55 protein-coding genes and 1 tRNA gene (2 of these 56 running past the window's edge) are annotated in these 55,859 nt (G+C 69.1%); 41 read left to right on the forward strand and 15 right to left on the reverse strand.

What is annotated here, in order from left to right; genetic code table 11:
• Both C8D81_RS19485 and C8D81_RS19490 read left to right on the forward strand, forming a co-directional pair.
• A protein-coding gene (locus tag C8D81_RS19485) for a UTP--glucose-1-phosphate uridylyltransferase (RefSeq protein WP_094403567.1) crosses the window boundary here: on the forward strand, positions 1–397 show its end. 986 nt of this gene lie to the left of the window's left edge; 397 of the gene's 1,383 nt are visible here — the last part of the coding sequence; its start codon lies off the left edge, out of view; it ends in the stop codon at positions 395–397.
• On the forward strand, positions 394–729 hold the full coding sequence (locus C8D81_RS19490; protein WP_133626646.1) for a hypothetical protein: 336 nt from the start codon (positions 394–396) through the stop codon (positions 727–729). Before C8D81_RS19485 ends, C8D81_RS19490 begins: the two co-directional genes overlap by 4 nt.
• 112 nt (positions 730–841) lie before the next feature.
• Here the strand turns inward: C8D81_RS19490 and C8D81_RS19495 are convergent, their stop codons facing one another.
• The 3 genes from C8D81_RS19495 to C8D81_RS19505 all read right to left on the reverse strand — a co-directional run bounded on the left by C8D81_RS19495 (position 842) and on the right by C8D81_RS19505 (position 2,605).
• The gene (locus C8D81_RS19495) at positions 842–1,201 is read right to left on the reverse strand and encodes a large conductance mechanosensitive channel protein MscL (protein ID WP_094403569.1); all 360 of its coding nucleotides are present in this window, start codon (positions 1,199–1,201) and stop codon (positions 842–844) included.
• A 99-nt stretch (positions 1,202–1,300) separates the two neighbouring features.
• Positions 1,301–1,972, reverse strand: a complete 672-nt coding sequence (locus tag C8D81_RS19500; protein WP_094406080.1) for an SAF domain-containing protein — start codon at positions 1,970–1,972, stop codon at positions 1,301–1,303.
• A gap of 303 nt (positions 1,973–2,275) precedes the next feature.
• Positions 2,276–2,605 carry an FmdB family zinc ribbon protein gene (locus tag C8D81_RS19505; RefSeq protein WP_094406079.1) on the reverse strand — a complete coding sequence of 110 codons (330 nt, stop codon included), beginning with the start codon at positions 2,603–2,605 and terminating at the stop codon, positions 2,276–2,278.
• A 164-nt stretch (positions 2,606–2,769) separates the two neighbouring features.
• Between C8D81_RS19505 and C8D81_RS19510 the strand changes: the two genes are divergently transcribed.
• Complete coding sequence (locus C8D81_RS19510; RefSeq protein ID WP_208109408.1) at positions 2,770–5,295, forward strand: penicillin acylase family protein; 2,526 nt, start codon at positions 2,770–2,772, stop codon at positions 5,293–5,295.
• A gap of 34 nt (positions 5,296–5,329) precedes the next feature.
• Here the strand turns inward: C8D81_RS19510 and C8D81_RS19515 are convergent, their stop codons facing one another.
• Both C8D81_RS19515 and C8D81_RS19520 read right to left on the reverse strand, forming a co-directional pair.
• Complete coding sequence (locus tag C8D81_RS19515; protein WP_166646910.1) at positions 5,330–6,067, reverse strand: DUF1345 domain-containing protein; 738 nt, start codon at positions 6,065–6,067, stop codon at positions 5,330–5,332.
• 34 nt (positions 6,068–6,101) lie between these two features.
• On the reverse strand, positions 6,102–6,761 hold the full coding sequence (locus C8D81_RS19520; protein ID WP_166646911.1) for a 5-formyltetrahydrofolate cyclo-ligase: 660 nt from the start codon (positions 6,759–6,761) through the stop codon (positions 6,102–6,104).
• A gap of 18 nt (positions 6,762–6,779) precedes the next feature.
• On the opposite strand from C8D81_RS19520, the gene glp reads away from it, so the two are divergent.
• The 6 genes from glp (at position 6,780) to C8D81_RS19545 (ending at position 10,663) form a co-directional block, all read left to right on the forward strand.
• Positions 6,780–8,102: a molybdotransferase-like divisome protein Glp gene (gene glp / locus C8D81_RS19525; protein WP_094355635.1), complete on the forward strand. Its 1,323-nt coding sequence runs from the start codon at positions 6,780–6,782 to the stop codon at positions 8,100–8,102.
• Positions 8,095–8,571: a cyclic pyranopterin monophosphate synthase MoaC gene (gene moaC, locus C8D81_RS19530; protein WP_094427646.1), complete on the forward strand. Its 477-nt coding sequence runs from the start codon at positions 8,095–8,097 to the stop codon at positions 8,569–8,571. Before glp ends, moaC begins: the two co-directional genes overlap by 8 nt.
• The gene (locus C8D81_RS19535; protein ID WP_094433314.1) at positions 8,564–9,043 is read left to right on the forward strand and encodes a MogA/MoaB family molybdenum cofactor biosynthesis protein; all 480 of its coding nucleotides are present in this window, start codon (positions 8,564–8,566) and stop codon (positions 9,041–9,043) included. The genes moaC and C8D81_RS19535 overlap by 8 nt, the downstream gene beginning before the upstream one ends.
• Position 9,044: 1 nt before the next feature.
• Entirely contained in the window at positions 9,045–9,368 is a 324-nt protein-coding gene (locus tag C8D81_RS21990) for a hypothetical protein (protein ID WP_407644083.1), read from the forward strand.
• The gene (locus tag C8D81_RS21995; protein WP_407644084.1) at positions 9,369–9,713 is read left to right on the forward strand and encodes a GNAT family N-acetyltransferase; all 345 of its coding nucleotides are present in this window, start codon (positions 9,369–9,371) and stop codon (positions 9,711–9,713) included. It begins immediately after the preceding gene.
• A gap of 170 nt (positions 9,714–9,883) precedes the next feature.
• The gene (locus C8D81_RS19545; protein WP_094433316.1) at positions 9,884–10,663 is read left to right on the forward strand and encodes a hypothetical protein; all 780 of its coding nucleotides are present in this window, start codon (positions 9,884–9,886) and stop codon (positions 10,661–10,663) included.
• Positions 10,664–10,688: 25 nt separating this feature from the next.
• Here C8D81_RS19545 and C8D81_RS19550 read toward each other — a convergent pair whose 3' ends face one another.
• Positions 10,689–11,003: a hypothetical protein gene (locus tag C8D81_RS19550; RefSeq protein ID WP_208109415.1), complete on the reverse strand. Its 315-nt coding sequence runs from the start codon at positions 11,001–11,003 to the stop codon at positions 10,689–10,691.
• Between the two features lie 287 nt (positions 11,004–11,290).
• Here C8D81_RS19550 and C8D81_RS19555 point away from each other — a divergent pair.
• From C8D81_RS19555 to C8D81_RS19565, 3 genes are all read left to right on the forward strand, one after another.
• A tRNA-Ala gene (locus C8D81_RS19555) sits at positions 11,291–11,366 on the forward strand.
• 253 nt (positions 11,367–11,619) lie between these two features.
• Positions 11,620–11,961 (forward strand): ArsR/SmtB family transcription factor, encoded by a 342-nt coding sequence (locus tag C8D81_RS19560; RefSeq protein ID WP_094427639.1) that lies wholly within the window; start codon positions 11,620–11,622, stop codon positions 11,959–11,961.
• Positions 11,958–12,407 carry an SRPBCC family protein gene (locus tag C8D81_RS19565; protein WP_094433318.1) on the forward strand — a complete coding sequence of 150 codons (450 nt, stop codon included), beginning with the start codon at positions 11,958–11,960 and terminating at the stop codon, positions 12,405–12,407. Before C8D81_RS19560 ends, C8D81_RS19565 begins: the two co-directional genes overlap by 4 nt.
• An 88-nt stretch (positions 12,408–12,495) precedes the next feature.
• On the opposite strand, the gene C8D81_RS19570 is transcribed toward C8D81_RS19565, so the two are convergent.
• On the reverse strand, positions 12,496–13,413 hold the full coding sequence (locus tag C8D81_RS19570; RefSeq protein WP_208109409.1) for a LysR family transcriptional regulator: 918 nt from the start codon (positions 13,411–13,413) through the stop codon (positions 12,496–12,498).
• A gap of 95 nt (positions 13,414–13,508) precedes the next feature.
• Here C8D81_RS19570 and C8D81_RS19575 point away from each other — a divergent pair, with 95 nt between their 5' ends.
• The gene (locus tag C8D81_RS19575; protein WP_094433320.1) at positions 13,509–14,720 is read left to right on the forward strand and encodes an MFS transporter; all 1,212 of its coding nucleotides are present in this window, start codon (positions 13,509–13,511) and stop codon (positions 14,718–14,720) included.
• 2 nt (positions 14,721–14,722) lie between these two features.
• Here the strand turns inward: C8D81_RS19575 and C8D81_RS19580 are convergent, their stop codons facing one another.
• From C8D81_RS19580 to C8D81_RS19590, 3 genes are read right to left on the reverse strand one after another with little or no spacing between them, the layout of a single operon-like run.
• The gene (locus C8D81_RS19580; protein ID WP_094433322.1) at positions 14,723–15,841 is read right to left on the reverse strand and encodes a bifunctional 2-methylcitrate synthase/citrate synthase; all 1,119 of its coding nucleotides are present in this window, start codon (positions 15,839–15,841) and stop codon (positions 14,723–14,725) included.
• Between the two features lie 42 nt (positions 15,842–15,883).
• Positions 15,884–16,777, reverse strand: a complete 894-nt coding sequence (prpB, locus tag C8D81_RS19585; RefSeq protein ID WP_094433324.1) for a methylisocitrate lyase — start codon at positions 16,775–16,777, stop codon at positions 15,884–15,886.
• Entirely contained in the window at positions 16,777–18,258 is a 1,482-nt protein-coding gene (locus C8D81_RS19590) for an MmgE/PrpD family protein (RefSeq protein ID WP_094433326.1), read from the reverse strand. The genes prpB and C8D81_RS19590 overlap by 1 nt, the downstream gene beginning before the upstream one ends.
• Positions 18,259–18,410: 152 nt before the next feature.
• On the opposite strand from C8D81_RS19590, the gene C8D81_RS19595 reads away from it, so the two are divergent.
• Positions 18,411–19,802 carry a short-chain fatty acyl-CoA regulator family protein gene (locus C8D81_RS19595; RefSeq protein ID WP_229119717.1) on the forward strand — a complete coding sequence of 464 codons (1,392 nt, stop codon included), beginning with the start codon at positions 18,411–18,413 and terminating at the stop codon, positions 19,800–19,802.
• Positions 19,803–20,222: 420 nt separating this feature from the next.
• On the opposite strand, the gene C8D81_RS19600 is transcribed toward C8D81_RS19595, so the two are convergent.
• A complete protein-coding gene (locus C8D81_RS19600) occupies positions 20,223–20,885 on the reverse strand; it encodes a GntR family transcriptional regulator (RefSeq protein ID WP_208109410.1) in 663 nt (220 codons plus the stop codon).
• Between the two features lie 13 nt (positions 20,886–20,898).
• Complete coding sequence (locus C8D81_RS19605; RefSeq protein WP_094433330.1) at positions 20,899–21,441, reverse strand: VOC family protein; 543 nt, start codon at positions 21,439–21,441, stop codon at positions 20,899–20,901.
• Between the two features lie 174 nt (positions 21,442–21,615).
• Between C8D81_RS19605 and C8D81_RS19610 the strand changes: the two genes are divergently transcribed.
• Genes C8D81_RS19610 through C8D81_RS19625 form a run of 4 tightly spaced genes read left to right on the forward strand, consistent with a single transcriptional unit; the run spans position 21,616 to position 28,033 of the window.
• The gene (locus C8D81_RS19610) at positions 21,616–23,796 is read left to right on the forward strand and encodes an alpha-ketoacid dehydrogenase subunit alpha/beta (RefSeq protein WP_094433332.1); all 2,181 of its coding nucleotides are present in this window, start codon (positions 21,616–21,618) and stop codon (positions 23,794–23,796) included.
• Between the two features lie 19 nt (positions 23,797–23,815).
• Complete coding sequence (locus C8D81_RS19615; RefSeq protein ID WP_208109411.1) at positions 23,816–25,219, forward strand: dihydrolipoamide acetyltransferase family protein; 1,404 nt, start codon at positions 23,816–23,818, stop codon at positions 25,217–25,219.
• Between the two features lie 41 nt (positions 25,220–25,260).
• Entirely contained in the window at positions 25,261–26,607 is a 1,347-nt protein-coding gene (locus C8D81_RS19620; RefSeq protein ID WP_208109412.1) for an MFS transporter, read from the forward strand.
• A 43-nt stretch (positions 26,608–26,650) separates the two neighbouring features.
• Entirely contained in the window at positions 26,651–28,033 is a 1,383-nt protein-coding gene (locus C8D81_RS19625; RefSeq protein ID WP_133626648.1) for an aldehyde dehydrogenase family protein, read from the forward strand.
• Between the two features lie 53 nt (positions 28,034–28,086).
• Here C8D81_RS19625 and C8D81_RS19630 read toward each other — a convergent pair whose 3' ends face one another.
• The gene (locus C8D81_RS19630; RefSeq protein WP_094355612.1) at positions 28,087–28,485 is read right to left on the reverse strand and encodes a universal stress protein; all 399 of its coding nucleotides are present in this window, start codon (positions 28,483–28,485) and stop codon (positions 28,087–28,089) included.
• Between the two features lie 164 nt (positions 28,486–28,649).
• On the opposite strand from C8D81_RS19630, the gene C8D81_RS19635 reads away from it, so the two are divergent.
• The 5 genes from C8D81_RS19635 to C8D81_RS19655 all read left to right on the forward strand — a co-directional run bounded on the left by C8D81_RS19635 (position 28,650) and on the right by C8D81_RS19655 (position 34,000).
• Positions 28,650–29,630 (forward strand): Bug family tripartite tricarboxylate transporter substrate binding protein, encoded by a 981-nt coding sequence (locus C8D81_RS19635; protein ID WP_133626649.1) that lies wholly within the window; start codon positions 28,650–28,652, stop codon positions 29,628–29,630.
• Positions 29,627–30,187, forward strand: a complete 561-nt coding sequence (locus tag C8D81_RS19640) for a tripartite tricarboxylate transporter TctB family protein (RefSeq protein WP_133626650.1) — start codon at positions 29,627–29,629, stop codon at positions 30,185–30,187. The genes C8D81_RS19635 and C8D81_RS19640 overlap by 4 nt, the downstream gene beginning before the upstream one ends.
• Positions 30,187–31,692, forward strand: a complete 1,506-nt coding sequence (locus C8D81_RS19645) for a tripartite tricarboxylate transporter permease (RefSeq protein ID WP_133626651.1) — start codon at positions 30,187–30,189, stop codon at positions 31,690–31,692. Before C8D81_RS19640 ends, C8D81_RS19645 begins: the two co-directional genes overlap by 1 nt.
• A gap of 65 nt (positions 31,693–31,757) precedes the next feature.
• On the forward strand, positions 31,758–32,129 hold the full coding sequence (locus C8D81_RS19650) for a UBP-type zinc finger domain-containing protein (RefSeq protein ID WP_229237988.1): 372 nt from the start codon (positions 31,758–31,760) through the stop codon (positions 32,127–32,129).
• Positions 32,126–34,000, forward strand: coding sequence for a GMC family oxidoreductase (locus C8D81_RS19655; RefSeq protein ID WP_133626652.1), 1,875 nt, complete (start codon positions 32,126–32,128; stop codon positions 33,998–34,000). The genes C8D81_RS19650 and C8D81_RS19655 overlap by 4 nt, the downstream gene beginning before the upstream one ends.
• Here C8D81_RS19655 and C8D81_RS19660 read toward each other — a convergent pair.
• Positions 33,986–35,230: an exonuclease domain-containing protein gene (locus C8D81_RS19660; protein WP_133626653.1), complete on the reverse strand. Its 1,245-nt coding sequence runs from the start codon at positions 35,228–35,230 to the stop codon at positions 33,986–33,988. The two genes, C8D81_RS19655 and C8D81_RS19660, sit on opposite strands and share 15 nt — an antisense overlap.
• A gap of 272 nt (positions 35,231–35,502) precedes the next feature.
• Between C8D81_RS19660 and C8D81_RS19665 the strand changes: the two genes are divergently transcribed.
• The 18 genes from C8D81_RS19665 (at position 35,503) to nrfD (ending at position 55,069) form a co-directional block, all read left to right on the forward strand.
• A complete protein-coding gene (locus C8D81_RS19665) occupies positions 35,503–35,811 on the forward strand; it encodes an HU family DNA-binding protein (RefSeq protein WP_094355605.1) in 309 nt (102 codons plus the stop codon).
• A gap of 255 nt (positions 35,812–36,066) precedes the next feature.
• The gene (locus C8D81_RS19670) at positions 36,067–36,969 is read left to right on the forward strand and encodes an ABC transporter ATP-binding protein (protein ID WP_133626654.1); all 903 of its coding nucleotides are present in this window, start codon (positions 36,067–36,069) and stop codon (positions 36,967–36,969) included.
• Positions 36,966–37,715: an ABC transporter permease gene (locus C8D81_RS19675; protein ID WP_094433350.1), complete on the forward strand. Its 750-nt coding sequence runs from the start codon at positions 36,966–36,968 to the stop codon at positions 37,713–37,715. Before C8D81_RS19670 ends, C8D81_RS19675 begins: the two co-directional genes overlap by 4 nt.
• Positions 37,712–38,812 carry a sensor histidine kinase gene (locus C8D81_RS19680; protein ID WP_094433352.1) on the forward strand — a complete coding sequence of 367 codons (1,101 nt, stop codon included), beginning with the start codon at positions 37,712–37,714 and terminating at the stop codon, positions 38,810–38,812. The genes C8D81_RS19675 and C8D81_RS19680 overlap by 4 nt, the downstream gene beginning before the upstream one ends.
• Complete coding sequence (locus tag C8D81_RS19685; protein WP_094355601.1) at positions 38,809–39,441, forward strand: response regulator transcription factor; 633 nt, start codon at positions 38,809–38,811, stop codon at positions 39,439–39,441. Before C8D81_RS19680 ends, C8D81_RS19685 begins: the two co-directional genes overlap by 4 nt.
• Position 39,442: 1 nt before the next feature.
• Positions 39,443–40,201 (forward strand): helical backbone metal receptor, encoded by a 759-nt coding sequence (locus tag C8D81_RS19690; protein ID WP_094433354.1) that lies wholly within the window; start codon positions 39,443–39,445, stop codon positions 40,199–40,201.
• A 266-nt stretch (positions 40,202–40,467) separates the two neighbouring features.
• Positions 40,468–41,577, forward strand: a complete 1,110-nt coding sequence (locus C8D81_RS19695; protein WP_172421995.1) for a BMP family lipoprotein — start codon at positions 40,468–40,470, stop codon at positions 41,575–41,577.
• 133 nt (positions 41,578–41,710) lie between these two features.
• Positions 41,711–43,297, forward strand: coding sequence for an ABC transporter ATP-binding protein (locus tag C8D81_RS19700; protein WP_094433356.1), 1,587 nt, complete (start codon positions 41,711–41,713; stop codon positions 43,295–43,297).
• Positions 43,298–43,413: 116 nt separating this feature from the next.
• A complete protein-coding gene (locus C8D81_RS19705) occupies positions 43,414–44,520 on the forward strand; it encodes an ABC transporter permease (protein ID WP_094355756.1) in 1,107 nt (368 codons plus the stop codon).
• A complete protein-coding gene (locus C8D81_RS19710; protein ID WP_229117999.1) occupies positions 44,517–45,803 on the forward strand; it encodes an ABC transporter permease in 1,287 nt (428 codons plus the stop codon). Before C8D81_RS19705 ends, C8D81_RS19710 begins: the two co-directional genes overlap by 4 nt.
• Entirely contained in the window at positions 45,793–46,209 is a 417-nt protein-coding gene (locus C8D81_RS19715) for a cytidine deaminase (protein WP_094433358.1), read from the forward strand. Before C8D81_RS19710 ends, C8D81_RS19715 begins: the two co-directional genes overlap by 11 nt.
• A 160-nt stretch (positions 46,210–46,369) precedes the next feature.
• Positions 46,370–47,440 carry an adenosine deaminase gene (locus tag C8D81_RS19720; protein WP_094433401.1) on the forward strand — a complete coding sequence of 357 codons (1,071 nt, stop codon included), beginning with the start codon at positions 46,370–46,372 and terminating at the stop codon, positions 47,438–47,440.
• A gap of 81 nt (positions 47,441–47,521) precedes the next feature.
• Positions 47,522–47,869 carry a PadR family transcriptional regulator gene (locus C8D81_RS19725; RefSeq protein WP_094355593.1) on the forward strand — a complete coding sequence of 116 codons (348 nt, stop codon included), beginning with the start codon at positions 47,522–47,524 and terminating at the stop codon, positions 47,867–47,869.
• Positions 47,866–48,657, forward strand: coding sequence for a DUF5808 domain-containing protein (locus tag C8D81_RS19730; RefSeq protein ID WP_094433360.1), 792 nt, complete (start codon positions 47,866–47,868; stop codon positions 48,655–48,657). The genes C8D81_RS19725 and C8D81_RS19730 overlap by 4 nt, the downstream gene beginning before the upstream one ends.
• Complete coding sequence (locus C8D81_RS19735) at positions 48,654–49,574, forward strand: CPBP family intramembrane glutamic endopeptidase (RefSeq protein WP_094433363.1); 921 nt, start codon at positions 48,654–48,656, stop codon at positions 49,572–49,574. Before C8D81_RS19730 ends, C8D81_RS19735 begins: the two co-directional genes overlap by 4 nt.
• Positions 49,575–49,602: 28 nt before the next feature.
• Positions 49,603–52,911: a formate dehydrogenase gene (gene fdh / locus C8D81_RS19745; protein ID WP_267489876.1), complete on the forward strand. Its 3,309-nt coding sequence runs from the start codon at positions 49,603–49,605 to the stop codon at positions 52,909–52,911.
• Positions 52,911–53,987 (forward strand): 4Fe-4S dicluster domain-containing protein, encoded by a 1,077-nt coding sequence (locus tag C8D81_RS19750; protein WP_094433369.1) that lies wholly within the window; start codon positions 52,911–52,913, stop codon positions 53,985–53,987. The genes fdh and C8D81_RS19750 overlap by 1 nt, the downstream gene beginning before the upstream one ends.
• Complete coding sequence (nrfD, locus tag C8D81_RS19755; RefSeq protein ID WP_094433371.1) at positions 53,984–55,069, forward strand: NrfD/PsrC family molybdoenzyme membrane anchor subunit; 1,086 nt, start codon at positions 53,984–53,986, stop codon at positions 55,067–55,069. Before C8D81_RS19750 ends, nrfD begins: the two co-directional genes overlap by 4 nt.
• A 117-nt stretch (positions 55,070–55,186) precedes the next feature.
• On the opposite strand, the gene selD is transcribed toward nrfD, so the two are convergent.
• Positions 55,187–55,859, reverse strand: the 3' portion of a protein-coding gene (selD, locus tag C8D81_RS19760; protein ID WP_094433373.1) for a selenide, water dikinase SelD. The gene runs 317 nt beyond the window's last position; 673 of the gene's 990 nt are visible here — the last part of the coding sequence; its start codon lies beyond the right edge, outside the window; its stop codon occupies positions 55,187–55,189.

The following is a 55,859-nucleotide window of genomic DNA, read 5'->3' on the forward strand; positions in this document are numbered from 1 at the left end:
GGAGGTCTTCCAGGTGGAGACCGCGATGGGGGCGGCGATCGAGGTCTTCGAGGGGGCGACCGCGATCGTGGTGGACCGCAGCCGGTTCCTGCCGGTGAAGACCACCAATGAGCTGCTGCTGCTGCGCTCGGACTGCTACCGGGTGCGGACCGACGGCACCCTCGAGGCGACCACCGACAGCACGCCGGCGGTGAGCCTGGATTCGGCGTACTACAAGAAGATCGGCGACTTCGACGCCCGGTTCGCCGACGGTGCCCCCTCGCTGCGTGAGGCCACCTCGCTGCAGGTGCAGGGCGACTTCTCCTTCGGTGCCGATGTGGTGGTCCGGGGAAAGGTCGAGCTCGACGGCGGTGCCGAACAGCAGCGCATCGAACCCGGGACCGTGCTCGGCGGATGAGCACCGGTTGGCACCGCGTGCTCGGCTTCGCGCTCACCGGTGAGGAACTCGACCTGCCGGATCACGACACCCCGCAGCCGGAGGTGCTGCTGGCGGAGCTGGCCGGGTTGGGCTGGTCCGGTGACCGGCTCCGGGAGGCCGCGCGGCGCAATCATCAACCGACACAGCAGATGCGGGCGGGTCTGGGTGCCGCCCAGTACGCCGCGGCGATGGCCGAGGTGCGCCGGCTGCTCGGTGCCACCGGTGCGGTGTCCCGGGTGAGTTCCGGGCGTACCGGGCTGGACGCAGCCGATCGCCGCCTGCTCGCCGACCGGCCACCGCACTGGGGCTGATCGGAGCACTGGGACTGATCGGAGAAATCTCGTGTGGGCAGAGAAAAACCCCGTCACCGCACCGTGACGGGGTTTTCTGCTGCTCTGGGTCGGGGGTGGTCGAGGGTGAGGATCAGCGACCGGCGAGCAGGTCGCGGATCTCGGCCAGCAGCTCGGTCTCGGTGGCGGTCTTCTCGTCGGTGATCCCGCGCATCTTCTTGTACTGCTCGTAAGGCTTCACGACAGCGAGGTAGAGAACCAGAGCGGTGACGACGAAGCTGAACAGGGTGCTCAGGAAGTCACCGATCTTGAGGCCCCACACGACGGCGGAGCTGAAGGCCTGGCTGGGGTCGAAACCGAGGATGCGAGCAACGAGATCCATCAGCAGGGCGGCGAAGCTCTTCACCACGGCGGCGAAGGCAGTGCCCATGATGAAGGCAACGGCAAGCTCGATGAGGTTGCCCTTCATGATGAAGTCTTTGAAGCCCTTCATACTTCTTCTCCAATCAGTTCGTAGGCCCACCTTGGGCCGGAACGGCTCGCAATCTATCAGCCGGTAACCGGCGTCCCGGCTTTTCCACGCGTGTCGCGCTCAGCGCAACACGATCGAGAGCCGGCCCGAATTCTGGGCCAGACTCGGCGCCGCATCGGCCTGGACCTCGAGCAGCAGCAGCGCACCCCGACTGTCCTCGGTGGCGAACGGGCCGGCACCGGTTCCCGTGCCCGGAAGGGCCGCGACCCGGGCACCGCGGGCCACCACCCGGGCGGTGCCCTGGTCGATCGGAGTGGCCAGCACGTCGACGGCATCACCGACCCGGAGCAGGGTGGCCACCCCCGGATCGGTGAGCCGGACCGGTGCCAGCACCTGGTCGTCGGCACCGCGGCCGGCCCGCGGGCTGACCACCGAGAGCTCCGAGAGCGGCGTGCCCCCGGAGACCGGCGCGGTCAGCACCCGCCCGATCAGCGCGGCCGGGTCGGTGCTGCGTTCGGCGGGTGCGAGGCGGGTCGGATAGCTGACGACCTTGAGATCGGCTGCGCTCAGTGGGGCGCCGCCGCTCAACGGTTTCGCGGCGACCACCACGGGTACGCCGGGGTCGGGAGCGGGACGGGCGGCGAGCAGGGTGCAGAGCACCGCGGCCACCGCACAGACCACGGCCAGGGCGCGGCGGTGCCAGAGCAACCAGCGGCCGAAGCTCGCCAGGGGCGTACGCCGCGGCGGGCGCGTGCGGCGCGGGCGGAAGACGGAACCGGACTCAGCAGGCATGCCCCACCATGGGTGGCGCGTGCCGGAATCGTGCACCGCTGTCCACAGGCACCGACCGCCCCGAGAAGTTGTCCACAGGCCCCACGCTCATCGAGTGGGCCGCCATCCGCAGCGGGGCGGACCACCACGGTCGGTTACGGGAACACCCCGCGGACGCACCCTCTCGCCTGGCTCAGCCCGCCGAAATCTGCGGCTCGATTGCCGATCGGTGCCCAGATCGGTCGATTCTGCGATCGAGCCGCAGATTTCGCAGGCAGCACCGGTGGGGCGGGTCCAGCGCACCGTGGCCGGTGGCGTCCGGTATCAGGCGGAGGTGGCGGCCTTGCTGGAGCTGGACTTCGAGTCGCTGGAAGAACTGCCGGAGCTGCCCGAGCCCGAGTCGGCCTTGCTGGGCGAATCGGACTTCTTCTCCCCGGAGGAGGACCCGCCCGACGAACTCTTCGCGCCGGCGTCCTTGCGGGAGTCGGTGCGATAGAAACCGGAACCCTTGAAGTGCACGCCGACGGCGTTGTAGACCTTCCGCAGCTGCCCACCGTCACAGTTGGGGCACTCGGTCAGGGCATCGTCGGTGAACTTCTGCTGGACCTCGAGGTCGGACCCGCAGTCCTTGCAGCGGTACTGATACGTGGGCATCGTGTCTCCTTCTGGCACTCAAGCATAGCGACTGCTAATGCGGAGGTGTGAATTTCGCCATTCCGACAGCCGGTCGGCTGTCTCGGGCCCACCTCGCTCGTTAGGCTCGGGTGGGTCTCGGCCGGACCCGGCCACCGCGCACCGACCCCGCCCGAAGGATTGACTTGCGACATCTGCCGCGCTGGTTGTTCAACCTGCTGATCACCGTTGCGCTGGTGCTGGCGGCGCTGGCGAGCCTGGCGGTGGTCACGATCCGGGAATCCTTCCCGCAGACCGAGGGCAGCACGACGGTGACCCCCTTGGCCAACCCGGTCACCGTGCTCCGCGACGCCCGCGGCGTACCCCAGATCTATGCCGACACCCCCGAGGACCTGTTCGCGGCGCAGGGCTGGGTGTCCGCCCAGGACCGGTTCTTCGAGATGGACTTCCGCCGCCGCGTCACCGCGGGCCGGCTCGCCGAGTGGTTCGGCCCCTCCCAGGTCGCGACCGACAGCTATGTCCGCACCCTGGGTTGGCGCCGGGTGGCCGAGCAGGAGTTCGCGATGCTCAGCTCCAGCAGCCGGCGCTATCTGGAGTCGTACGCCGCCGGGGTGAACGCCTATCTCACCTCGCGACAGCCCAGCGACCTCGGGGTCGAGTACACCATCCTCGGCCTGCAGGGCCGTGGCGCCCGGCCCGAACCGTGGTCCGGGGTGGATTCGCTGGCCTGGTTGAAGGCGATGGCCTGGCAGTTGGACGGCAACCGCACCTCCGAGATCGAGAACGCGGTGATGCGGCAGGTGGTCGGCCCGCAGCGGGCCGCCGAACTGCGCCCGCCCTTCGACCCGCAGGTGTTCGAACCGATCGTCGGTCGGGGAGCGCCGGTGGCGGGGGAGTTCGACCCGAACGCCCGCCAGGGGCAGCAGCGCACCGCTCCGGAACTTCCCGCGGCCGCGGTACCGCAGTTGCGGGCGATCGCCGAACTGGACGGCAAGCTGCCGGCGATGGTCGCGGACCGGGACAGCGGTGGTCTGGGCTCCAACTCCTGGGTGGTCTCCGGGGAGCGCACCGCCTCCGGCAAACCCATGCTGGCCAATGATCCGCACCTGGCCACCTCGATCCCGTCGGTCTTCACCCAGGTCGGGCTGCACTGCCGCAATGTCAGCGAGGGCTGCCCGTTCGACGTCACCGGATATTCCTTCTCCGGCATGCCCGGGGTGATGATCGGCCACAACGCCGACATCGCCTGGGGGATGACCACCCCCTACGTCGACACCCAGGATCTCTACCTGGAACAGGTGCGCGGCGGCAAGGTACGCCGCGGCGAGGACTGGGTCGAGCTGGAGACCCGCACCGAGACGATCGACGTCGCCGGGGAGGAACCACGCACGATCACGGTACGCACCGGATCGCATGGCCCATTGCTCTCCGATGTGGATGCGCAACTGCGGGGTGTGCCGGCGCCCGAGACCCCCGACGGGGTGGAGAGCGCGGTCGCGCTGAGCTGGACCGCGCTCACCCCGAGCACCTCCCTGGATGCGGTGTTCGGGGTCAACGAGGCACGCAACTTCGCCGAGTTCCGGCAGGCCGCAGAACGCCTCAAGGCGCCCTCGCAGAACCTGATCTACGCCGACACCCAGGGCAACATCGGCTATCAGCTGCCCGGTGACCTGCCGCGCCGCGGGGCCGGTGACGGCACCGTCCCGATGCCCGGCTGGGATCCGGCCTACGACTGGCAGGGCCGGGTGCCGTTCGCCGAACTGCCGTACGCCTACAACCCGCCCCGGAACTACATCGTCGCCGCCAACCAGCAGATCATCGCCAACTATCCGGGGGTGCTCGGATCGGACTATTCGATGGGCTGGCGCAGTCAGCAGATCGGTGAGCGGATCAACGCCCTGCAACGGCCGATGACCGTCGAGGACAGCCAGGCGATCTTCACCGACAACCGCGTCCGGTTCGCCGACCGGATCGTGCCCTCGCTGCTGCGCGTGCCACCGGCGGAGGACTGGGTGCGGGACGGGCAGCAGGTGCTGCGTGACTGGGACCTGCAGGCCGGTCCGGATTCGGCCGGCGCCGCCTATTTCCAGTTGGTGATGAAGCATCTGCTGCGGCTCACCTTCGATGACGAGGTGCCGCCCGAACTGCGCACCGGCAATTCCGATCGCTGGTACGGGGTGCTGGCCGAGCTGCTGCGCGATCCCCGCAATCCGTGGTGGGACGACAAGAACACCGTGATCGTCGAGGACCGGGACACGATCATCGCCCAGGCGATGGTGGACGCCCGCCGTGACATCACGGTGCTGATGAGCCGGGATCCGTCGGGTTGGCAGTGGGGCAAGTCGCACCGGCTGCGGTTGCGCAACCAGACCTTCGGATCCTCGGGGATCGGTGCCCTGGAAGCGATCTTCAACCGCGGGGACGAACCGGTCGGCGGCGGGACGGCGATCGTCCAGGCCTTCGGTTTCGATGACCGCAAGTGGGGTTTCGAGGTCACCTCCGGGCCGACGATGCGGATGGTCGTCGACCTGTCCGACCTGGACAATTCGCGGTGGGTGAACCAGTCGGGGCAGTCCGGACACCCCTTCCATCCCAACTACGACGACCAGCTGGAGCTGCTGGCCCGCGGGGAGATGCCGCCCTGGCCCTATCGCCGCGAGGCCGTCGAAGCCGTCGCCGAGGAACGCCTCGAACTCCTCCCCGGCAGCTGAACCGTTCGCACCACCGCGCCCCCCGGGTGTGAGGTCATTGGGCAGAGCCGAGCATCAGGGACACGATCATCGCGACCAGCACGGAGTTGAAGACGAATGCGAGGATCCCCTGGGTCATCACCGCCCGGCGCGCCGCGGAGCTGGTGATGGCGGTGTCGGTGGTACCGAAGGTGGCCTGTACGGCCAGCGACAGATAGAGATAGTCGGTGAACTCGCGTTCGCTGTCCCGGTCGCCGGGGAACTCGAAGCCGCCATGCAGCAGATCGAAGCGGGCATAGTGGACCGCGTACATGATCGCGATGTTGGCCCAGGCCCCGGCCACCATCACCAACCCGAGCGCCAGCAGCGGGATCGAAGCGCGGAGCTGGGGAATGAAGACCATCACGACCAGTCCGACCAGCGCGAACAAGGAGATCTGGATCGACCAGGCGGGGCCGGAATCGTCATTCCGGAGCCGGTGCAGCAGACCGCGCCGTCGCGGCTCCTTCTCTGGCTGCGCCTTGGGATCGGCGGTGACCGCGGCGCCGAGGGCGGCCCCGCTGAGCCCGCCGAAGGTGCGCATGGTCAGCAGCGAATGCACCACGGTGTACATCGCCCACGACACGACCAGACCGACCAGCCACGAGTAGCGCAGGAGTTGCCGGTTGGTGAACGCGAGCGCCAGACAACCCGCGCCGGCGGGTATCAGGATGATGAACATGGCCAGGTACGCCCGACGTTGCTCGGACAGCAGCCAACGGCTCCGGGGCTGTGGCCGAATCGGTGCGCTCATGGCATTCATGGGCCAATCCTGCATTCGCGAGGGCTCAGTCGGGTGGTGGGACCAACCGGGTCGGGGTGATGAGCACATCCACCCGGCGGTCCCAGGGCTGTACCGGCAGGCTCGGCAGCACCTCGTCGTCGTTCAACGGCATGACGGTGACCGCATCCGCTGCGGCGTACTCCAGGGCGCGGTCGAACCAACCGCCGCCCATCCCGAGCCGCTCGCCGGCGGTGGTCCCGGCGAGCCCGGAGCAGACGATCACGCCCGCCTCGGCCAGTCCCTCGGCGCCGACCGGGTCGGTGGTGGGCTCGGGGATGCCCCACAACCCGGCCCGTAACCGGTCCGGGCCGGCATAGGGCGCCCAGTCCGGTTCCCGGCGTACCGACCCGTCGGCGCGCCGATCGAGCACCGGCAACAGCACCCGGACCCCGTGGGCGGCGAGCCACCCGACCGTCTCCAGGGTGCCCGGTTCGTCAGCATGGGAGAGGTACGCCGCCACCACCGAATCCGGCTGGGGCGTACCCCAGAAATCCTGCAGCAGCAGGAAACGTGCATGGTCATCCGCCAGCCGTGCGGCCTCCGGCCGGGCCCGGCGACGGGTGCGGATCGCGCCGCGCAGCATCTCCTTGGCGGACCGCAATGCCTCCTGGTCCGCTGCGGATCCGGTGTCACCGGGGCGCCTGGGCGGTCCGGGCAGGTTCATTCGCCTATCGTATGGGCCATGGCTCTGTTCGGTCGAAAGAAGAAGGCTGCCCCCGCGCCCGAGGTGGTGGAGGAAGTCCCGACCCTGCCGGAACCCCCGGCCGCCAATGACGCCGGGCTGCGGGAGTGGCAGGCGCATCGGCAGTGGGTGCTCGACCAGATCGAACCGCTGCCGCCGTTCGGCATGCAGGTGCTGGATGCGCTCGGGCTGAGCCTGTGTGAGGACATCGAGGCCGATATCGCCCTGCCGGGGTTCGACAACGCGGCGATGGACGGATACGCGGTGCAGGCCGCCGACACCTGGAACGCCAGCGAGAACGCGCCGGCGTCGCTGGCCGTGGTGGGGGAGATCGCCGCCGGCTCGGTCGCCGACCGGGCGCTCGCCCCGGGCACGGCGATGAAGATCATGACCGGGGCCCCGGTGCCCGAGGGTGCCGACGCGGTGGTGCAGTACGAGCTCACCGATCGTGGTGTCGAGGATGTGCAGATCTTCGCGCAGATCGAACAGGGCAAGAACATCCGGCTGCGCGGCTCCGACATCGAGGACGGTGAGCACCTGATGTCGGCCGGCACCCGCATCGACTCCCGCACCGTCGGGCTGCTGGCCGGGGTGGGCATCGACAAGGTGCTGGTCCGGCCGCGGCCGCGGGTGGTGGTGATCGCAACCGGCACCGAACTGGTCGAACCGGGACTGCCGCTGGGCGACAAGGGCGAACTCTATGACTCCAACTCCTACATGCTGGCCGCCGCGGCCAAGGCCGCCGGCGCCCAGGTGTTCCGGGTCGGCGCGGTCGGCGACGACGAGGAGGAGATGGCCCAGATCATCTCCGACCAGCTGGTGCGCGCCGACCTGATCGTCACCTCCGGCGGCATCTCGCAGGGTGACTGGGACGTGGTCAAGGCGGTCGCACCCAGCCTCGGTCTGGTCGACTTCGCCCAGCTCGCGATGCAGCCCGGCAAGCCGCAGGGCTTCGGCCTGATCGGCGAGGACCAGGTGCCGATGCTGATGCTGCCCGGCAACCCGGTGTCCTCGTTCGTCTCCTTCGAGGTGTTCGTACGCCCGGTGCTGCGCAAGCTGATGGGGGTCGAACCGCTGTTCCGGGAACCGGTGCGTGCGGTCACCAACACGATCATCCGCTCCGCACCCGGCAAGGCCCAGTTCCTCCGTGGTGAGGTGCGCACCGATCCCGGCGGCCGGCACACCGTCGACCTGGTCGGCGGCCCCGGTTCGCATCTGCTCGGCTCGTTGCAGAAGTCCAATGCGTTGGTCGTGCTGGAACCCGGCACCGAGGTGGTCCCCGCCGGCCAGACCGTCACCACCTGGATGCTGACCGATGACTGACCCCGCCCTCACCCACCTGGATGCCGCCGGCAACGCCCGGATGGTGGATGTCTCCGCCAAGCAGGTGACGGTCCGTACCGCGACCGCCGCCGGCCGCGTACTGCTGTCGGCCGAGTGCGTGGCACTGCTGCGTTCGGGGGACATCCCCAAGGGCGATGCTCTTGCCGTGGCACGGATCGCGGGCATCATGGGCGCCAAGAAGACCCCCGAACTGATCCCGCTGTGCCATCCGCTGATGGTCTCGGGTGTCGAGGTCGGCGTCGAGATCGTCGACGAGGGGGTCGAGTTGACCGCGACCGTGCGTACCAATGAGCGCACCGGGGTGGAGATGGAGGCGTTGACCGCGGTCTCGGTCGCCGGTCTCGCGCTGGTCGACATGGTCAAGGCGGTCGACAAGCGTGCGGTGATCTCCGACATCCGGGTCACCGCCAAGTCCGGCGGTCGCAGTGGGGACTGGCGTCGTGACTGACCTGAGCCGGGCCTGCGTGGTCGTCGCCTCCACCCGGGCGGCGACCGGTGTCTATCCGGACAAGTCGGGCCCGATCCTCAGCGAATCCCTGTCCGGGCTGGGATTCCAGGTCTCCGAGGTCGTCGTCGTACCCGACGGGGACGCCGTGGGGGAGGCCCTGCGGGCCGCGATCGGGGAGCACGATGTGGTGCTGACCAGCGGCGGTACCGGGATCACCCCGACCGATGTCACCCCGCAGCAGACCGCGCCGCTGCTGGACTACGAAGTGCCGCAGATCCCGGCGGCGATCGCCCGTTTCGGTCTGGACAAGGGAATCCCGACCGCACTGCTGAGCCGGGGGCTGGCCGGGGTGGCCGGTCGCACCCTGGTGATCAACCTGCCCGGGTCGAGCGGCGGCGCACGCGATGCGATGGAAGTCCTGGCGCCGATCCTGCCGCACGCGGTGTCCCAGCTCCGAGGTGGCGATCACTGAGATGGCCAACCGTTTCCGCACCGAGATCAGCCGCCAGGGTTCGCACCGCTGGCCGGTGACCCTGCAGCACGGCGGGGTCCGGTTGCGGCCGATGCGGGTGCGGGACCGGGCCGCGTGGGAGTCGGTACGCCGGGTCAATCGGGACTGGCTGCTGCCCTGGGAGGCGACCGTGCCGCCCGGTGGTGAGCCGGGCCCGCCGAGCTTCGGGTCGCTGGTACGCCTGCTCAACCACCAGGCGCGGCAGGGCCGGATGCTGCCCTGGCTGCTGGTCTGGGACGAATCGCTGGGGGAGGACCCGAACGCCAAAGGGGTGCTCGCCGGCTAGGTGACGGTCTCGGGGATCACCCGCGGATCGGCCAACTTCGCCCAGATCGGTTACTGGGTCGACCAGCGGCTGGCCGGCCGCGGCATCGTCCCGACGGCGGTGGCGATGGCCACCGACTACTGCTTCTTCGGGATGGGGTTGCATCGGATGGAGGTCGCGATCCGCCCCGAGAACGGGAAGTCCCTGCGGGTGGTGGAAAAACTCGGCTTCCGATACGAGGGGTTGCGGCCGGGTTATCTGCACATCAACGGCGGTTGGCGGGATCACGAGGTGTTCGCGCTGAACGCCGACGAGGTCGGTGAGGGCCTGGTGCATCGCTGGGAGCAGAGCAGCACCGCGACCTGACGTTCATCGAGTAGCCGGCGGCGCCACTCCCTACGACCTGCGCCATCTGGACTCCTCACCTTCGGTCCTGCCATCAAACATGAGTCGATTTGGGCTTGTCCGCAACGGATGTGACGACACTCCGGTTAGGGTCAGCGCGTTGGGACGGCTGCTTGCGTAGCGTCTGCCTCGTGGGAACGACGGGGCTGATCTTCGGTGCGATCGTGGTGGCCTGGCTGGCGTATCTGGTGCCGATGTACCTGCGCCGCAACCAGCAGCCGGCGCGGCCGGTCAGCGACCCCGAATCCCGGTTCTCCGATTCGGTGCAGATCATCCGCGACGGCTCGGCGCCGGCGGTGGACCAGGACCTGAATCCGATCGACGATGTGCAGATCTCCACGCCGTTGACCCGGCGTGCGGCGGTCACCGAGATCTGCCGGACCGAGAAGCGGATGGCGGCCCGGCGGCGAAATGTCCTTGGTGTGTTGGGATTGGGCCTGGTCACGCTGATCGTGCTGAGCGCGATCGGGCGTACGCCGTGGTGGAGCGTGACGATCCCGGTGGTGCTGATCGCGGCCTTCGTCGCGATCGCCCGGGTCAGCGTGCGAGCGATGCATCAGGGGTTCGAGGCTCGGCTGGCTCGTATCGAGCGCGGCGATGAGGAGGACACGGTCCGGATCAGCCGCGAGGAACTCGCCAAGGCGATGTCCGGCAAGGACGCCGGTTCGGTGAACCGGGTGGAGATCGACGCGCCCGAGGGGGCGCCGGGGACGCTCTGGGATCCGCTGCCGGTGACCCGGCCCACCTATGTGCAGGCGCCGGTCGCACCGCGCACCGTGCGCACCATCGACCTGGCGGCCCCGGTCTCGGCCAGTGAGCCCCCGGTCACCGCCGACGGCCCGGGCGCCGAGGTCGCCGCCGTCGTCGAGGCCGAGGAACAGCGCCCCCGCCCGCGCGCGGTCGGCGAGTGAGTGAGCGCAGCGAGTCGAAACCCCGTCAGTCGCGGTCGCTGACCACGTATGCGGCCCCGGCGGCCGCCGCGGTCACGGTGAGCACAGACGGCCAGGCCCCGATCTTCTTGGCCAGCGGATGCGAGGCTCCGAAGGCCAGCAGATAGCCGGCGCCGAGGCCGGCCGCCACAGCCGGCCCACGACGCGCCAGCCAGGTCCGACCGGCCAACAGTCCGAGCCCACCGAGCACCACACCGCCGAGCGCGCGGATCCCGGATTCGCGGGCCACCAGATAACCGCCGATCAGTCCCAGCGCCACCACCGGCGCGGTCTGGACATCGTCGGCGTCTCGCAGGGTCAGTTGGTTGTTCGCCATATCGCCAGCCTATGCGCGCAGCTGCCTACCGTTCATCGAGTAGGCGCCATGCGGAGCGCAGCGGAGCAATGGCGGCCGTGTCGAGATGAACCAGCCGCCCGAACGCTGGGACATGCAGTACCCGAAACCCGGCCTCCGCCAAACCCAGTCCCACTGGGTTTGATCATGGAACTCCGCGACTACTGCATGTCCCAGTGCACGCACCCCGGGGCAGGGAACGCGATTTCACCCATCGCGGGGTCGGTGCTAGTCTGAATGGGCTCACAGAGCATGGGGCTATGGCGCAGTTGGTAGCGCGTCTCGTTCGCAATGAGAAGGTCAGGGGTTCGAATCCCCTTAGCTCCACCACCTGCACGATCCCGGCCTGACAAGGCCATTCACCCCTCACCAGCAGACGGTTCACGCCGCCTGATCGGCCGCGGTGCGCCTTCCAGGACTGGTCGGGTGGAGGACCTCGGCGACTCGACCGCACCTACATCGTGATCGAGCAGTCCCGACATGCTCGCGGAGCCGCGCGGCCGGAATCGCCCGGCCTCAACCGCCTGAGGGGGCGGCGACGGGGCCATTGACAGGTAGGAAAAAACCTACGTAGATTGTCGGCATGCCACGCCGATCGAAGACCGAGCCACTGGATGAGGTGTTCGGTGCCCTGGCGAATCCCACTCGTCGCGACATCCTCGATGCGCTGCTGGGCGGGGAACTGACGGCGGGTGAGCTGGCGGCCCGGTTCGACATGGCCCGCCCGAGTGTCTCCGAACATCTCCGGGCGCTCCGCGAAGCCGGCCTGGTCACCGAGCGCCAGGACGGGCGGCACCGGTTCTATCGGGTGACGGCCGCACCGATGGCCGAGCTGATCGACTGGCTGACCCCCTACGAGCGGTTCTGGCGCGACCGGCTGACCGCACTCGGTGACGTACTCGAACAAATGGAGGAAGACCAATGACCGTTGAGAATCTGCAGGCCATCGAGGTGGACCAGTTCTTCTCGCACCCGCCGGCCAAGGTATGGCGGGCGCTCACCACGCCTGCGTTGATGGCGCAGTGGCTGATGCCCAACGACTTCGAACCGACCATCGGCCACCACTTCACCTTCCAGACTCGCCCGGTCGCCCAGACCGGCTTCTCCGGAACGATCGCCTGCGAGGTGCTCGACCTGGTACCGCAGCAGCGGCTGCGGATCAGCTGGACCGACGCCGAGCACCCCGACCAGTTGGCCACCGAGGTCACCTGGACGCTCGTCGCCGAAGGCAGCGGGACGCGGGTGTTCCTCGAGCACACGGGTTTCGATCCGGACGACGCCAACCAGCAGCTCGCCCGCCGGTTCATGGACGGCGGCTGGCGCAGCCACGTGCTGCGTCGCCTGGGCGACCTGCTCGGCACCCTCGACTAGACCAGCGCGGAGCGCGACATCAGGCCAACCTTCGCAGGACCCCTGTGCGGGCGCGCAACAGTGCACGGCACATGTGGGTCATGGCGCATCATCGGTGGCCCGCCTGCTCCAACAACTCGGCCAGTGCGGCCAACGCCGGGGTCCGATGATCGGTCCGCCAGATCAACCCCAGCTGACTGGTCGCCTCCAACCCGCGTACCGGGAGGGCCCGCAGGTCGGCGCGGGCATGATGCTCGACGAGCGGCCGGCAGACCAGCATCGCGTGTTCGCCGGAGGCGGCCAGCGCCAACCCCTGCTGGATGCTGGTGATTCCCGCGGTGGAAAGGATCGGTACCCCGGCCGGGGTCGCCGGGGGCGTACGTGCCGCCTTCCAGTAGTGCGGCGCATCCCCGATCCGATGCAGCAGATCGAGCCCGGCCAGCTCCTCGACCTCCAGCGAATCCCGGTCGGCCAACCCATGGTCGGCATGCACCAGGACGAACTGATCCTGGGCCGGGAAACGGAATCCGACGGTCAGCTCCGGCTCATGCACCGGCAGCTCGGCGATCACCGCATCCACCTCACCGTCCAGCAGCGCGGTGAACGGTGAGCCCAGCGGCAGGTCATGGGTGTGCACCGCGACCCCGTGCTGTTGGTGCAGGGCCCGGAAGGTGCCGGTGATCTCCTCGTACACCATCCCGGTGAAACCGATCCGCAGCTCCGCCAGCGCGCCGCGCATGGCCCGGTCCCGGGCGCGATCGAAGGTCCGTTGCAGTGTTCGGTACGCCGGGCGCACCTCCTGGACGAACTGCGCGCCGACACGGGTCAGGCCGACCCGCCGGCTGGTTCGCTCCACCAGCCGCGCACCGACCCGGGACTCCAGCGTGGCGATCAGCTGACTGACGCGCGACTGCGAATAACCGAGCCGATCCGCGGTCCGGCCGAAATGCAGCTCCTCGGCCAGGGTGAGCAGGCACTCCAGCTGCTGCAGATGCGCCTGATGCATGGTCGCCGAAACCGTGGTCATGGCACCACCGTAACCCGCGGATCGATGAGCTGGACTGATCGATCATTGAGCAGATCGGCGTTGTTCCCGCGCTGCCGCGGCGCTGGAATGGCGGCATGGATTCTCCCGCAGCGAGCTCCCAGGCGGTACGCCCGGAGCGCACCTCGACCGCTGGCTGGATCGCCGTCGGCGTACTGAGCCTGGCCACCTTCCTGGTCGTCACCTCCGAGATGCTGCCGGTCGGACTGCTCACCCCGATGGCCGATGGGCTGGCCATCTCGGCCGGGCTGACCGGTTCCAGCCTGACCGTCACCGGGCTGGTGTCCGCGGTCACCGCCCTGCTGGTACCTCGGCTGCTCGGGATGTTGGATCGGCGGCTGGTGCTGGCGGCGGCGATGGTGGTGCTCGCCGTCGGCAACCTGCTGACCGCGTTCGCCGGCGGCTTCGGCACGCTGGTGCTGGCCCGGGTGGTCCTCGGCCTCGGCATGGGCACTGTCTGGGGACTGGCGGCCGCGGTGGCGGGCCGCTTGGTCGCACCGGTGCACGGCGCCCGGGCCGTCTCGCTGGCGGTCGGCGGTGTCGCGGCGGCATCGGTGTTCGGCGTACCGCTGGGCACCCTGCTCGGCAACGCCGCCGGCTGGCGCGCCGCCTTCGCCACCCTCACTGCACTGGCCGCAATCCTTGCCGTGGCGCTGATTCTGGCGCTGCCACGATTGCCGCGACCGGCCGCGGCCACGGACGGCACCGACGACACGGGGCCGCGATCGCTGGCCCGCCCCGAGGTCGTCACCGGGCTGATCGTGGTGGTGCTGCTGGTCACCGCGCACTTCGCCGCGTACACCTATGTCCGCCCGATGCTGGAAGAGCTGCCGCGGCTGTCGGCGAACACCATCGCCCTGCTTCTGTTGCTCTACGGGGTTTTCGGGTTGATCGGCAACTTCGCCGCCGGCGCCCTGGCGGCCCGGCGGCCCCGGCCGACGGTGCTGCTGCTGGCCGTCAGCATCGTGGTCGCACTCGCCACCCTCGCCCTGGCCGGTACCGGCGCGCTGATCGCCGGTCTGGCGGTGGCCCTGTGGGGTGTGGCCTATGGCGGCCTGTCGGTGGGCGGCCAGCTGTGGATGACCACCGCCGCGCCGGACCGCGTCGAGCACGTCACCGGCCTCTATGTCGGCTTCTTCACCGCCTCCATCGCGCTCGGCGCCTTCCTCGGTGGCGTGGTTGTCGAGGGCGCCGGGTTGCTGCCGCTGCTGTGGGGGAGTGCCGGCCTGGCACTGCTCTCCCTGATCTTCGGGCTGCTGCGTACCTGCACCGATCGATCGCGGAAGTGAACTCAGGCGACCGCGACCGCCCGCTGCGCCGGACCGCTGTAAACGCTGGTCGGGCGGATCAGGCTGTTCGCGGCGAGCTGTTCGTTGATGTGCGCGGTCCAGCCGGTGATCCGCGCGGCCACGAAGATCGGCGTGAACACCGGGGTGTCGAAACCCATCAGGTGGTACGCCGGGCCGGCCGGGTAGTCCAGGTTGGGATGCAGCCCCTTCGCCGCGTACATGGGCTTGGCCAGCGCCTCGTAGAGGTCGAGCAGCTGCTGGCCGTTGCGCAGCTCGGCGACCTCCTGCAGGGCCTGGCGCATCGTCGGCACCCGGGAGTCGCCGTTCTTGTAGACCCGATGCCCGAAACCCATGATCTTGCGCTTCTCGGCGAGCGCCTGCTGCAGCCAGGCCTCGGCCCGGTCGGCGGAGCCGATCTCGGTGAAGATCTCCATCACGGCCTCGTTCGCACCACCGTGCAGGGGGCCCTTCAACGCACCGATCGCCGCGGTGACGGCACTGTAGAGATCCGACAGCGTCGAGGTCACCACCCGCGCGGTGAACGTGGAGGCGTTGAAGCTGTGCTCGGCATAGAGCACCAGGGAGGTCTCGAAGGCGCGCACGATCTCCGGTTCGGGCACCTCGCCCAGGGTCACGTAGAGGAAGTTCTCTGCAAAACCGAGGTCGTCGCGCGGGGTCAACGGCCGCAGGCCATGCCGGCGACGCTGGGTCAGTGCGACCACCGCCGGCAGTTTCGCGAACAGCCGCAATGCCTTTTGCTGGTTGGCTTCCACGGTGTTGACATCCTCGGTCGGATCGGTCGCGCCCAGGATGCTCACCGCGGTACGCAGGGTGTCCATCGGATGGGCGGTGTCCGGCAGGGTGAGCAGGGTCTCGGCCAGGTCGGCGGACAGGGCGCGCTGACTGCGCTCGGCCTCGTTCTGCTCGGCCAGCTGCTGCGGGGTCGGCAGCTCACCGTGCCAGAGCAGATACGCCACCTGCTCGAAGCTGCAGTGTGCCGCGAGATCCTGCACCGCGTAACCGCGATAGGTGAGCGAGTTGGTATCCGGGTTGACCATCGACACCTCGGTGGTGTCGACGACGACGCCGGCCAGGCCTTTGTGAATGGTGGGCGTGGACATGGTGGTCCCCTTGTCTGTCGGTGTGTCGGGCGTCGGACGGACCTAGACGCGGAAGTTGAAGACGTTCTCGTCGAAGGCGTTGTAGTCGGAGTAGTCGAGGAGGTCGTAGAGCTCGCGGCGGTGTTGCATGTCATCGAGCAGGCCCTGCTGGGTGCCCTGGTCGGCGAGTGCACGCAACCCGTTCTCGGCCGCCTTCATCGCGAACCGGAGCAGGGTGACCGGATAGATCACCAGATTCACCCCGATGTCGGCCAGCGTCTGCGCGTCGAGCAGTTCGCTCTTTCCGAACTCGGTCATGTTGGCCAGGATCGGCACGTCGAGCGCGGCCCGCATCGCCTCGAAGTCGGATGGACCGCGCATCGCCTCGGGAAAGATCAGGTCCGCCCCCGCATCGGCGTACGCCTTGGCGCGGTCGATCGCGTCGTCGAGGCCGTTGACCGCGGCCGCATCGGTGCGGGCGGCGATGACGAAATCGGGATCGCGGCGGGCGGCCACCGCGGCCTTGATCCGGCGTACCGCGATGTCCGCCTCGACCACGTCCTTGCCGTCCAGATGTCCACAGCGCTTGGGATTCACCTGATCCTCCAGGTGCATCCCGGCAGCACCGGCGTCCTCCAGCAGCTGCACGGTGCGGGCCGCGTTCATCGGTTCCCCGAAGCCGGTGTCGGCGTCGACCAGGGTCGGCAACTCGGTCATCCGGGCGATCTGCTGGGCGCGGCCCGCCACTTCGGTGACCGAGGTCAGGCCGATGTCCGGCAATCCGAGGTCGGCCGAGAGCACGGCGCCGGAGATGTAGACACCCTCGAATCCCTGACGCTCGATCAGCTTGGCACTGAGCGGGTTGAAGGCGCCCGGAAACCGTTGCAGAGAATCGGATTCCAGTCCCGCACGGAACTTCCTGCGCTTCTCGGCGGGAGTGCTGGTGGCCTGCAGCATCAGAAGATCCCCTTGGTGGTCGGGGCCGGGTCGATACCCGCCGGCAGGGCGAGCTCGTGCACCTCGGCGGCGCTCAGTTCGGGGAGCCGGGTGACGGTGTCCAGGAACCGGTCCTGGGCAGCCCGGGCGATGACACCCTCGGTGAGATTGCGGAACTTCGCCACGTACTGCTCGCGGGCGAAGGGCCGGGCGCCCGCCGGATGCGCGTCGGCGACCGCGATCTCATCGGTGATCGTGCTGCCATCGTTCATCGTCACCTCGACCCGACCGCCGAAGGCCGGCTCGGGTTCGTGGTAGCGCCGGGTCCACTCGGGATCCTCGACCGTGGTGATCTTCTGCCAGAGCGCGACGGTGGCCGGGCGGTTCGCGCGCTCCGGGGCGTACGAATCGACGTGGTGCCACAGGCCGTCCTCGAGCGCCACCGCGAAGATGTAGGGGATCGAGTGGTCCAGGGTCTCCCGGCTCGCCTGCGGATCGTACTTCTGCGGGTCCCCGGCACCCGAACCGATCACGTAGTGGGTGTGGTGGCTGGTGTGGATGACGATGCTGGCGACCTCGTCCAGATCACCGATCCGCGGTCCCAGCCGCCGCGCCAGGTCGATCAGCGCCTGGCTCTGGTATTCGGCCGAGTGCTCCTTGGTGTAGGTGTCCAGGATCGCCAGCTTCGCCTCACCCGGCACGGGAAGCGGCACCGTGTAGCTGGCGTCCAGGCCGCTCAGCAGCCAGGCGATCACCCCATCCTCACCCTCATAGATCGGGCTCGGTGCACCCTCACCGCGCATCGCCCGGTCGACGGCCTCGATGGCGGCCTTGCCGGCGAAAGCGGGGGCGTACGCCTTCCAGGAGGAGATCTCACCCTTGCGGGACTGGCGGGTGGTGGTCGTGGTGTGCAGCGCCTGGCCGATCGCCTGGTAGACGATCTCGGTGTCCAGATCGAGCAGGGCGCCGAGGCCGCCGGCCACCGACGGACCGAGATGGGCGATGTGGTCGATCTTGTGCTGGTGCAGGGAAATCCCGCGTACCAGGTCGACCTGGAGTTCATAACCGGCCGCGATCGCGCGCACCAGGTCGGCACCGTTGCGGCCGGTGTGCTGGGCCACGGCGAGGATCGGCGGGATGTTGTCACCGGGATGGGAGTATTCCGCGGCCAGGAAGGTGTCGTGGTAGTCGAGCTCGCGGACCGCGACACCGTTCGCCCAGGCCGCCCACTCGGGGGCGTACCGCCCGGTGATGCCGAAGACGGTCGCACCCGGCGTACCCGGATGGGCGACCGCCTGGTCGCGGGCCGCGCGGACCGGGCGACGGTTGAGGGAGGCGGCGGCCACGGCGGCGTTGTCGATGATCCGGTTGATCACCATCTCGGTCACCTCGGCGGTCACCGGCACCGGGTCGGTCGCCACGGCGGCCAGCTTCCACGCCAGTTGCTGCTCGCGGGGGAGCGGCTCGGCGGAGCGGTAGGTGCGAACGGTGTGGTCGATCATCGGGCTCCTCGTTGATGCCGGTCTGTGAAGCTTGTGCAGCTGTCAAACAGGGTCACTGGGTCGAGGTGTTGAATCAATGCTCGTGTGGTGTCACATCGTGTACACGTTGGATCCCTTCGTGTGAAGATTGTTAACGTGGGCTTGTGCAGAGGATGAAAGCCGGGGTGCGGCTGCGGAAGCTGCGCGAGGACCGCGGGATGTCCCAGGCCGACCTGGCCCGGCTGCTGGACTTCTCGCCGAGCTACGTCAGTCAGCTCGAACACAATGGGCGCCCGTTGACCATGCCGGTGCTGCTCCGACTCACCGAGCACTTCGGGGTGGATGCGGAGTTCTTCGCCGAGCAGGACACCGCCCGGCTGGTCGCCGATGTCCGCGAGGTGTTCGCCGACGACACCGTCGAGGGCAGCCTGGACGGTTTCCAGGTCGACGAGCTGACCACCCAGTTGCCGGATGTCGCACGCACCTTGGTTTCCCTGCATCACCGCTATCGCGAGGCGATGGAGAACATCGCGACCCTGGTGGCCGAACAGGGGCTGGACCGGACCAGCGCGCAACAACCGCACGAGGAGATCCGCGACTGGTTCTATCGCCGACACAATCACGTCGCCGAACTCGATGTCGCCGCCGAACGGTTGTCGGCCGAGCTGCGGCTGATCCCCGGCCAGGCTCGTGACGGGTTGACCACCGGCCTGCGGGAGCGGCACGGGATCGAGGTGGTGACCGAGTCGCTGGGTGCCGATCAGCACCGCTTCGATGCGGAACGCCGGGTGATCCAGCTGTCCCCGTCGCTGCGACCGGGACAGGCCGCGTTCCGGCTGGCCTCGGAGCTGGCGATGCTGGAAGCGGGGCAGAGCATCGACGCGCTGGTCGACGGGGGATCGTTCAGCAGTGGCACGGGTCGCCGACTGGCGCGGATCGGACTGGCCAACTATTTCGCCGGGGCGCTGGTGCTGCCATACCGGGTCTTCCTGGGGGCCGCCGAGCGCTACCGCTATGACATCAGCCGGTTGTCGGCGCATTTCGATGTGGGCTTCGAAACCGTGTGCCATCGGCTGTCGACGCTGCAGCGGCGGGGTACGCGGGGGGTGCCGTTCGCGTTCGTGCGGGTCGACCGCGCCGGGAACATCTCCAAGCGGCAGTCGGCGACCCCGTTCCACTTCTCCCGGGTCGGTGGGTCCTGCCCGCTCTGGGTGGTCTATGAGGCGTTCGGTTCGCCCGGCCGGATCGTCACCCAGATCGCGGAACTGCCGGATGGGAAGAAGTATTTCTGGTTGGCGCGCACCGTGCACCGCTCGACCGGTGGCTACGGGGACCCCGGCAAGACCTTCGCGATCGGTCTCGGCTGCGAACTGCGCCATGCCCATCGGCTGGTCTATTCCGACGGGCTCGAACTCGGGGTCGATGCCGCGATCACCGAGATCGGCATGGGTTGCAAGGTCTGCGAACGTCCGGCCTGCCCGCAGCGCGCCTTCCCCGCGATTGGCAAGGCCCTGCGCGTCGACGAACACGCCAGCAGCCTGCTGCCGTACCCACCGTCGGAGTGACGCGCGGCACGGTCATTGCGTGTCGAGTTGGACCTGGTTCGGCGGAGACGGCCCGCGCCCCGGGCATCGCGGCCGTCTCGTTCGGCCCACCGAAATTTGCGGCTCGTTTCGCGATCGGTGCCCAGATCGGCCGATTCCGCGATCGAGCCGCAAATTCCGCAGCCGGCTCACCCACTTCGCGGCTCGACTCTCACTCAGCGGCCTGCATGCGGTCCGCGGAGTGCAACTCGGGCCGCAGAGTGGGAGTTGCTGATGGCGCATGTCCTGGGGGTTTCGACTCGCTGGCGCTCGCTCAGCCGGCGTACGTGGCTCATCTCGACACGGCCGCTATTGCTCCGCTTCGCTGCGCATGGCGGCCTACTCGATGACCGTGGAGGCGCGGCGGCATGGCGGCCTGCTCGATGAGCGGCTCGCGCGGGTTCAGTTCGAGGTGAACACCTCGGGGTGCTTGGCCAGTTGCAGCCGGCTGCGCCGGATGTGGCCGGCCAGCACCCGCTCCGCCTCCTCGGCGTCGCGCTGTCGCATGGCGTTCACGATCAGGAAGTGGTCGTGGTGCACGACCCGGTTGTTCTCCTCGTAGAAGAGCCGGGTCGCGCGCCGGCGATAGTGCTGGGTGCGGTTCCACAGCGAGACGACGGTCTCGTGCAGCACGATCGTCGGCACCGATTCCAGGCAGGACAGGTGGAACGCCCGGTCGAGTTCGAGGAAGGTCTCCACGTCGTCGGAGCGCTCCATGGTCTCGGCCAGCCGTTCCAGCTCGTCGATCTGGTCGTCGCCCAACGCGGGCACATTGAGCCGCAGCAGCAGCGGTTCGAGCCGCTCGCGCATCTGATACAGCTCCTGGTATTCCTCGGGGCTGAGGCTGGAGACCCAGGCGCCGGTGTTGGCGACCAGGGTGATCAGGCCCTCGCCCTCGAGCATCCGCAGCGCCTCGCGGACCGGCAGTCGGCTCGCGCCCGACGCCTCGGCGATCTCGTCGGGACGGAGCCGCTCGCCGGGGGCGTACCGCTCGGCCAGGATGTCGGCCCGCAGGGTCTCGGCGATCCGGGCTCCGGTTGCTCCGTGCTGCGCTGTCGTGGTCACGCGTGGCCCTCTCTCATCGATGCGGATGTGCGGGGTGCCAGAGCACCCGTTCGGCCCCATTCTCGTATGCCTTGCCCTCGGGGAAGCTGACCAACTCGAACTGAAGTCCCCACGGAGCGCGGAAGTAGACCCAGCGCTGCCCCGTGGCCGACTGGGCGCTCGCCACCGGATCACCCATCACCTCGACATCGTTGGCCCGCAGGAAATCCACCGCGCGGTCCAGATCATCGACATAGAAGGCCAGATGGAAGCCACCCGGATCACTGTTCCGCGGGAACCGTACCGGGTCGTCGTCGGCGGACTGGTAGACGAAGACCTCGAAGTTCGCGCCATTGCCGAGCCGATAGAAGCGGATGTCGCGGATCTCGGTGCGCGGGTGTACGCCCAGGTGGCGGGTCATCCAGTCGTCGTCGGCCCGCTTGCCGGCCAGGTCGTAGATGTGTTCGCAACCGAGGATGTCGACCAGGAACTCATGGGCCGCCGCCATGTCCGGAACGTTGAATCCGATGTGGTCGGTACCACGCAGGCCGGGGATGCCCCGCGATCCTTCAGGCATGTGCGACTCCTCTGTCGACGGGCGATGAATGTATCCAGTCTAACCAGATCAGCCCCGTTCTACGCTACCGATACGCCGATCTGCGGTTGCATTGGATCAAATCAGCATCTACGGTGGATGTACGCACGGCCGCACCGGCCGCACCGGCCGCCCGACGACAGGGGAGTGGCAAGGATGCCCAAGAAGGAGCGACTGCAGACCGGGGTCGACTGGTTCGAACTGTCGACCACCGACCAGGACTGGGAGGACGCTGACCCGGAACTGCTCGGCACGATGCTCAGCCAGCTGCATCTGATCCGAGCCTTCGAGGAGTCGGTGCTCGAGCTGGCCGGTGAGAGCCTGGTGCACGGGCCCGCGCACTCCAGCATTGGACAGGAGGGCGGCGCCGTCGGCTCGATCGTCGGGCTGCGGACCAGCGACGGGATCAACGGCTCCCACCGCGGACACCATCAGTTCCTCGCCAAGGCGCTCAACCACATCACCGGCGGGGTGATCGAACCGGCGAAGGCCGATGCGCCCGACATCCAGGCGGTCCTGCAGCAGACCCTCGCCGAGATCCTCGGTCTCGCCCAGGGCTTCGGCAACGGGCGTGGCGGATCCCCGCACCTGCAGTGGATGGCCGCCGGCGCACTCGGCACCAACGCGATCGTCGGTGGCGGCGCCCCGATGGCGACCGGCAACGCCTGGGCTCAGAAGCACAGCGGCACCACCGACCTCACGATCAACTATCTCGGTGACGGTGCCTCCCAGATCGGCTCCGTGCTCGAGGCGATGAACCTCGCCGCGGCCTGGCAGCTGCCGACCTGCTTCTTCATCGAGAACAACCTCTACGCGGTCTCGACCCGGGCCGATGAGGCCACCGCCGATCCGCGATTCTCCGTGCGTGGACAGGGACTCGGGATCCCCTCCTGGCGCGTCGACGGGATGGATCCGCTGGCGGTGCATCTGGCCACCCTGGAAGCGGCCGAGCGGATGCGCAGCGGTGACGGCCCGACCATCATCGAGGCCGAGGTCTACCGCTTCTTCCACCAGAACGGCCCCTACCCGGGCAGCGCCTTCGGTTACCGCACCAAGGAGGAGGAAGCCGAGTGGAAGGCCCGGGATCCGCTGGATCTCGTCGCCACCAGGATGATCGAACGGGACCTGATCACCACCGAGGAGGTCACCGAGCTGCGCGAACGCGCGCAGGCCGCGATGACCAGGGCGATCGCCGAACTCGTCGAGGACGACCCGGACAACCCCGGCAAGCGCCGGATCCGCCCCGAACTGTGGCCCGAACCCAGCTTCGTCGACGTCGGTATCCGCGGTGACGCCAGCGAGCTCGACGGCCTGCCGGAGCTGGAGTCCGCCGCCCCCGGAACACGCTCGGTCAAATTCGTCGACGCGGTCGCGCAGGTGATGGATCGGCGGATGGAGGTCGATCCCCGGATCGTGGTCCTCGGCGAGGACGTGCACAAACTCAATGGCGGCACCAATGGCGCCACCAAAGGCCTGGTCAAGAAGTACGGCACCGACCGGATCCTGGGTACGCCGATCAGCGAGAACGGCTTCATGGGACTCGCCGGCGGCCTGGCGATGGACGGCCGCTACCGGCCGGTGGTCGAGTTCATGTATCCCGACTTCCTCTGGGTCGCCGCCGACCAGGTTTTCAACCAGGTCGGCAAAGCCCGGCACATGTTCGGTGGGGAGAACCCGATGCCGCTGGTGTTGCGTACCAAGGTCGCGATGGGCACCGGCTACGGGTCCCAGCACTCGATGGACCCGGCCGGCATCTTCGCCGCCAATCCGGGCTGGCGGATCGTCGCCCCCTCGACCGCCACCGACTACGTCGGCCTGATGAACGCCGCGCTCGCGCTGCAGGATCCGGTGCTGGTGATCGAACATGTCGATCTCTACGGGCTCAAGGAAGAATTGCCCGAGGGGGACCTCGACTGGGTGATCCCACCGGGATCGGCCTCGGTCGTCCGCGAGGGGGACGACGTCACGGTGCTCAGCTACCTGTCCATGACCAGGCGGGCCGCCGAGGCGATCGACCAGACCGGCGTGGACGCCGAACTGATCGACCTGCGCTGGCTCGACGCCGCCTCGATCGACTGGGACACCATCGGTGCGAGCATCAAGAAGACCAACGCCGTGCTGATCGTCGAACAGGGCAACCGGGGGAGCTCCTACGGCGGCTGGCTGGCCGATGAGATCCAGCGCCGCTACTTCGACTGGCTGGACCAGCCCGTTGCCCGGGTGACCGGCGGGGAGGCCTCACCGAGCATCTCCCTGATCCTTGAGAAGGCCGGCATCGCCGGCACCGATGACATCGTCGAAGCGCTGGAAACGGTGCGCGCAGGATTCGGAGGCTGAGATGGCCCAGATCATTCGCATGCCAGAGGTCCTGGCCGGTGCCACCGAGGCGGTGATCCAGAGCTGGCTGGTGACACCGGGGACCACGATCGCCGAGGCGCAACCGCTGGCCGACATCGAGACCGACAAGGCCAACGTCGAGTTCCAGTCGGAGTCCGCGGGGGTGATCGGCCGCCTGCTCGCCGGTGAGGGCGATACCGTCGCGGTCGGCGCCCCCATTCTGGTGCTGCTCGCCCAGGGCGAGGACGAGTCCGCGGTCGATGGCCTGCTCGGTGCTGAGGAATCCGACGGGGCCGATGCCCGGCACGAACCGGAACCGAAGGACGTCACCGAGCAGCAGAACGAGCAGCTCGAGGCCCCCTCGGGCTCCGACACCGATGAGTTGCCGGACACTGCCGGGGCACCGGCGCCGCGCACCTCGACGGGGGCGGCCGAACCGGCCGCCGACACGGCCGGCACCGCGGTGGGCGACGCGGCCGGTGACTCGGATTCCGCACCGACACAGCAGGATCAGCCCGCCCGGGACCGGCTCTTCGCCAGCCCGCTCGTCCGCCGGCTCGCCAAGGAGCAGGACATCGACCTGCGCGCGGTGCCCGGCACCGGGCCGAATCAACGGGTCACCCGACGGGACCTGGAGAAGCACCTGTCGACCCCGCCCGAGACCGACACGGACGAGGCGCCGGCCCGGCAGACCCCGGCTCCGGCGGCGCCACCGGCAGCAGCGGCCAGCCCGCTCGGTGCCGGTCACGAGGACGTGCCGCTGGATCGGATGCGGCGCACCATCGCCCGGCGACTCACCGAGAGCAAGTCGACCGTCCCGCACTTCTACATGGTTGCCGAATGCCGCGTCGATGCTCTGCTCGCACTGCGTACCCAGCTCAACGAGGCGGCACCGCGCAAGCTGTCGGTGAACGACTTCGTCATCAAGGCGGTCGCGGGGGCGCTGACGGAGATCCCGGCGGCCAACGCCATCTGGAACGGCGACAGCATCCGGCGGTTCGACGCGGCCGACATCTCCGTCGCGGTGGCCACCGACGGGGGGTTGCTCACACCGGTGGCCCGCGATGTCGCCCGCACCCCGCTCTCGGAACTGAGCGCGACCGTGGCCGATCTGGCCGAGCGGGCGCGGTCGGGGAAGCTCAAGCAGCACGAGCTCGAGGGCGGCAGCTTCGCCGTCTCCAACCTGGGGATGTACGGGATCACCGAGTTCAGCGCGATCCTCAACCCGCCCCAGTCCGGAATCCTCGGCGTGGGCGCGGCCCGCAGGATGCCGGTGGTCAACGATCAGGGTGAGCTGGAAGCCGCGACCGTGATGACGGTCACCCTCTCGGCCGACCATCGCGTCCTCGACGGCGCGGTCGCAGCCGAGTGGTTGCGTGCCTTCCAGCGGCGGATCGAGAACCCGCTGACCATCCTCATCTGACCCTCAGCACGCCCGAGTTTCAACGACGAAACGGAAAATGGATGACCACCGACAACATGCCAGTCAGCCCGGCCGGTGCCCCGGAGAGGCAACGGATCACCCCGGGCGCCCGCCGCGCGATCTTCGCCTCGACGCTCGGCACCGTGATCGAGTGGTACGACTACGCCCTCTACGGGGTCGCCGCCGGCCTGGTGATCAGCCCGCTGTTCTTCCCCGGGCAGGTCGCCGGCCGCGGACTGCTGCTGGCGCTGGCCACCTTCGCGGTGGGCTTCCTGATCCGCCCACTCGGTGGACTGATGATCGCCCACATCGGCGATCGCTACGGCCGCCGCCCGGCGATGCTGCTCACCATCCTGCTGATGGGTGTCGCCACGGTCGGCATGGGCCTGCTGCCGACGGCCGCCACGATCGGGGTCTGGGCGCCGATCCTGCTGGTCGTGCTGCGGGCGCTGCAGGGCTTCGGCGCCGGGGCCGAACTCTCCGGTGCTCTCACGGTCGCCGCCGAATACACCCCCGAACATCGACGCGGCTTCTTCACCAGCATCATCAACATGTCCTCGGGCATCGGCAGCGCGCTGGCGATGCTCGCCTTCCTGGCGGTCTCGGCACTGCCGCAGGAGGTGCTGCTCGGTGGCGCCTGGCGGATCCCGTTCCTGCTGTCGGGCGTGCTCTTCCTGCTCGCGCTCTACATCCGCAAGCGGCTCGAGGAGACCCCGGAATACGTGGCTGCGCAGCGGAAGCACGAATCCGAGGTCGAACAGAGCGCCCCCGTGGCGGAGGTCTTCCGCGCCGACCCGAAGCGCGCGGTGCTGGCCATCCTGCTCTGGTCGGGCCACAACGCCAACACCTATGTGGTGATCACCTTCGCCCTCGGTTACCTCACCACGACCGTCGGCATGGACCGGCCGACGGCCCTGGTGATCACCGTGACGGCGGCGCTGCTCGGTGGCGCGGCCACCCCGATCTGGGGACTGGTCGCCGACCGGATCGGTTACAAGCGGCAATACCTCGGCATCATGGTCTTCGGCGTGGTCGCCGTGGTCCCCTACTTCTGGATGCTGTCCACCGGAAACGTCGTGCTGGTGTCGATCGCGATGTTCATCGCCTCCTGCCTGATCTGGGGCGCCACCCAGGCCAGCGCCGGTGCGGTGACCACCAATCTGTTCCCGGTCGAGTACCGCTTCTCCGGTGTCGCCGTCGCCAAGGAGATCAACGCCGCCGCCGTCGCCGGCCCGACGCCACTGATCGCCGCGGCGCTGGTCGCGGCGGCCGGCGGGCGCCCCTACACCGCTGCCATCTTCATCGGTGCCTGCTTCGTCGTCACGATCGTCTCGCTGCTCGCGCTCGGCAAGCGGGTCGGCGATGTGCCCGCCGAGTCCCTCACCTGACCCGCCCAACGAATCCCGAACCGAACCAGCCAAGGAGCCACCCATGGCCACCATCCGCAGTATTGACCCGACCACCGGCGCGGAGCTCGCCGCCTTCGAGGAGGACACCGACGAGGTCGTCGAGCAGAAGCTGTACGCCGCAGCGGCGGCGGTCGACGCTCTGGAGGCGGCCGGCTGGGACCTGCGGGCGGACTGGATGCGTGCCACCGCCGACCTGCTGGAGTCCGAGACCGAGCAGGTCGCGGCGATGATCACCGCAGAGATGGGCAAGCCGCTGACCCAGGCGAAGGCCGAGGTCGCGAAGTCGGCGTACGCGATGCGCTTCTATGCCGACAAGGCGCGGGACTTCCTGACCGGGGCCGAGCTGGCCGACCCGTCGGTGGTCTCGGCCTCCGGTGCCCGGACCGAGTTCGATCCGCTCGGCGTGGTGCTGGCGGTGATGCCCTGGAACTTCCCGATCTGGCAGGTGGTGCGCTTCGCGGCCCCGGCACTGATGGCCGGAAACGTCGGGATTCTCAAGCATGCTTCGAATGTTCCGCAGTCAGCGCTCTATCTGGGTGAGCTGTTCACTCGCGGCGGTTTCCCCGAGGGAGCGTTCTCGACCCTGCTGATCGGTTCCAAACGGGTCGAGGCGGTGATCCGGGATCCGCGGGTGGCCGCGGTGACGCTGACCGGATCCGAGGGGGCCGGACGATCGATCGCGGCCACCGCTGGCGACGTGCTGAAGAAGGCGGTGCTGGAACTCGGTGGTTCCGATCCCTTCATCGTGATGCCGTCGGCGAAACTGGACGATGCGGTGGAGATCGCGGTGAAGGCCCGGACCTCGAACAACGGTCAGGCCTGCATCAACGCGAAGCGCTTCATCGTGCACACCGATATCTATGACGACTTCGCGGAGAAGTTCGCCGCCCGGATGGCGGCACTGACCATCGGTGATCCGGTCGAGGCGGGCACCGAGATCGGCCCGCTGGCCACCGAGAGCGGCCGCCGCGACATCGAGGAACTCGTCGACGACGCCCGCGACAAGGGTGCCGACATCCTCACCGGCGGTGGCCGCCCCGCGGACACCGAGGGCTGGTTCTATCAACCGACCGTGATCGCCGGAATCACCGATCAGATGCGATTGTTCGCCGAGGAGGCCTTCGGGCCGGTGGCCTCGCTCTACCGGGTGGACTCACTCGAGGCGGCGCTGGAGATCGCCAACGACAGCGACTTCGGGCTCGGGTCGGCGTTCTGGAGCACCGACCAGGCCGAGATCGATCAGGCGGTCCGCCGGATCGAGGCGGGTGCGGTCTTCGTGAACGGGATGACCATCTCCTATCCGGAGCTGCCCTTCGGCGGCATCAAACACTCCGGCTACGGCCGCGAACTGTCGGCGGAGGGCATCCGCGAGTTCTGCAATCTGAAGACCGTCTGGGTGGCCTGAAACCCAACCGGCACGACGAATCTGGCCGACCGCTCCGATCGGGTGCAGGGTGGTCAGCGGTTGTCGGGCTTGACGAACAACAGCGGCATCGGGGCGTCCAACAGGATGCGTTGCACGGTGCTGCCCATCAACAGTTTGCCGACGGCGCTGCGATGTCGGCCGCCGATCACCAGCAGCTCCGCACCGGCCTGCACCGCCTGATCGATCAGCGCGCCCGCCGGGTCCATGCCCTGAGCACCCACCACCACCTGGACCTGGTCCGGATCACCCCCGGCGGCGTCCACCGCGGCTCGGGTCTCGCGTTCGGCATGGTCCCGCGCGTCGGCGCTGAGATCCTCCACGACGTGCAGCACGACGAGTCCTCGTCCGTCCCGCTTCGCCTCGGCGATTCCGGACCGGAGCGCGGCGCGCCCCGCGTCACTGCTGTTGTAGGCCACCGCAACCACACTCATGGCCGTGAAGCATAACCGTGCGCACCACGCCGGCTTGGGCAGGGTTGCCGGTCCGTGGCACAATTCACCAACCGTGAAACCGTGAATCCGACACAGGAGTCGAGTTGAAACTCCCTTTCAGGGTGCCCCGCGTCCTCACCTGGGCGGTGGGAATCATTGTGACCATGGGGTTGGTGACGGCAGCCCTGACCCAGGCGGCGGGATCGGCCCAGAACTCGGACCTGCGGACCCGGTTGACCGTGGTGGCGCCGGCGGCCGCCGGTGGCGGTTGGGACCTGGTGGCCCGGGAAACCCAACGAGCACTGCGAACCCCGGGTGGCGACTCCGGCACCGAGCTGCCGGCGATGGTCAACAACGTGCAGGTGGTGAACGTGCCCGGCGCCGGCGGCACGATCGGGTTGAGCCAGTTGGAACGGTTGACCGGTGATGCGGGCACGGTGATGGTCACCGGGACCGTGATGATGGGCAGCATCGTCCGCAACAAGTCCACCTTCACGCTGGCCGACACGACCCCGATCGCCCGGCTCGCCGAGGATTTCGAGGTGATCGCCGTCCCGCGCGATTCGGAGTTCAAGACGCTCGACGATCTGTTGCGGAAGTGGCGCGAGGACCCGGCCGCACTGCCGATCGGCGGCGGCTCGGCCGGCGGCATCGACCACATGGTCGCGGCACAGCTCGCCCGCAGCGCCGACATCGATCCGGCCAGGATCGTCTACTCGGCGTACAGCGGTGGCGGTGAGCTGACGCTGTCCCTGCTGTCCCCGCAGGCCGGCACCGTCGACGTCGGAATCAGCGGCTACAACGATTTCCGGGATCTGCTCGAGGGTGGCGACCTGCGCGCGCTGGCCGTCGTCGCCCCGGAACGCCTGCCGAACACCGACATTCCCACGATGATCGAGTTGGGATACCCCGAGGTCGATCTGGTGAACTGGCGCGGGATCGTCGCACCGCCCGGGGTGACCCCCGAGGAACGAACGGAGTTGATCAGGATCACCGAGGAGATGATCGCGACCCCGGCCTGGCGGTCGGCGGTCGAACGCAATCGTTGGAAGGACTCCTATCTCTCGGGTGATCAGTTCGGCGCCTTCCTGGCCGACGAACAGGCCCGGATCGATGGCCTGCTGCGTGATCTGGGGTTGGCATGAGCCCGGCATCGAAGGTCGAGCAGACCGAGGCCGACCGCGCTGACCGCGCCGCCGACGGTGACCGCAGCGCCCGTGGTTATGGGGCGCTGGTGATGCCGCTGCTGATGCTCGGGGCGGCGGGTTATCTGATCTACGGCCTGCTCACCATGCAGGTCGTCGAGGGTGACGAACTGCTCGGCCCGACGGCGATGCCGTGGGCCGCCGCCATCGGACTCATTGTGCTGGCGGTGATCTATGCCATCGACATCCTGCGGAATCCGGGTGACCAGCACGCGGGGGAGAGCACCCATCCGACGCCGATCAACTGGCGCAGCGTGGGGATCGCGGTCGCCAGCCTGGTCGTCTTCGCGCTGATCCTCGAGCCCATCGGCTGGTTGCTGTCGGGTGCGGTGCTGTTCTTCGGCATGACGATGGCGCTGGGGCTCGGGGATCGGGCCGCGCGCCGGCCCCTGTTCAACGCGCTGCTGGCCCTGTCGTTCTCGGCGATCGTGCAGCTCGTCTTCGCGGGGCTGCTCGGGCTCAGCCTGCCGGTCGGCATGCTCCTGGGAGGGTCGTGATGGAACAACTGCCCGATCTGCTGGCCGGCTTCGGTGCGGTGCTGACCCTGGAGAATCTGCTCTGGCTGGTCCTCGGTGCACTGCTCGGCACCGCCGTCGGGGTCCTGCCCGGGCTGGGCTCCTCGATGGCCGTCGCCCTGCTGCTGCCGATGACGTTCACCCTGTCACCGATCGCGGCGCTGATCATGTTCGCCGGGGTCTACTTCGGTGGCCTGTTCGGTGATTCGATCTCCGGCATCCTGATGAACACCCCCGGCAACTCCACCGCGATCGCCTCCACCTTCGAGGGCCACCGGATGGCGCTGTCCGGACGCGCCCCGCAGGCGCTGGCGACCTCCGCGATCGGCGCGTTCATCGGTGGCCTGCTGGCCACCGTGGTGGTGGTCTTCACCGTGCCGCTGCTCGCCGGGCTCGCCACCAGTTTCGGTCCGCCGCAATATCTGGCGCTGGCCGTCTTCGCCTTCATCGCGATCTCGGCGGTGGTCTCCGACAGCGCGATCCGCGGCCTCTGCGCACTGCTGATCGGGATCACGCTGTCCTTCGTCGGGATCGACCAGATCACCGGCACCCAACGCTTCACCGCCGGCGTACCGGCGCTGTTCGACGGGATCCACATCGTGGTGATCACGGTCTCGATCCTGGCCCTCGGTGAGGTCCTCTACCTGGCCTCCCGGGTCGGCCAAGCCGATGACAACTCGCTGATCAAGAGCAAGGGGCGCCCGTTCCTGTCCCGGAGCGAGTTCCGCAAGACGTTGCCCGCCTGGCTGCGGGGCACCGCCATCGGGCTGCCGTTCGGGGTGATCCCCGCCGGTGGCGCCGAGGTGCCGACGCTGCTCTCCTACGGTCTGGAACGCAATATCGACAAGCGATCGGAGAATCCCGAGTTCGGCAAGGGCGCCATCCGCGGCGTCGCCGCACCCGAGGCCGCCGGCAACGCGACCGCGGGCACGGCGATGGGTGCGCTGCTCGCCCTCGGCCTGCCGACCTCCGCGACCGCCGCGCTGATGCTGGCGGCATTCCAGCAGTACGGCATGCAGCCCGGCCCGCTGATCTTCGAACGCAACGGTGAGGTCGTCTGGGCGCTGCTGGCGAGCCTGTTCATCGGCCTGATCGTGCTGCTGGTGTTGAACCTGCCGTTCGCCCCGCTCTGGGCCCAGCTGCTGCGGATTCCCAAGCCCTACTTGTATTCCGGGATCACCGTCTTCGCCTGCCTGGGTGTCTACTCGGCGAGCAGCTCCACCGTCGATCTGTGGTTGATGATCGGCCTCGGCCTGGTCGGGTTCTGCATGCGGCGCTACGATGTGCCGCTCGCGCCGGTGATGATCGGCATCATTCTCGCCCCGCTCGCGGAGACCTCGTTGCGGGCCGCCATGCAGAACTCGGACAACGACTGGTCGGTGCTCACCTCGGAACCGATCACGATCACCATCTATGTCCTGCTGGCACTCGCGATCGTCTGGACGGTGGTTCGCAAGGTACGCCAACGCGGCAGCCGGGACTTCTGAGGGCCGCCCCGCACCGGAGACGGGGCGGCCCCGGGGGGCCGGGGGTGATCGCGTAGCGTGAGTGCATGAGCGACAACAAAGACATCCCCGCCATCGATCCGAGCGTGCCGCCGAGCGGTACCGGCTGTGTCGAGTGCCTGGCCACCCCGGGCGGCTGGTGGGTGCACCTGCGCCGCTGCGCCGCCTGCGGCCACATCGGCTGCTGTGACAGCTCGCCCTCCCAGCACGCCACCGCTCACTTCAAGAAGACCGGGCATCCGGTGATGGCCAGCTTCGAACCGGGGGAGGACTGGTTCTACGACTTCACCACCCAAAGGTGGCGACGGACCCGAACTCGCCCCGCCAACCAGTCACCCGGAGGACCAGGGGGCGCCGGCGCCCGCGGACCGGGTGCCGGACAACTGGATGTCGTTGATCCACCGCTGAGGCGACGATGAGCGACCAGACGACGGACGCGCCGGAAGAGTTCGACTTCATCGTCGTCGGTTCCGGCGCCGGTGGCGGCCCGCTGGCGGCGAACCTGGCACTCGCCGGGCATTCGGTGCTGGTGCTCGAGGCGGGCGGCGATCACGCCTGCCCCTACTATTCGATTCCGATCATGCAGGCGTACGCCAGCGAGGACGCCGACCTGCGCTGGGACTTCTTCGTCCAGCACTATGACGATCCGGCCCAGCAGGCCCGCGATCCCAAGCTGGTCAGCGATCCCCAGCGCGTCGGAGATCGCCCGGGAGTGCTCTATCCGCGGGGCTCGACGCTGGGTGGCAGCACCGCGGTGAGTGCGATGGTCACCATCTATCCGCACGCCAGCGACTGGGAACGCCTGGCCGAGCTGACCGGCGACCCGAGCTGGGGTGCCGAGGCGATGCGTAACCTGTTCCGCCGGCTGGAGGCGTGGCGCGGCGTCGACGCCGAACCGTTGCCCGGTGACGATGCCGCGACCCGGGACGCGAAGGCGGGGCACGGTCTCGACGGTTGGTTCGGCACCACCCGGGCCGATCCCAAGGTCGGTGGCCGGGAGCCGATGTTCCTCGACATCATCGGCGCGATGGAGCGCACCGCGCGGGACCGCTTCGGCATCCCCGAGGAGGTCTCGCTGCCCCGCGATCCCAATGCTGCCGACACTTCCCAGGATTTCCAGGGGATGACGTTCATCCCGGTGGCTGTCCGTGACGGTCACCGCAACGGCAGCCGGGAGCGGTTGCAACAGGTCACCGGGATGCGTCCGGACCGGTTGGAGATCCGGCTCGACGCACTGGTCACGCGGGTGCTCTTCGAGGGCGACCGGGCGGTCGGGGTGGAATATCTCGACGGCCCGGGCCTGTACGCCGCAGCGCCCGCGGCCGACTCGGCGCCGGCCGAGCCGCGGCGGCGTACCGTCCGGGCCCGGCACGAGGTGATCCTGGCCGGTGGGGCGTACAACACCCCGCAGCTGCTGATGCTGTCGGGTATCGGGCCACCCGATGAGCTGGACCGCCACGGGATCGAGACCCGGGTGGCTGCGCCCGGAGTCGGGGCGAACCTGCATGACCGCTACGAGGTGTCGGTCAATTTCCAAGTGAGCAAGGATTATCCGATCTTCGCGGGTTCCTCGCTGGACATCCCGGCCGACGGGCAATCCGGCGACGCGCTGTTCTCCGAATGGCAGGACGATGCCGGTGGGCCCTACTCGACGAACGGTTCGCTGGCCGCCATCATCGCCCGCTCCTCGGTCGCGGGGGAAGCCTCGGATCTGATCATCTTCTCGCTGCCGATCGATTTCCACGGCTACTATCCCGGCTATTCGCATGACGCGGTGGCCCGACACGACCAGCTTTCCCTGCTGGTGTTGAAAGGGCACACCGACAACCGCGCCGGCACCGTCACGCTGCGCTCGGCCGATCCGCGCGCGGTCCCCGAGATCCGCTTCCGCTATTTCGAGGAGGGCAGCCCCGGTTGGCAGCGCGACCTCGACGGTGTGGTCGACGGCATCGAGATCGCCCGGGACGTGGCGGCTCACCTGGACGAGGTGCAGATCGCGCGCGAGGAGCTTCCCGGTGAGCAGGTGCAGGACCGGGCCGGACTGGCGGAGTATGTGCGTGACCAGGCCTGGGGCCACCATGCCTGTGGAACCGCATGCATCGGCCGCGACGACGACCCCGAGGCCGTGCTCGACGGTGACTTCCGGGTGCGGGGTGTGCGGGGCCTGCGGGTCGTCGACGCCTCGGTCTTTCCTGACATCCCCGGATTCTTCATCGCCTCGGCGGTCTATCTGGTCTCGGAGAAGGCCAGCGATGTACTGCTCGACGAATACGGGTCAACCGCCGAGTGAGCCCAGGATCTTGGCGAAGGCGTCCTCGGTGATCACCGGGATTCCGTACGCCCGGGCCTTGGCCGCCTTGCCGCTGAGGCTGTTCGGGTCGGCGGCGACAACCAGTCGGGTCGCCCTGGCCACGCCACCCGGGACGAGTCCGGCTCGGCGTGCCAGCGCCTCCCATTCACTGCGCTCACGCTTCATCTCCCCGGTGAACGCAATGCGATCGCCGGGATTGAGGGTGAGTCCGACCATCTGCATCAGCGCATCGGTCATGCCGGCATCGTGATGTGAGCGCTCGGCATCCGCCAACGCGGTGTCGAGATCGGCCGGGCTCAGACCGAGCATCCGGGTGGCCTGGACGAGTTCGGCATGTTCGTCGTCGGTGACGACCCCGTCGTGCCACGCGACCCGAGCCATCGTCAGCAGGTATCCCGCATGCACATCCAGCACCTGACCGCGATTCAACCGCAGGCTGGTCGCGGTGTGCACGAGGTCGTCCTTCTCGCTCTCGGAGAGAAACCCGTCCAGCATGGCCATTTCCAGCACAGCCAGGTAGGCATCGACCTGCGGGGAGGCGGCGCGCGGCATCAACGAGATGATCCGGGCGAGCCACTCATCGGGGCGGTGCTGACTCACCGAACCGCGCGGCTGCAACCGGAACTCCGACCACATCCCCCAATCCGTCGGCCAGGGGTACGCGCGGGCCGAGGACAACTCGGGTCGCCACGGTGGCTCGAATTCGCAACGGTCGAGGTAGTAGGAGAGCAGGCCGGCGGTGGCGACGGCGTCACCGCCGGCGCTGTGGGCACGCTGGTTGGGAATGCCGATGGCGCTGCAGCAATCGGACAGCCCACGCCCGGGACTGGTGACGAAGCTCGGCGCCCACCGCATGGTGCAGACACCCGCGATGGGCAGTTGGCTCAGCGAGATCCCGACCCGCCCCAGTTCGGCGGCCAGGAAGCGCAGATCGAAGGATGCGTTGTGGGCGACCAGGACTCGACCTGCGATCGAGCGCATCACATAGGGGGCCAGCTCGGCGAAGGTGGGTGCCCCGACGACATCGGACGCGGTGATCCCGTGGATCCGGGTGGGTCCGACGTCCCGGCCGGGATCGATCAGGGTGCTCCACCGGTCCTGGATCTGCCCCTCGTGGGACACATAGGTGACCGCGAACTCCACGATGCGGTCGTGGCGCTCGGGAACGAGACCGGTGGTTTCGACATCGATCACGGTGTAACCAGTCATCGCAACGCCTCTCAGGGTGGGTGTGCGCTGGATGGCAGGAAGCTATCAAAAGGTGACGGTTGACACACCGATTTCGGCTGCTAGCGTGGCTGGAGCCGCTGGTGAACAACGATGTTCCCGGCGGTGCATCAGTAGGGAGCAGAACCGTCCCGGCGCGTGAAAACCCTGCAGAATCGACGCGCAACCCAGTTGTCAGCGGCGTGTCGCACGTGCGCCCGGGCCGATATCCCTACGCTGAAACAGCAACGGAAGCTCCCGAGAGAAGGACACCAATGACCAAGAAGGAACTCCTGGAAGCCATGGCCGCCCAGGCCGAGATCAGCCAGGCGGCTGCCGACAAGGCGCTCGGCGCCCTGGTCGACGCCATTGCTGCCTCGGTTGCCAAGGGTGACCGCGTGGCCATCCCCGGCCTCGGCACCTTCGAGAAGCGCGAGCGTTCCGCGCGTACCGGTCGCAACCCGCAGACCGGTGCGGAGATCAAGATCGCCGCGACCTCCGTCCCCGGTTTCAAGCCGGCCACCCAGTTCAAGGCGACCGTGGCCGACTCCAAGGCCGGCAAGAAGGCCGCCAAGAAGAAGTGAGCCACCCGGCTCGTTGACAGCGGGCAGACCCTCCGGGGTCTGCCCGCTGTTCTTTTTGTCGGCCCCCCCGGGCGTGCCCCCCATCGGCGATCCATCGAATCCTGGCTGCATTCCGCGCTCCCTCCAGGGGGAGGGAGATGCACTCAGGATTCGATGGATCGCGGCCCGGGGGCAGGGGCGGGCTGACTTTTGTCATCGGCGGATCGTGACGGCGAGTGCTGGTGGCCCGAGCCCGCCCACCAGCACGCTGGAGACATGAACGACGCGATACGCACCAGTGGGCTCACCAAGAGCTTCGGCACCCTCACCGCGGTGGATCACCTCGACCTGACGATTCCCGCCGGCCAGGTGGTCGCCCTGCTCGGTCCGAACGGGGCCGGCAAGTCCACCACCACCGAGATGATTCTCGGGCTCAGCACCCCCGATGCCGGCACGATCGAGATCTTCGGCGGCGATCCGGTCGAGGCGGTACGCCGCGGCGAGGTCGGGGCGATGCTGCAGAGCGGCCCCTTGCTCGAAGGTGTCACGGTGCGCGGCCTGCTGCAGATGATGGCCGGTCTGCACACCCACCCACTGCCGGTGACCGAAGTGGTCGAACGCGCCGGCATCGCCGACATCCTCGCCACCCGCACCGAGAAACTCTCCGGCGGCCAGGCCCAGCGGGTCCGGTTCGCGCTGGCGATCCTGCCCGACCCGCGGTTGTTGCTGCTCGACGAACCCACCGTGGCGATGGATGTCGGCACCCGCCGGGAGTTCTGGGCGCAGATGCGCGAGGTCGCCACGAGCGGGCGGACCGTCGTCTTCGCCACCCACTATCTCGACGAGGCCGACGAGTTCGCCGAGCGGATCATCATGATGGCGCGCGGCCGGGTCGTCGCCGACGACACCGGCGCGGCCATCAAGCAGCAGGTCGCCGGTCGCGCGATCACCTTCCTGGGTGAGGATTCCGCCGAACTCGGCGCACTGGCCGGGGTGACCGGGATGACCCGGTCGGGTGATCGGATCCGCTTGCACAGCACCGATTCCGATGCCACCCTCCGGGCGCTGCTGGCCAGCCCGCATCCGGCCAGCGAGATCGACATCGAGACGGTCAGCCTGGAGGACGCCTTCCTCCGGCTCACCGACGAAACCCTCACCACCGAAGGAGATCCGCGATGACCACCCTCGCCGTCACCGGCAACTATCTGCGCAGCAATCTGGCGGTATCGATGCGGCAGGTGGGCTTCCTGGTCTTCACCATCGCCATGCCGGTCGGGCTGTATCTGATGTTCTCCCAGATCTTCGGCGACCTCCCGGCCGGTGCCACCGACGTCCGCACGCTGATGATGATCGCGATGGCGATCTACGGTGCGTTCGGTGCCGCGATCAGCGCCGGCGCCCAGCTCCAGGTGGAGCGGCGCACCGGCTGGTTCCGGCAATTGATGCTCAGCGGGCTCACCCCGGCGGGATTCCTGACCGGAAAGATCGTCGGCGCGATGGTGCAGGTGCTGCCCGCGATCATCGCGGTCTTCGTCTGCGGATTCCTCACCGGGGTACGCCTGCCGGCCACCCAGTGGTTGCTGATCGGCGTGCTCATCTGGATCACGCTGCTGCCGATGGTGGTCCTCGGTGTGGTGATCGCCCTGTGGTTCGCACCCAGCACCGTTGGTGCCCTGTCCACGATCCTGCTGCTCGCGCTGTCGATGCTCGGTGGGCTCTGGGTGCCGGTGAGCCAGATGCCGGAGTCGATGCGGCGGCTCGCGGAGGCCATGCCCACCCACTGGATGAACACGATCGCGAACTGGCCCGTCCTCGGCGGAGACTTCCCGACCCGCGGCGTCCTGGTGCTGGGTGTGTGGCTGCTCGGCCTCGCCGTGCTCGGCGTGCTGGGGTACCGTCGGGCCGTGCGGAGCTCGAGGCGATGACCGATCCGGCGTACCCAGGCGGTTCCCGGACGTCCCGGTTGTGGCACCGGGCGATCGAGAACGGGCTGCCGATGTACGCCGGTGGGTTGGTCTTCCTCGGCTTCGCGCTGGTGCCCGCGTGGACCACCGAAACCGGACGGCCGTACCGCGCCGGGGTCACCGGGGTCAGCATCGTGATCGCTGCGCTGTATCTCGCGATCCCTCTGGTGCTTGAACTTCCGTTCCGGATCCGGGTGCTCTGGGTGTTCCTGCTGGCAGCCGGGGTCGCGGCCTTCATTCCGCTGCTCGGTGTCGGCGCGACCTATTTCACGCCCTATGTGATGATCCCGCTGGCCACCCTGCTCGGTTGGCGAGTGACCCGGTTGGCCATCCCGGTGCTCACCGTCGTGCTGGTCGCGACCGCACTGCTCGCCCGGGACTGGCTGGCGGTCTCGATCGCCCTGATGGGTGGGACGTTCGGGATCTGGATCGCGCTGGCGATCCGGCAGTCGGAACTTCGCGAGCAACTGGTGCAGGCCGAAGCGCGCAATGCGGTGCTGGCGGTGGCGGCGGAGCGGGAGCGGATCGGCCGCGACCTGCACGACATCCTCGGTCACTCGCTGACGGCGGTGGCGATCAAGGCGCAACTGGCCGCCCGGATCGCCGAGCGCGACCCGGTGGCGGCGGTGACCGAGATGGCCGAGGTCGAACGGCTGGCCCGGCAGGCCCTCACCGAGGTGCGTGCGACCGCGTCCGGGATCCGCGAGGTGCGCCTGGCGAGCGAGACCGCGAGCGCGCGGTCGGTGCTCGGGGCCGCCGGCATCGAATGCCGGGTGACCACCGCCGCCGCACTCACCGATGAGGCCAGCAGCGAACTGCTCGGCTATGTGGTCCGCGAGGCGGTCACCAATGTGGTCCGGCACTCCGGGGCCGAATGGTGCGAGATCGAACTCGCCGAGGACGGCGTACGCATCCATGACAACGGCGGCGGGCTGAAAGGCCAACCAGGAAACGGATTGCGCGGTCTGCGGGAGCGGGTGGAACAGGCCGGCGGCACCCTCACCGTCACCGGTGGTGAGGGCACGACGGTCGAGGCCCGGATCGGAGGACGAGGATGATCCGGCTGCTGCTGGCCGACGACCAGGCGATGGTGCGCAATGCGCTGGCCACGATGCTCGACCTGGAACCGGACCTGGCGGTGGTCGCCCAGGCGGGGGACTGCGAACAGGCGTACCGGTTCGCGCTCGAACACCGCCCCGATCTGGTGCTGATGGATGTCCAGATGCCGGGGGAGCCACCGCTGGTCGACGGCATCGCCACCACCGCCGCGCTGCTCGCCGACCTGCCCGAGACCCGGGTGATCATGGTGACCACCTTCGGCCGGGCCGGCTGGCTGCGCCGGGCGATGGAGGCCGGTGCGGTCGGTTACCTGGTCAAGGACGCCCCGGTGGAGCAGCTGGTCGAGGCGATCCGCCGGGTGCACGGCGGCCTCCGCGCGGTCGATCCCGAGCTCGCCGCGGCCAGCCTGTCCGCCGGGCCGAATCCGCTCTCCGACCGCGAGATCGAGGTGCTCACCGCGGCCGCCGCGGGTGGTGGCACGGCCACCATCGCGCACCGGGTGTTCCTGTCCGAGGGCACGGTGCGCAACCATCTCTCCGCGATCATCGGCAAACTCGGTGTCGCCAATCGCGGTGAGGCGGTCCGGGTCGCCACCGACAACGGCTGGCTGCCGGGACGTGGCGGTTGAGATGCCGGCCGACGATCTCGGTGCCGACGTCCCGCTCACCGGCCCGGTGCGGCGGATCTGTTCCCTGGTGCCCTCCTTGACCGAGGCGCTGGCCGCCACCGCGGTGGATCGGTTGGTCGGGGTGACCGACTGGTGCACCCATCCGGCCGAGTTGGACACGCTCGGCGTACGCCGGGTCCGCGGCACCAAGAATCCCGACCTGGCGGTGATCCGCGAACTCGCCCCCGAGCTGGTGGTGGCCAATCAGGAGGAGAACCGCGAGCTCGACGTGCGGCGGCTCCGCGAGGCCGGCATCCCGGTCTGGGTGACGCGGATCGAGACCCTCGAGGAGGCGTACGCCTCGCTGCGCCGGCTGATCACCCAGGCCCTCGGGCTCGGCGTACCCGACTGGTTGCGGGCCGCCGAGGCCGCCTGGGCCGAACCCGCGGCGGACCGGGGGACCGCGGTGGTACCGATCTGGAAGAACCCGTGGATGGTGGTCGGTGCCGACACCTTCACCGCCGACCTGCTGGCCCGGCTGGGGGTCCGCGTGCTCACCCCGGGCCCCGGCCGCTATCCGCACGCCGAACTCGACGAGCTGCACGCGTTGCGGCCGGACCGGGTACTGCTGCCCGACGAGCCGTACGCCTTCAGCGCCGACGACGGGCCCGGTGACTTCCCGGATCTGCCGACGGTGCTGCTGTCCGGGCGGGCGTTGACCTGGTACGGGCCCTCGCTGGTCACCGCGCGGTTCGAGCTGGCGGCGGCGCTGGATGGGTGAGTGTCCTGGTGGGGGTGCCCCTCGACACGCACCGCATTGCTCCGCTGCGCTCCGCCTGCGGTGCTACTCGGGGAACGTGGGTAGGGCGCGTGGGCACTGTGACGGGTGTGACTGGTGAGGCGGTGAGCCGGGGGCCGATGATTACGCTTCGGTAACCGCCGGTGGCGCGCGGGTGGCTGGGGGGCGAAGGACGGGTGGCCGCAGGGTTACAGTCGTCACGGTCGCCGACGGCGTACCTCATCCGAACGCCCCGAGGAGGCAACATCGTGACTCGCAAGACCCTTCTGGCCGTACCGGCACTGCTGGGTGCCGCCGCCCTCGCTCTCGGTGGTTGCGCGAAGCCCCCGGGTGAGGGAGGGACCGCCGCTCCCGGCGGCGCCGCCAGCCAGGCCCCGGGCGGCTCGGGCTACAAGGCCTGCATGGTCTCCGACTCCGGCGGTTTCGACGACAAGTCGTTCAACCAGACCTCCTACAAGGGTCTGACCGACGCCAAGAACCAGCTCGGCATCGAGACCGGGCAGGTCGAGTCCACCACCACCGCGGACTTCGCCAAGAACATCAAGTCGATGGTCGACGCCAACTGCAACATGATCGTCACCGTCGGCTTCCTGCTCGCCGATGACACCGTCGCCGCCGCGAAGGCGAATCCGAACGTCAACTTCGCCATCGTCGACTCCCAGCCCGAGGACACGCTGACCAACCTCAAGCCGCTGGTCTTCAACACCGCCGAGAGCTCCTTCCTCGCCGGTTACGTCGCCGCCTCCCAGTCCAAGACCGGCAAGGTCGGCACCTTCGGCGGCAAGAAGATCCCGACCGTGACCATCTTCATGGACGGCTTCGCCCAGGGCGTCGCTCAGTACAACCAGGCCAAGGGCAAGAACGTCCAGGTGCTCGGCTGGGACGCCGCCAAGCAGGACGGCCAGTTCATCCCCGGTGAGCGGTCCTTCGAGGACGTCAACGGCGGCAAGCAGACCGCGACCAACCTGGTCTCCCAGGGCGCCGATGTGATCCTGCCGGTCGCCGGCCCCGCCGGTGAGGGTGGCCTCCAGGTCGCCCAGGCCTCCGGTGGCCGGGTCAGCGCGATCTGGGTCGACACCGACGGTTGCGTGTCCGCGCAGAACTACTGCAAGTCGATCGTCACCTCGGTGGAGAAGGGCATGGACGTCGCCGTGTTCGAGGCCATCAAGGCCGGCAAGGAAGGCAGCTTCAAGGCCGATCCCTACGTCGGCAACCTGGCCAACGAGGGCACCAAGCTCGCGCCCTACAACGATTTCGAGTCGAAGGTCAGCGCCGAGACCAAGGCCGAGGTGCAGCAGCTGTCCGCCGACATCCAGGCCGGCAAGATCAAGATCGAATCGGCCAGCCAGCCCAAGTGATCACCGACTGATCGACACGCGGGTACGCGGGGGAGGAGACCAGGTCTCCTGCCCCGCGTACCACGTGGACCAGCCTCGGGCCCGACCCGGTCCGGCCCTCGACCCACAACGGTTCTGCTGCAAGGATGCCTCCGTGCCCCACACCGACCCACAGGACACTGACCCGACCACCGGCCCCGGTGAGGGCCTGCAACTGGTCGGCATCACCAAACGATTCGGTGACCTGGTCGCCAACGACTCCGTCGACCTGACCATCCGCCCCGGTGAGATCCACTGCCTGCTCGGGGAGAACGGCGCGGGCAAATCCACCCTGATGAACGTGCTCTACGGGCTGCTGCAACCCGATGAGGGTGAGATCCTCGTCGACGGCACCGCGCACTCGTTCAGCAACCCGCGCCAGGCGATGGCCGCCGGGATCGGCATGGTGCACCAGCACTTCATGCTCGTCGACGTCTTCACCGTCGCCGAGAATCTCGCGCTGGGCCGCGAACAGGGCGGCTTCGGCACCCTGGACATGCGGGCCGCGCGCTCCCAGGTCCGCGAACTCGCCGATGAGTACCGCTTCGACGTCGACCCCGACGCCGTCGTCGAGGACCTGCCGGTCGGTGTGCAGCAGCGCGTGGAGATCCTCAAGGCCCTGGCCAACGACGCCAAGTACCTGGTCTTCGACGAACCCACCGCCGTGCTCACCCCGCAGGAGATCGACGAACTGATGGCGGTGATGCAGCGGCTGAAGAGTGAGGGCCGGGCGATCGTGTTCATCACCCACAAGCTCCGCGAGGTCCGCGCGGTCGCCGACCGGATCACCGTGATCCGGCGCGGCAAGGTCGTCGGCGAGGCCGCCCCGGACGCCTCCGAGGCCGAGCTGGCCGAACTGATGGTCGGCCGCGCGGTGCAGCTCACCGTGGACAAGGAACCGCCCCAGGAGACCGAGGTGCGCCTGCAGGTGCAGGACCTGCAGGTGCTCAGCCCGAGCGGTCAGGTGATGGTCGACGACATCAGCTTCGACGTCCGCGGTGGGGAGATCCTCTGCATCGCCGGGGTCCAGGGCAACGGGCAGACCGAGCTGGCCGAGGCCCTCATCGGTACGGTGCCGGTCACCGGAGGCAGCGTCCGGCTGGACGGCCGCGACATCACCCGGGCCACTCCCAGGCAGACCATCGACGCGGGCATGGGATTCGTCCCCGAGGACCGCAAGCACGACGGCTTCGTGTCCTCCTTCAGTGTCGCCGAGAACCTGGTGCTGAACAGCTTCGACGAGAAACCCTTCGCCCGTGGGCTTTCCCTGCAGCTGAAGAAGATCCGCAGCAACGCCGACGAGCGGGTGGCGGAGTTCGACATCCGCACCCAGTCGATCGACACCCCGGTCGGTTCGCTGTCCGGCGGCAACCAGCAGAAGGTGGTGCTGGCCCGCGAACTGTCCCGGCCGCTGTCGCTGCTGATCGCCTCCCAGCCCACCCGCGGTGTCGATGTCGGCGCGATCGAGTTCCTGCACCAGCGGATCGTCGAGGAGCGGGACAACGGCACCGCGGTGATCATCGTCTCCACCGAACTCGACGAGGTCGCCGCACTGGCCGACCGGATCGCGGTGATGTATCGCGGCCGGATCGTCGGCATCGTGCCGCCGTGGACCAGCCGCGAGACCCTCGGCCTGATGATGGCCGGGGCGCCACCGGAACAGGCCGTCGCACAGAGCCAGGGAGAGAAGGAGCTGCGGTGAGCACCACTGCCCCCGAAACGACGCCGGACCAGGGGAAGCGGCCGAACCAGCCGGCGAGGCGCCGCAGCACCCGGACCGCCTGGACCGAGATCATCACCACCGCGGTCGCCTTCGTGATGGCCTTCGTGGTCGGTGCGATCGTGATGATCGTCTCCGATGCGGAGGTGATGACGAAGTGGAGCTACCTGATCTATCGCCCCGGTGACGCGCTCGCCGCCTCCTGGGAGAAGGTCTCCGGCGCCTACGGTGCCCTCTTCGTCGGTGCCCTCGGTGGCTGGGGTCCGATCACCGAGACCACCGCCCAGGCCGCGCCGCTGATCTGCGCCGGCCTCGGTGTCGGGCTCGCCTTCCGCGCCGGCCTGTTCAACATCGGCGCCCAGGGCCAGGCCATCTGGGGTGCCACGCTCGGGGCGTACGCCGGTTTCGGCTGGCACCTGCCACCGGTCATCCATCTGGTCGTGGCGATCGCCTTCGGCATGCTCGGTGGCGCGATCTGGGGCGGCATCGTCGGCGTCCTCAAGGCGCGGACCGGTGCGCACGAGGTGATCGTGACGATCATGATGAACTACATCGCCGCCAAGATGCTGGAGTGGCTGCTGACCACCCCGGCCTTCCAGCGACCCGGCCGGACCGACCCGATCTCACCGATCGTCGACTGGAACGCCACCATGCCCAGGCTCGAGGGATCCCAACTGCACCTGGGATTCTTCATCGCCCTGCTGGCCGCCGTCGCCGTCTGGTGGCTGCTGGACCGCTCCACCACCGGCTTCGCGATCCGGGCCGTCGGGCAGAACCCGCACGCCGCCGCCACCGCCGGGATGAGCGTCGCCCGCACCACCACGATCACCATGACCCTGGCCGGTGCGCTGGCCGGTCTGGCCGGGGTGATGTATGCCCTCGCCCCGGGTGTCGCGGGCACGCCGGTGCCGCTGTCCGCGGGCCTGGTCGGCACCGTCGGCTTCGACGCGATCACCGTCGCCCTGCTGGGCCGCTCGCGCCCGCTCGGCATCGTGCTCGCCGGATTGCTGTTCGGCGGTCTGCACGCCGGCGGGTTGGCGATGCAGTCGATGGCGGGCACCCCCCTCACCCTGACCACCCTGCTGCAGGCGCTGATCGTGCTGTTCGTCGCCGCACCGGGCCTGGTCCGAACCGTCTTCCCCTGGCTGAAGGGGCGGCGTACCCGCCCGGTCGCCGGGGCCGCGCAGGCAGGAGCGCTGCAGTGAGCACCAGCATCGAGACCCAGCCGACCGAGGCCCCGCACCGGGGCGAGTCGCGGCAGGCCCGCGCCCAGCGGATCTCCACCAGTGTGCTGATCGCGGTCGTCGGGCTGCTGCTGCTCGGGCTGGCGTTCAACGCCTCGGGCACCGCCCGCTTCGCCCTCAGCGACGCCTTCGACGAGGTCCAGCTGCCGGAGATCTCGCTGCCCGGGATGCCGGTGGTGCTGGTCTGCGCGCTGCTCTGTCTGATCGCCGCGGTGCTGCTGTTCGGCGGGCGGATGCCGGTGCGGGTACGCCGGTTGCTCGGCGCGGTCGCCGGGATCGCTGTGGTGCTGGGGTTCATCACCTGGGCCGCCTCCGGGCGGGATCTGCCGTTCCCGATGAGCAACCAGTTCAACGGCACCCTGAACCTGGCCACCCCGCTGATCCTGGGCGCCCTGGCGGGTGTGCTCTGTGAACGCGCCGGGGTGGTCAACGTGGCGATCGAGGGCCAGTTCCTGACCGCCGCGTTCGCCGCCGGGGTGGTCGGCTCGATCACCCAGTCGATCCCCGCCGCGATGGTCGGTGCGGTGCTCGCCGGGATGCTGATGGCCGCGCTGCTGGCGATCTTCTCGATCAAATACCTGGTCGATCAGGTGGTCCTCGGTGTGGTGATCAACCTGCTCGCCGCGGGGTTGACCGGCTTCCTGTTCGACCAGCTGGTGCAACCCGATTCCGGGTCGCTGAACAGCGCCCCGATCATGACCCCGATCGAGATCCCCGGGCTGGCCCAGATCCCGTTCCTCGGGCCGATCCTGTTCCGGCAGACGGTGCTGGCCTATCTCGCCGTCGCCTCGGTGATCCTGGTCTGGTTCCTGCTCTACCGCACCCGCTGGGGGCTACGGGTGCGGGCCGTCGGTGAGCACCCCGAGGCCGCCGACACCGTCGGCATCAAGGTGCGCGCGATGCGCTACCAGGCGGTCATCGTCGGCGGCATCTTCGCCGGCCTGGGCGGTGCCTTCTTCACCATCGGCTCGACCGGTTCGTTCGCCAAGGATTTCACCGTGGGCAAGGGCTTCATCGCCCTGGCCGCGCTGATCATGGGCCGCTGGCACCCGGTCTGGGCGGCGGTGATGGCGCTGTTCTTCGGCTTCGTCACCCAGATGGCCTCCCAGATGCAGTCGCTGAGCACCCCGGTACCGAGCCAGTTCCTGGAGCTGCTGCCCTATGTGGCGACGGTGATCGCTGTCGCCGGGCTGATCGGCCGGGTCCGCGCACCCGCCGCCGATGGGGTGCCCTATGACAAATGAGCCCGACTGGGCCGAATTGCGCCGCCGGGCGCGTGAGGTCGCGCAGCGGGCGTACGCCCCCTATTCGAGTTTCCCGGTCGGCGCGGCCGCGCTGGTCGACGACGGCCGGATCGTGGTTGGTTGCAATGTGGAGAACGCCGCCTACGGGGTGACCCTGTGCGCCGAGTGCGGACTGATCTCGGAGCTCATCGCCGGCGGCGGCGGCCGGCTCGTCGCGTTCAGCTGCACCGACGGGCAGGGGGAGTTGCTGATGCCCTGTGGGCGCTGCCGGCAGCTGCTCTGGGAGCACGGTGGCCCGGAGTTGCTGGTGGACACCCCTGAGGGCGTACAGCCGATGACCGTGGTGCTGCCGCAGGCCTTCGGCGTCGCCGATCTGGACCGGGTCGCGGGGCGCGCCGAGCGCTGAGCGGATTCGCGCGGCAGGCGGGAGCGCGGGTTGCTCGGCTGGCCAGGGATGACGGTTGTTGCTGGGCGCTTTGGTCGCGCCACGGAACACGAACAGCAGTTCCGCCTCGGCGTGCCGCACCGATTCGCGCGGCGGGCAGCGGCGCGGAAGAATGTCGGACATGGCTCAGCTTGATCTGGAAACCATCCGCGCGCTGCCCAAGGTGGCCCTGCACGACCATCTCGACGGCGGCCTGCGCGCCCAGACCGTGCTGGAGATCGCCGCCGAGATCGGGCACCCGCTGCCCGCCGACAGTGCCGACGCACTCGCCGACTGGTTCTTCGAGGCCGCCGACTCCGGGACGCTGGTCCGCTACCTGGAGACCTTCGACCACACCATCGCGGTGCTGCAGCGTCCCGAGGATCTGCGCCGGGTGGCCCGCGAGTTCGTCGTCGACCAGGCCGCCGACGGGGTGGTGTACGCCGAGGCGCGCTGGGCGCCGGAGCAGCACACGAAGGCCGGGATGTCCATGACCGAGGCGATCCACGCGGTCGGCGAGGGGCTGCGCGAGGGGGTCGCCGAGGCGGCCGCGGCCGGCCGGCAGATCACCGTGCGGCAGCTGGTCACCGGGATGCGGCAGGCGAACACCTCCACCGAGGTCGCCGAGCTCGGCCTCGAGCATGCCGATGATCTGGTCGCCGGCTTCGACATCGCGGGCCCCGAGGACGGTTTCCCGCCGCGCAACCATGCCGCCGCCTTCGACCTGATCCGCGAGCAGCTGGGCCGGGTCACCATCCATGCCGGCGAAGCGGCCGGGGTGGACTCGGTGCGCGATGCGCTGGTGCAGGGTGCGCAGCGGCTCGGCCACGGCGTCCGGATCATCGAGGACATCGACCGCACCGGTGACGAGGCGGTGCTCGGCCCGGTCGCCGCCTACGTCCGGGACCGCCGGATCCCGCTCGAGGTCTGCCCGACCTCCAACCTGCAGACCGGGATCGCCGAGGCGTACGCCGACCACCCGATCAAACCGCTCGCCGATCTCGGTTTCACGATCACCGTCTCCTGCGACAACCGGTTGATGAGCCGCACCACGCTCAGCAACGAGCTTTTCCAACTGGCACAGGCTTTCGGCTGGGGTGCAGGCGAGCTGTACGCCGTCACCCGGAACTCCATCGAGGCGGCCTTCCTGCCCTGGCAGGTCGCCGAGGAGATCCGCAGCACCCAGATCGACCCGGGGTACGCCGCGCTCTGAGGCCCGATCCGTACCCTTGCGTGATGATGCATCGCCTAGTACCTTGCATGACAAGGTACTAGGTCGGACAAAGGTGGCGCGATGACCGCCAGGTCGAACGATGGATCCGCGGATCTGTCCCAGCTCCGCAAGGGAGTGCTGGAGCTCGCGGTGCTGGCGCTGCTGCGTAGGCGACCGCACTACGGCGGTGAGCTCGCCGAGGCGCTGGCCGACAGCGAGGGGCTGGCCGCCAGCGCGGGCACCCTCTATCCGCTGCTGACCAGGCTGCGTACCGCCGGTTGGGTGGACACCAGCTGGCAGGAATCACCCAGCGGCCCGCCGCGCAAGTACTACACCCTCACCCGCGCCGGCCGGCAGCAGTTGGCCCGCCTGGAACGGTCCTGGGCGACCCTGGTCCGCTCGGTCGATGAACTCCTGGAGGAGCGATGAATCCCTACACCCGTGCCGTTTCCGGGCACCTTCGGGGCATCCGCGCGGCGGATCGCCGACAGGCGCTCAGCGATCTCGATGACCTGCTCGGCGACGGTGCGGTCACCGCCGACGAGCTGGGTCCCCCCGAGGTGTACGCCGCCAACCTGAGCGAGCAACTCGGCCGCCGATCCCGTCGCTGGGGCGGTTTCGGCCTGGGCCGGGCCACGCTGGCCCGGGTGTGGAATCCGGCCGATCCTCGACTGTTCGTGCCCCGCGCCCTCGGGTTGGGGTGGCGGCTCAACGTCGGTGCGCTCGCGGTCCGGCTCGGCTGGCTGCGACCCGATGACGCGGATCGCGACGTGCTGGCAGCGATCCCCGCCGGTGTCCGCCTGCTCCAGCAGACGATGCCGGGCGTGTTGGCCACGGTCACGGTGGTCGCCGCCGCGCGATCCTGGCGGGTCGGGGATCGGGTCCCCGCGCGCTTCGACCCGGCCGGTCGGGTCACCGGCTGGGTCGACCGTCGCTGGCTGCTGGCCCCTTCCGCGGTGGCCGTCGCCGCGGCCGGCTGGGCCTGGCTCCCGGGCACCGACGAGGACGCGGTACTGGTCCGCCCGGCCCTGGCCGCCTCGGTGGCCGCCACCACGGACACCGTGCTGTGGGTCGGGTTGCGTGCGCACCGGGAACCCACGGCAGCCCGCGTCTGGCTGGGGCCGCTGGTGTTCGCCGCGCCGGTGGTGACCGAGCTCGCCGCCACCGTGCTGCCGGTGCGCAGCGGGCTGGCCCGGATCTCCCGGGAGGAGCGGTGAACCGCGGCTGGCTGTCGATCGGTGTCTTCGTCGCCCTGGCGTACGCCCTGGCCTGGTTGATCTGCCTCCCGTTGTGGCTCGACCCCCGGCAGCTCGGTGCGCCCTATGCGCTGGTCTGCGTGGTCGCGATGATGTTCACCCCGGCGATCGCGGCGGTGCTGATGCTGAAGCTGGTCGAGCGCCGCAATTGGCGCGAACTGCTGGACGTGCTGCGGCTCCGGCTGGTCCAGCCACCGACCCGATTCCTGGTCTGGCTCGGGCTCGCCGCGGCGGTCATCTATCTGTTCGTCTTCGCCAGCCTGGCCACCTCGACGCTGCTCGGCCGGTTCCCGTTCGATCCATCGATGGGCGGGATCGCCGGGCTGCCCGGTCTGCCACCCGGCCTGCCGGTGTACCTGCTCGGGGTGATCACGCTGCTCTCGGCACTGCTGAACGGGGCGATCAACACGGTCCCGGCGGCGGGGGAGGAGATCGGCTGGCGCGGCTTCCTCTTCCCGCGCCTGCAGGAACGTGTCGGCGCGACTGGCGCGGTGCTGCTCGGCGGGGTGATCTGGGGGCTGTGGCACGCCCCGATCGTCCTGCTGGGTTACAACTATCCGCTGCATCCGGTGCTGGGCCTGATCGCCATGTGCGGCATGTGCGTGCTGATTAACGGCGCCCTGGCGTGGGTATGCCAACGCTCGGGATCGGTATGGCCCGCGGCCTACGGACACGGGGTGATGAACGCCCTGCTCGGTTCGGCGATCATCGTCTTCGCCGCTCCCGGCAGGCCGGTCGACACCCTCCAGGGGACCCTGCTCGGCTGGTCCGGCTGGTTCGTCCCGGCGCTCGTCGTGGTCGTGCTGCTGGCCCGGCGGGCGTACGCCCCACGCGGCGCGCCCGGACCGGGTGTGCCGCACCGCTCGGGTATTGCGTAAGGTCTGACGGACAGAAGGAGGTGTGCGGATGAAGCTGGGCAAGGTGATGCTGAGCTGGCCGGTGCTGCGCCAGTTCGCCAGCGGTGATCCCCTGGGTCGCGGTGCCGCGGTGACGAGCCCGCACACCCGCGAACTCACCCCGCGGACCGAGACCGCCGACCACGTCGCGCGCAGCGTCTGCCCCTACTGCGCGGTCGGTTGCGGACAGCGGGTGTTCGTCCGCGACGGTCAGGTGACCCAGATCGAGGGTGACCCCGACTCGCCGATCAGCCGCGGTCGGTTGTGCCCGAAGGGTTCTGCCAGCGAGCAGTTGGTGAACGCGCCCAACCGGCAGACCACCGTCCTCTACCGCCGCCCGCACGGCACCGAGTGGGAGCCGCTGCCGTTGGAGCGGGCGATCGACATGGTCGCCGACCGGTTCCTGGAGGCCCGGCGCAACAACTGGCAGGACACCGACGATTCCGGTCGCCGGTTGAACCGCACCATGGGCATCGCCGGACTGGGCGGCGCGACGCTGGACAATGAGGAGAACTACCTCATCAAGAAGTTGTTCACCGCTGCCGGGGCGATCCAGATCGAGAACCAGGCCCGGATATGACACTCCGCCACGGTTCCCAGTCTGGGGACCTCGTTCGGGCGCGGCGGCGCCACCCAATCGCTGCAGGATCTGAAGAACTCTGACTGCATCGTCGTGATGGGCTCCAACATGGCGGAGTGCCATCCGGTCGGTTTCCAGTGGGTGACCGAGGCGCAGCAGCGCGGCGCCCGGTTGATCCACGTCGACCCGCGGTTCACCCGCACCTCGGCGCAGGCGGATCGGCACATCCCGATCCGGGTCGGTTCCGACATCGCCCTGCTCGGCGGACTGATCAACCATGTGCTCAGCAACGAGCTGTACTTCCACGACTACGTGCAGCACTACACCAACGCGGCGGCCCTGGTGAACGAGGCCTATCAGGACACCGAGGATCTGGACGGGTTGTTCTCCGGCTTCGATGAGGAGCTGAAGGCCTACGACCCGACCACCTGGGCGTACGCCTCTCCCGAGGATGCCGCAAAACCGGCCGACGACGGGGTGCAGACCGGGGACGCCTGGGCCGATCACGGGGACAGCATCGGCGACGCCTCGCACGGCGAGTCGCACGGTTCGGGTGGCCCCGCCCTCGATCACACCCAGGTGATCCGCGACGAGACGATGACCGATCCGCGGTGCGTGCTGCAGCGGCTCAAGCGGCACTACCAGCGCTACACCCCGGAGATGGTCGCCGAGGTCGCCGGCATCAGCGTCGAGGACTTCCGCTATCTCGCCGACGCGCTCACCAGCAACTCGGGTCGGGAGCGCACGGCGTCGTTCTGCTATGCGGTGGGCTGGACCCAGCACAGCGACGGTGCCCAGATCATCCGGACCGCCTGCATCCTGCAGCTGCTGCTCGGCAACATGGGCCGCCCCGGCGGCGGGGTGATGGCGCTGCGCGGGCACGCCTCGATCCAGGGCTCCACCGACATCCCCACCCTCTACAACCTGCTGCCCGGTTACCTGCCGATGCCGTTCGCCGGCAAGCAGGACACCCTGGAGGAATACCTGCAGGCCGCGGGATCCAAGGTGCAGAAGGGATACTGGGCGAACGCCGACGCGTACGCGATCAACCTGTTGAAGGCCTGGTGGGGCGATCACGCGACCGCCGACAACGACTTCGGCTACGACCATTTGCCGCGGCTGACCGGTGCGCACGGCACCTACCAGACCACCTTGTCGATGCTCGATGACAAGGTCGACGGCTACTTCGTGATGGGCCAGAACCCGGCGGTCGGATCGGCGCACAGCCGGATCCAGCGCAAGGCGCTCGCACATCTGAAGTGGTTGGTGGTGCGCGATCTGCGGTTGATCGAGACCGCCACCTTCTGGGCCGACGGCCCCGAGATCGCCACCGGTGAACTGGTCACCGAGGACATCGGCACCGAGGTGTTCTTCCTGCCCGCGGCGAGCCATGTGGAGAAGGCCGGCACCTTCACCCAGACCCAGCGATTGCTGCAGTGGCGGGAAAAGGCGGTCGAACCACCGGGTGACGCGCAGAGCGAACTGCAGTTCTTCCACCTGCTCGGACAGCGGATCCGGGAGAAGCTGGCCGGCTCCACCGATCCCCGCGACCGCGGCCTGCTGGAGCTGACCTGGGACTACCCGGTCGACGAGCACGGCGAGATCATCCCCGAGGCGGTGCTGCAGGAGATCAACGGTCGGCACCTGAGCGGGGAGAAGGCCGGACAGCTGCTCTCGGCGTACACCGAGATGAAGGCCGACGGTTCCACCATGGGTGGCTGCTGGATCTACACCGGGGTGTTCGCCGACGACGTGAACCAGGCGAACCGGCGCAAGCCCGGTCGGGAGCAGGACGAGATCGCCTCCGAATGGGGTTGGGCGTGGCCGGCGAACCGCCGCATCCTCTACAACCGGGCCTCCGCCGATCCGGACGGAAATCCTTGGAGCGAACGGAAGAAGCTGATCTGGTGGGATGCGGAGCAGGGACGCTGGGTCGGGCCCGACGTGCCCGACTTCCCGGCCACCCTGGCGCCCGGCACCAAGGGCGAGGGCCGGGGCGGCCCGGAGGCACTGGACGGTGACGACCCGTTCATCATGCAGGCCGATGGAAAGGCCTGGCTGTTCGCGCCGAAGGGCCTGGTGGACGGCCCGCTGCCGACCCACTACGAGGCGGCCGAGTCGCCGGTGCAGAACCCTCTCTACGGCCAGCAGAGCAACCCGGCCAAGGAGGTCTTCAAGCGACCCGACAACCAGTTCGTGAACAACCGGCGGGCGGTGGAGGTGTTCCCGTATGTGTTCACCACCTATCGGCTCACCGAGCACCACACCGCCGGTGGGATGAGCCGCTTCCTGCCCTACCTGTCGGAACTGCAGCCGGAGTTCTTCTGCGAGGTGTCGCCGGAACTGGCCGAGGAACGCGGTCTCGAGTCCGGTGGCTGGGCGACGATCATCAGCCCGCGCGCGGTGGTCGAAGCCCGGGTCGAGGTCACCGACCGGATGACCCCGGTGACCTCCGGTGGGCGGGTGGTGCACCAGATCGGCCTGCCCTACCACTGGGGGGTCGGCGACCGGGCGGTGGTCAGCGGTGACGCCGCCAACGACCTGCTGGGGATCGTGCTCGATCCGAATGTGCAGATCCAGGAGTCCAAGGTCGGGATGTGTGACATCCGGCCGGGGCGCCGACCGCAGGGCAAGGGCGTCCTCGAACTGCTCGGGGAACTGCAGGGCGAGGCCGGTGAACAGGTCGATCCGGCCGGCGACAGCACAGCACTGGACGGTGAAAGGACAGGAGAAGGCTGATGGGCTTCTGGAAGCGGCAGCTGTCCGGGCCGACCAACCCGGCCACCGATGCCGGGTGGACGAGAACCGAATCCCGCAAGGGATTCTTCACCGACACCTCGATCTGCATCGGCTGCAAGGCCTGCGAGGTGGCGTGCAAGGAGTGGAACCACGTCCCGGTCCGCACCGAGGGCCGGCCGATGTTCGGCGGGGTGCTCAGCTGGGCGAACCAGTCCTATGACAACACCGGACATCTGGGTGCCGACACCTGGCGGCATGTGGCCTTCATCGAGCAGGGGCCCGAGGAGATCGCGAAGGCCCGGCGCAGCGGCGCGGTCGATCTCGGCATGCCGAGCGTCCGCGGCACCGAACCCGCCTCGGCGCTCGCCGAGCCGCCCGATCTGTCCGGGGCGGCGGCGCGGGAACCCGGGCTGAGCTCGGCACCGACCGCGCTGGCCGACCCCGACGACACCCTGCCCCCGGTGCGCTGGCTGATGAGCTCCGATGTCTGCAAGCACTGCACCCACGCCGGTTGTCTTGATGTCTGCCCGACCGGTGCGCTGTTCCGCACCGAGTTCGGCACGGTCGTGGTGCAGGCCGACGTCTGCAACGGCTGCGGCTACTGCGTCGGTGCCTGCCCGTTCGGGGTGATCGGCCGCCGCGATGACGGCCTGGTCGAGCTCGCCGACGGCAGCAGGGCCGAACCCGTCAACGGTGGCGTCGCGCAGAAGTGCACGCTCTGCTACGACCGGTTGAAGGCCGACCAGACGCCCGCCTGCGCGCAGACCTGCCCGACCACCAGCATCAAGTTCGGTGACCACGACGAGATGGTCCGGCTGGCCCGCGAACGGCTGGCCGAACTGCACGCCCAGGGGCGTACCGACGCCCGGCTCTATGGCGCGAACCCCGACGACGGGGTCGGCGGCACCGGGTCGGTGTTCCTGCTGCTGGACGAGCCCGAAGTCTACGGCCTGCCGCCGGATCCGATCGTGCCCACCGCCGTGTTGCCCAAGATGTTCACCATGGCAGGGATTGCGGGCACCGTGCTGATGGGTGCGGTGCTCGCGGTGTTCGCCGGGAACGGGGCCCGCCGATGACCACAAGGCCCTTCGACGAGGACCGCCCGCCGACCGACGGCCCACGCCGGCGGCGCTCCGACGGTCCGGGTGACGGGAAGCGTGGTGGCCGCCGGGGCGACCCCAATGCGACCGTGCCGGAGGCCGAGTTCACCAGCTACTACGGCCACAACATCGTCAAGCCGCCGCCGTGGGAATGGCCGATCCCGGCCTACCTCTTCCTCGGTGGCCTGGCCGCCGGTTCCGGGCTGGTCGCCGCCGGTGCCCACGCCACCGGGAAACCACGGCTGCGCAGCCGCAGCCGGATCACCGCGCTGGCTGCCGTCGCGGCCGGGGGAGCGGCTCTGGCTGCCGATCTGGGCCGGCCGGAGCGGGCGCTGAACATGATGCGGACGGTGAAACTGACCTCGCCGATGTCGGTCGGGTCGTGGATCCTCAGCGGATTCGGGGCCTTCACAAGTGCCGCCATCGGGCTGGAACTGGTCCGGTCCCGGTTGCAACCCGGCAGCGGCCTGGCCAAGGCGGCGGGGGTCGCGGACGGGTTGGCCAGCGCGGGCTCGGCGTTCTTCGCGCCACCGCTGGCGGCGTACACCGCCGTGCTGCTCTCCGACACCGCCGCACCGACCTGGCACGAGTCCTATCGGGAGCTGCCGTTCGTCTTCGTCTCCTCGGCGCTGGCCGCCGGCACCGGGATGTCGATGATCACCTCGCCGGTCAGCGAGACCAACGGCGCGGTCCGCCAGCTGGCCGTCGCCGGAGCGGTCTGCGAGCTCGGCGTCGGTGAACTGATGAAGCGCCGGCTCGGGGAGCTGGCCGAGCCGCTGGAACAGCCGCCGGCGAAACGCTGGCACAAGACCGCCACCGTGCTCACCGCCGCCGGGGCGATCGGGGCCGCGGTCTTCGGCGGTACGCGGATCGGCGCGGCGCTGTCGGGGGCGGCGCTGGTCGGCGGTTCGCTGGCGACCCGATTCGGGATCTTCCATGCCGGGATGACCTCGGCGAAGGATCCGCGCTACACGGTACGCCCGCAGCGCGCCCGCGCCGCGGCCGCCGCCGAACAGGGCCGCGGCATCACCCAGCCCGGCGGTGAATGGCCCACCTGAGTTTCGTGTCATCTCGACACGCTCGGCATTGCTCCGCTTCGCTGCGCATGCCGAGCTACTCGATGAGCGTGGGGTCATGCCCGGCTGATGCAGCGGGTGTGTGCTACGCGATGAGTGTCAGCGGATGGTCAGGGTGGGGCCGTCGCCGGCGGGTACCAGTTCGCCGATGACCGGGGCGCCGGGGATCTCACCGGCGAGCAGCAGGCCGCCGGAGGTCTGGGCGTCGGCGAGCAGGATCAGTTCCTCCTCGCCCAGGTCGGAGGACAGGTGGGGTGCCACCCAGTCCAGGTTGCGCCGGCTGCCGCCGGGGACGAAGCCCTCGGCCAGTGACTCGCGGGCACCGGCCAGCACCGGTACCGCGGCATGGTCGATGACCGCCGCCACCCCCGAGGCCCGGCACAGCTTGTAGAGGTGCCCGAGCAATCCGAAACCGGTGACATCGGTGGCGGCCTCGATGCCGGCGACCAGGGCCGCCTCGGCGGCGTCGGCATTGAGCGTGGTCATCGAATCGACGGCCTGGGGGAACACCTCACCGGTGGCCTTGTGCCGATTGTTCAACACCCCGACGCCGATCGGTTTCGTCAACGACAGCGGCGATCCCGGCCGTCCGGCATCGTTGCGCAGCAACCGGTCGGCGTGCCCGCGGCCGGTCACCGCCAGACCATAGATCGGTTCGGGGTTGTCGATGCTGTGGCCGCCGGCGAGCGGGGTGTTCGCCTGCCGGCAGATGTCCATGCCGCCGCGCAGCACCTCGGTCGCCACCTCGACGGGCAGCACCCCGCGCGGCCAA

It is taken from the genome of Enemella evansiae (assembly GCF_004362375.1).
Classification (GTDB): Bacteria; Actinomycetota; Actinomycetes; order Propionibacteriales; family Propionibacteriaceae; genus Enemella; species Enemella evansiae.

What these genes read in the sequence shown, in the direction of transcription:
- C8D81_RS19490 (WP_133626646.1), top strand. Translation starts at nt 394, where the DNA reads ATGAGCACCGGTTGGCACCGCGTGCTCGGCTTCGCGCTCACCGGTGAG.
- C8D81_RS19495 (WP_094403569.1), bottom strand. Translation starts at nt 1,201, where the DNA reads ATGAAGGGCTTCAAAGACTTCATCATGAAGGGCAACCTCATCGAGCTT.
- C8D81_RS19500 (WP_094406080.1), bottom strand. Translation starts at nt 1,972, where the DNA reads ATGCCTGCTGAGTCCGGTTCCGTCTTCCGCCCGCGCCGCACGCGCCCG.
- C8D81_RS19505 (WP_094406079.1), bottom strand. Translation starts at nt 2,605, where the DNA reads ATGCCCACGTATCAGTACCGCTGCAAGGACTGCGGGTCCGACCTCGAG.
- C8D81_RS19515 (WP_166646910.1), bottom strand. Translation starts at nt 6,067, where the DNA reads ATGAGCGCACCGATTCGGCCACAGCCCCGGAGCCGTTGGCTGCTGTCC.
- C8D81_RS19520 (WP_166646911.1), bottom strand. Translation starts at nt 6,761, where the DNA reads ATGAACCTGCCCGGACCGCCCAGGCGCCCCGGTGACACCGGATCCGCA.
- glp (WP_094355635.1), top strand. Translation starts at nt 6,780, where the DNA reads ATGGCTCTGTTCGGTCGAAAGAAGAAGGCTGCCCCCGCGCCCGAGGTG.
- moaC (WP_094427646.1), top strand. Translation starts at nt 8,095, where the DNA reads ATGACTGACCCCGCCCTCACCCACCTGGATGCCGCCGGCAACGCCCGG.
- C8D81_RS21990 (WP_407644083.1), top strand. Translation starts at nt 9,045, where the DNA reads ATGGCCAACCGTTTCCGCACCGAGATCAGCCGCCAGGGTTCGCACCGC.
- C8D81_RS19560 (WP_094427639.1), top strand. Translation starts at nt 11,620, where the DNA reads ATGCCACGCCGATCGAAGACCGAGCCACTGGATGAGGTGTTCGGTGCC.
- C8D81_RS19565 (WP_094433318.1), top strand. Translation starts at nt 11,958, where the DNA reads ATGACCGTTGAGAATCTGCAGGCCATCGAGGTGGACCAGTTCTTCTCG.
- C8D81_RS19570 (WP_208109409.1), bottom strand. Translation starts at nt 13,413, where the DNA reads ATGACCACGGTTTCGGCGACCATGCATCAGGCGCATCTGCAGCAGCTG.
- C8D81_RS19575 (WP_094433320.1), top strand. Translation starts at nt 13,509, where the DNA reads ATGGATTCTCCCGCAGCGAGCTCCCAGGCGGTACGCCCGGAGCGCACC.
- C8D81_RS19580 (WP_094433322.1), bottom strand. Translation starts at nt 15,841, where the DNA reads ATGTCCACGCCCACCATTCACAAAGGCCTGGCCGGCGTCGTCGTCGAC.
- prpB (WP_094433324.1), bottom strand. Translation starts at nt 16,777, where the DNA reads ATGCTGCAGGCCACCAGCACTCCCGCCGAGAAGCGCAGGAAGTTCCGT.
- C8D81_RS19590 (WP_094433326.1), bottom strand. Translation starts at nt 18,258, where the DNA reads ATGATCGACCACACCGTTCGCACCTACCGCTCCGCCGAGCCGCTCCCC.
- C8D81_RS19595 (WP_229119717.1), top strand. Translation starts at nt 18,411, where the DNA reads ATGAAAGCCGGGGTGCGGCTGCGGAAGCTGCGCGAGGACCGCGGGATG.
- C8D81_RS19605 (WP_094433330.1), bottom strand. Translation starts at nt 21,441, where the DNA reads ATGCCTGAAGGATCGCGGGGCATCCCCGGCCTGCGTGGTACCGACCAC.
- C8D81_RS19610 (WP_094433332.1), top strand. Translation starts at nt 21,616, where the DNA reads ATGCCCAAGAAGGAGCGACTGCAGACCGGGGTCGACTGGTTCGAACTG.
- C8D81_RS19615 (WP_208109411.1), top strand. Translation starts at nt 23,816, where the DNA reads ATGCCAGAGGTCCTGGCCGGTGCCACCGAGGCGGTGATCCAGAGCTGG.
- C8D81_RS19620 (WP_208109412.1), top strand. Translation starts at nt 25,261, where the DNA reads ATGACCACCGACAACATGCCAGTCAGCCCGGCCGGTGCCCCGGAGAGG.
- C8D81_RS19625 (WP_133626648.1), top strand. Translation starts at nt 26,651, where the DNA reads ATGGCCACCATCCGCAGTATTGACCCGACCACCGGCGCGGAGCTCGCC.
- C8D81_RS19630 (WP_094355612.1), bottom strand. Translation starts at nt 28,485, where the DNA reads ATGAGTGTGGTTGCGGTGGCCTACAACAGCAGTGACGCGGGGCGCGCC.
- C8D81_RS19635 (WP_133626649.1), top strand. Translation starts at nt 28,650, where the DNA reads ATGGGGTTGGTGACGGCAGCCCTGACCCAGGCGGCGGGATCGGCCCAG.
- C8D81_RS19640 (WP_133626650.1), top strand. Translation starts at nt 29,627, where the DNA reads ATGAGCCCGGCATCGAAGGTCGAGCAGACCGAGGCCGACCGCGCTGAC.
- C8D81_RS19645 (WP_133626651.1), top strand. Translation starts at nt 30,187, where the DNA reads ATGGAACAACTGCCCGATCTGCTGGCCGGCTTCGGTGCGGTGCTGACC.
- C8D81_RS19650 (WP_229237988.1), top strand. Translation starts at nt 31,758, where the DNA reads ATGAGCGACAACAAAGACATCCCCGCCATCGATCCGAGCGTGCCGCCG.
- C8D81_RS19655 (WP_133626652.1), top strand. Translation starts at nt 32,126, where the DNA reads ATGAGCGACCAGACGACGGACGCGCCGGAAGAGTTCGACTTCATCGTC.
- C8D81_RS19660 (WP_133626653.1), bottom strand. Translation starts at nt 35,230, where the DNA reads ATGACTGGTTACACCGTGATCGATGTCGAAACCACCGGTCTCGTTCCC.
- C8D81_RS19665 (WP_094355605.1), top strand. Translation starts at nt 35,503, where the DNA reads ATGACCAAGAAGGAACTCCTGGAAGCCATGGCCGCCCAGGCCGAGATC.
- C8D81_RS19670 (WP_133626654.1), top strand. Translation starts at nt 36,067, where the DNA reads ATGAACGACGCGATACGCACCAGTGGGCTCACCAAGAGCTTCGGCACC.
- C8D81_RS19675 (WP_094433350.1), top strand. Translation starts at nt 36,966, where the DNA reads ATGACCACCCTCGCCGTCACCGGCAACTATCTGCGCAGCAATCTGGCG.
- C8D81_RS19680 (WP_094433352.1), top strand. Translation starts at nt 37,712, where the DNA reads ATGACCGATCCGGCGTACCCAGGCGGTTCCCGGACGTCCCGGTTGTGG.
- C8D81_RS19685 (WP_094355601.1), top strand. Translation starts at nt 38,809, where the DNA reads ATGATCCGGCTGCTGCTGGCCGACGACCAGGCGATGGTGCGCAATGCG.
- C8D81_RS19690 (WP_094433354.1), top strand. Translation starts at nt 39,443, where the DNA reads ATGCCGGCCGACGATCTCGGTGCCGACGTCCCGCTCACCGGCCCGGTG.
- C8D81_RS19705 (WP_094355756.1), top strand. Translation starts at nt 43,414, where the DNA reads ATGGCCTTCGTGGTCGGTGCGATCGTGATGATCGTCTCCGATGCGGAG.
- C8D81_RS19715 (WP_094433358.1), top strand. Translation starts at nt 45,793, where the DNA reads ATGACAAATGAGCCCGACTGGGCCGAATTGCGCCGCCGGGCGCGTGAG.
- C8D81_RS19720 (WP_094433401.1), top strand. Translation starts at nt 46,370, where the DNA reads ATGGCTCAGCTTGATCTGGAAACCATCCGCGCGCTGCCCAAGGTGGCC.
- C8D81_RS19725 (WP_094355593.1), top strand. Translation starts at nt 47,522, where the DNA reads ATGACCGCCAGGTCGAACGATGGATCCGCGGATCTGTCCCAGCTCCGC.
- C8D81_RS19730 (WP_094433360.1), top strand. Translation starts at nt 47,866, where the DNA reads ATGAATCCCTACACCCGTGCCGTTTCCGGGCACCTTCGGGGCATCCGC.
- C8D81_RS19750 (WP_094433369.1), top strand. Translation starts at nt 52,911, where the DNA reads ATGGGCTTCTGGAAGCGGCAGCTGTCCGGGCCGACCAACCCGGCCACC.
- nrfD (WP_094433371.1), top strand. Translation starts at nt 53,984, where the DNA reads ATGACCACAAGGCCCTTCGACGAGGACCGCCCGCCGACCGACGGCCCA.